We start from the raw sequence: 57,671 nt of genomic DNA on the forward strand, positions 1-57,671 counted from the left end.
GATGGTGCCAAGGTCACCGGGCAACTGACGGCGACCGACATCGACACCGGCGATACGCTGAGTTACAGCGCAACCGCGACCGTTGCCGGATTCACTCTCAATGCCAACGGCAGTTACAGCTTTAACCCCGGCGACGCGGCTTACCAACACCTGGCCGCAGGGGCACAGCAGGTCCTGACCATTGCGGTGACGGTGACCGACAACCACGGCGCCACAGCCACGCAGAACCTGGTGATTACCATTACCGGCAGCAACGATTTGCCGGTGATGAGCGTGCTAGCTGCACGCACGGCCACCGAAGGAGGCGTCGCGATCACCGGCCAGGCCGTTGCCACCGATATCGACACCGGCGATGTGCTCATCTACAGCACGTCGGCGACGGTCGATGGTTTCAGCATCGACCCGGACGGCACTTACCATTTCGACCCAAGCAACGCGGCCTATCAAAGCCTGAACGCCGGTGCGAAGCAGATTTTGAGCATCCCGCTGACGGTGACCGACAACCACGGCGCCACTGCGACGAAAATCCTGACCATCACCCTGACAGGCACCAACCAGGGTGCGGCCATCGCCGGCGTCGATAGCGGCGGCGTCACCGAAGACCTGGTCACCAGCGGTCATCTACTGGAAACCGGCGGCCAACTGACCATCAGCGACGTGGACAAAGGCGAGGCGGCATTCACGCCGCACACTGGCACCGGCGCCCTCGCGGGCACTTATGGCAGTCTGACCATCGATGCCAGTGGCGCCTGGCACTACAGCGCCGACAACAACCTTGCGGCCGTGCAGAAACTGAGCGAAGGCGCGACGGTGACGGACACATTCACCGTGCGCAGCGTTGATGGAACGGCGCATCAGATCACGGTCACCCTGCTGGGCACCAACGATGCGCCGCAGATTGGCCCGAGCTCCGTCCTCATCGGTGCGGTCACTGAAGATGCCGCCGTACGCACGGCCACCGGCCTGCTGGTGGCCAGTGATGTCGATTCCGACGCCCGTCTGTCCTGGAGCCTGACGTCGACCGAGGGCAGCTACGGCACCCTGGCCCTCGACGCCGCAAGTGGTAGCTGGATTTACACCCTGGACAATAGTCGCGCAGCGACCCAGGCCCTGGCGGCCGGCCAGCAGGTGCACGACAGCTTCATTGCCACCGTCACCGACAACCACGGCGCTATCACGCAGCGGACCGTGGACATCGTCATCAGCGGGACCAACGATCTGCCCGTGATCAGTGGCAGCAGCACCGCAGCGGTTACCGAGGATGACCTGCAGAGCGCGGTTTGCGGCACCCTGACTCATGCCGACCCGGACACCGGTGACACCTTCACCTGGTCGCTGGTCAACGGCGGCGGTACCTACGGCACCTTGACGTTCGACACCTCGACCGGTACCTGGAACTACAGCCTCGACAACTCACGCGCCGCCACCCAGGCCCTGGCGGTGGGCGAGCGCCATACCGATAACTTTACCGTGCGTGGCACCGATGCGTCCGGCACGCCGGTCAATCAGGTGATCTCGATCGAGGTCAACGGCAGCAACGACAATCCAGCCATCAGCGGCGCTCATCAGGGTAGCGTGGTCGAAGACCGGACCATGACCGCCAGCGGTGCGCTGTCGTTCAACGACATCGACACAGGCGACAAGCTGGGGACGTGGCAGGTGCTCACGCCGCAAGGTATTTATGGCACGCTCAGCATCGATCAGAACGGCAATTGGACGTATCGCCTCGATGTTGCGCGCTCACAGTCGATCAAGGCTGGCGACACGCCACAAGACAGCTTCATCGTACGCGTCACCGACAACCACGGCGGTCATGCCGATCAGCAGGTCACCCTTCAGGTCACCGGCACCAATGACGGCCCGGCCATCGACCCGAATTCGCCCGCGCTCACGGGAGATGTGACCGAGGACCAGATCGGCTCGACCACTGCCCAAGGCACTATTGCCAGTGGCGACCCGGACATCGGCGACACGTTGACCTGGTCGATCGATGGTTACAGCGGACAGAGTGTTGGCAGTTACGGCACGTTGACGCTCGATCAGAACGGGCATTGGACCTACACGCTCGACCACGACAAAGCGGATCGACTCGCCGAAGGTGCGACGGTCGTCGATCGCTTTGTCGTCAATATCACTGACGCGGCTGGTGAACGCAGCTCCGCCACGATTCAGGTGCAGGTCCATGGGACCAATGACGGCCCATACATCGGCGGTACCAGCAGCGGCGAAGTAACCGAGGACATTGCTACCCGTGTCAGCGGCAAGTTGCTGCCTGGCGATGTGGACATCGGTGATACCGCCAGTTGGGCCATCATCGGCGAGCCGCATGGTCAGCTCGGTACGCTGACCCTCAATGCGCAGGGTGTCTGGACCTACCAGCTGGACACGGGCTCGGCCAGTGTCGATGCCTTGGGGCAGGGCGCTAGCGCAACCGAGACGTTCCGCGTCCAGGTGACCGACCCGCACGGTGCGACCGACTTCAAGGACATCACTATCACGGTTCATGGCCACAACGATGCGCCGTTTATCAGTGGCGTCGACAGTGGTGATGTCACCGAAGACCAGCAGAACAGCGTCACCGGGCGCCTCTGCGTCAATGATGTGGACAGCGGCGACCAGTCGAGCTTCGAGCAGAGTCAGTACGCCGGCACCTACGGCCATTTTTCCTTGAACACCGATGGGCAGTGGACCTATCAGCTGTTCGACTCGCAGGCGTACGTCCAGGCCCTCGCCGAAGGACAGTCCGTCACCGAAACCTTCACCATCGCGGCGCACGATCAGAATGGCGGCGTCACCTACCAGCCGGTCACGATCACGGTGCACGGCACCAACGATGCGCCGGTCATCAGCGGCGTTACCACCGGCGTGGTGTTCGAATACGTCTCACACACCGCATCCGGGCGGCTGGTCGGCTACGACCCGGATCAGGGCGACATCAACACCTGGAGCCTCAGTGACGGCCAGGGCACGTTCGGTACCTTGACGCTCGACGACCATGGACGCTGGACCTACACGCTCGACGTAAACGACGCCGACACCAAGGCGTTACAGCCTGGTGATCAGGCGACGGATAGCTTTCGTGTGTTACTGACTGACAATCAGGGCGTTAGCGTGGAATGCTTCGTCAACGTCAGCGTGGTCGGCACCCAGGCCCCTGACGCGCCGCCCGATCCAGGCACAGGCGGCGGTGATACCGGCACGCCCCCGCTGACCCTGCCGTCAGTCAGTGTCAGCGTGACCGAGGATGTTTCACTCATACGCTCAGGCCTGCTGACCGGCGTTTCGCCCATCGGCTGCCCAGTCACCTGGCAGGTGACGCCCGTCAACGGTACCTTCGGTGTCCTTACCCTGGGGCCCGACGGAGCGTGGGTTTATAACTTGCATAACGATGCGGCGCAGGTCCAGGCGCTCAATGAAGGACAGTCAGTCCAGGAGTATTTCAACGTTAACGGCGTTGACGCCAGTGGCAATAAGGTGCAAACGCAGTTCACCGTGACCATCAATGGTACCAACGACACACCACAAATCATCGGCGTGCTCCAGGGCACGACGATCGAGGACCAACAGTTCACCGCCAGTGGCAGTCTCGCGGTGCAGGATCTGAACACCGGCGACAGCACGACCTGGAGCGTGCAGGATGGCAAAGGCCAACTCGGCGATTTCAGCATCGACAACAACGGTGACTGGTCCTACCACCTCGACAATGCCAAGGCGCAGTACTTGAATGCCGGCGAGTCAGTCGTCGAACGCTTTTGGGTCAATGTCATCGACAATCACAACGGGACCAGCTCACGTGAAGTCGTCGTGACCGTGTATGGCACGGCCGACGGCCCGATGATCCCCAGTGTCACTGACGGCATCGCCGTACCTGGCGGCAAGGAAACACTGGCTGGAAAAATCCCGGTCCTCGATCCGGATATCAGCGAGACTTTCAGCTTCAGCCTGGTATCGAGCTCGCAAGGCCAATTTGGCACGCTGTCGATTGATCCGGACGGCAGTTGGCACTATCAGCTCGATCAGGCCGATGCCAACTCAGCACTGAAAAGCCTGGCTGCGGGCCAACAACTCACTGACACTTTTACCGTGCAGGTCAGAGACGGCAACGGTCATATGGCCCTGGAACAGATCCGTCTGCGGGTGAGCGGGATTAACGATGCGCCGGTGATCAACGGTGCGACTACAGGTTCCGTTACCGATCGAAGCATCATCCAGACCAGCGGCAAGCTGCTGGCGAGCGATCCGGATGCCGGCGACGTCGCGACGGTCAACCCCCAGTCTGTGGACAGCGCCCATGGCCATTTCGAAGTCGCAAGCGATGGCGCCTGGATTTATACGCTCAATGTGCTGAACCCCGCTGTCAAGGCACTCAACGCGGGCGACAGTCTCACCGAGACATTCCATGTCACGGCCGTCGACGGCAACGGTGTATCGGCGGGCAAGGACGTGATCATTACCATCCGCGGCAGTAACGACCTGCCCGTGGTGGGCGGCGACGTGCGCGGCAGCACCACGGAAGACACCACGTCCAACAGTCATGGCCAGTTGACCACCAATGACGTGGATACCGGCGACATCACCCAGTGGACTGGCATGAACACGGCTGGTGCGTATGGCCATTTTGAGATGTATGCCAATGGCACCTGGAACTACCTGCTCAATGGCAACTCACCTCAGGTGCAGGCGCTCAAGGATGGGCAAGTCGTTAGCGAGACCTTCATTGCTCACGGCAGAGACCAACATGGCGGTGAAGTCACGCAGGTCATTACCATCGACGTCCACGGCACCAACGATGCCGCCAGCATCACGGGGCAGCGCACCGGCGACCTCACCGAGGACCAGGATGTCACCAATGGTCAACTGGTGGTTTCCGGGCAGATCCACCTGACTGACGTCGATACCGGCGAAGGCATTATCAATGCGCAGACCGTGCAGGGCGCCTATGGCATCCTGGAGTTACACGGTGACGGCACCTGGCGCTACTCGGTGGACAACGCCCAGGATGCCATTCAACACCTGGGCCAAGGCGCGACCCTGACCGATAATGTCAGTCTGACCAGCGCCGACGGTACGCCGTACCAGATCAGCATCATGGTGCACGGTACCAACGATGTGCCGGTGCTGAGTGTGCTCACCGCGCAAAACGCGATTGAAGAGGGCGCCAGGGTCACTGGCCAGTTGCTCGGCACCGATACCGACACGGGCGACACGTTGATCTACAGCAGTACGTTGAGCGTAGCCGGCTTCACCTTGAACGCCGATGGCAGCTACAGCTTCGACCCGACCGATACAGCCTGGCAGCACCTTGCCGAAGGGGCGACGCAGGTACTGACCATTCCGATCATCGTCACCGACAGTCAAGGTGCGACAGCCACGCAAAACCTGGTGATAACCATCACCGGCAGCAACGACCTGCCAGTCATGAGCGTGCTGACTGCACGTACGATCACCGAAGGCGACGCTGCCATCACCGGCCATGCAACGGCGACAGACGTCGACACCGGCGATTCGCTGACTTACAGCAGTAATGCTACGGTCGATGGTTTTACTATCGACCCCGATGGCACCTACCATTTCGACCCGAGCAACGCGGCCTATCAAAGCCTGAACGCCGGTGCGACGCTGACCCTGAGCATCCCGCTGACAGTCACTGATAATCACGGCGCCAGTACCACGCAGATATTGACCATCACGCTGACCGGTACGAACCAGGGTGCCGTGATCGCCGGGGTAGATAGCGGCAGCGTCATTGAGGATCAGAGTGTCACCGGCCAACTGGAAACCGGGGGCCAGCTCACCGTCAGTGACCCTGACAGCGACGAAGCTCAATTCGTCGCGCACGGTGGCAGCAGCCCGCTCTTGGGCACTTTTGGCAGTCTGACCCTCGACGCCAGCGGCGCCTGGCACTACACGGCGGATAACAGCCAGATTGCCATTCAACAACTGGGCGAGGGTGCCCAGGTCAGCGACTATTTCACCGTCAGCAGTACCGACGGCACCCAGCACCAGATCAGCGTGACGTTGATTGGCACCAATGACGTACCGCTACTCAACGCCATCAGCGCGCAGGACGCGATGGAAGAGGGTGCCATGGTCACTGGCCAGTTGCTCGGCACCGATATCGACACCGGCGACACGTTGATCTACAGCACCAGCGCGAGCGTGGCAGGCTTCACCTTGAATGCCGATGGCAGCTACAGTTTCGACCCGGCCGATGCGGCCTGGCAGCACCTTGCCGAAGGGGCGACGCAGGTACTGACCATTGCGATTGCCGTCACTGACAGTCAAGGTGCGGCAGCGACACAGGACCTGATCATCACGCTGACCGGCACTAACCAGGCGGCGGTGATTGCAGGCGTCGATATTGGCAACGTCCAGAAAGAAGGCTACACCGATACCCCCCATTTACTGGAAACCAACGGTCAACTCACCATCAGCGACCCCGACGACAACGGAGCGTCGTTCGTAGCGCATAACGGTGCGGACGCGCTGGTGGGCTCTTATGGTTTGCTCGATATCGACGCCAGCGGTGCCTGGCACTACAGCGCCGACAACAACCAGGCTGCCGTGCAGCAATTGGCCGAAGGTGAACAACTGACTGAGCACTTTTCGGTCAGTAGTGTCGATGGCACCACGCACAACGTGACCATCACCCTGACTGGCCTCAATGATGTACCCAACCTGAGTGTCATGAGTGCGGCAGCTGTCAACGATGCACCAAGCGTGTCGGGTTATATAGCCAATATGGCTGTAGAGCCCTCCACAGTTGACAACCCGCCGGCAGAGCACCAGGACTCTCCGGATGGGACGGCACAGCAAGCAAGTGCTGGCGATGCGGCGCACGCTACGACCGCCCAGCCTTCAGCCGTGGATCTTTACCTGCAATTTGCCCAGACCGATGCTGATCATTTGGCAGGGCTCGATAGGCATAGCGACAGCACATCGGCCCAGCATGGAGATAATTCAGCGCGATCGTCAGTCGAGGAATACCTACAGCTCGGTGGCGTGGATGCAGCCCACCTCAGCCAGCCAGATCCAGCGCTATCGCTGGATCACCAACCGCCCCCGGATAGCCCGTTGCACCCGGAAGCCGCAACGCCCGAGCTGACTGACACCGGGCACCACGATGCACATTTGGCGGATGCGCCGATGCCGGATCCCGATCCGCAGTATCACGGCTGAGGGGCAGACAGGAGCGAAGAGAAGAACGTGGCGGACCATTAGCGACGTCTACAGTCGCCGACCGGCTCGGCAGGCACCTATGAAGTGCTTGGCGTGCCGCGCGGCGGGTGCCCGGACCTTCGCAACAACGCAAGAGCGAAGTTCCTGGGCAAACGGCGTATACGCGCACATTGCTGGAGAACTCGCCGACATCAACCTGCCTGAAGAGGCTCGACACTGGCGAGCCTCCGCGACCGTCGAGTCTTGGCTGACCAAGTGAGTCTGGTTTGAGTACAAAAGGGCCCTTCGAGGGCTCTTTTTGTTGGTGGCTGACAGTCGTTTTTTAGGAATTCGCCTGCTCTTGAGTCAGCCGTGCAGTGCGTTCCTGTGGTTGCGCCAACCTCAATCAAACTGCATTGATGCGCTGGCGATGCGCTGGTACTTACGCAACTGCCGGTTAGCGCTGCGGATATCCAGAAAAAATATCTCCCCGCTGCGCCAGAGCAGCATCCACGCGGTGACGGTAACGACTCCCACGGGGATGGTGCCTTCAATACCCAGAGCCGTGCCTGCCAGTGCCAAGGCTAGTGCCAAGCCCAAGAGTGTCAGCGCTACCAGCCGCTGGGAGCGAATATCTCCTCTGAGTTGTTCGCTCTTTTGCGCAAAGGTATTGCTGATGGCTTGCTGCAGGCGTTCTCGCTCATCTTGCGGGCAGCAAATCTGCAGGCACAGCTCGGGGTGGTGCCAGGCGTTATCCGACAGGTAGTCCACCAGGCCGGGGCTTAGCTTGGGGTTATCCGGCGAGGCAAACGGATTGAGGTAATCGTGGGTGATCGTCAGGTCGATTTTTTTAGTCATAACGAACATTTACCTGGTTGAGTTGTGGGCGGAGGGTTTAGTGTTCGAGGTAAAGCTAGTCGCAAGACGGCTGCTCTGCTTGATCGGCAGTCGCACACGCTGTTGTAGGCGTGGAATTAGCCCTAAGCATCGGGGATTTTCTTCGAAAAAACAGATCCCGCTATTGAGCCAGACATCCATGGGCTCGGTACCGTGCTGAGGTACATCCCAATGGTTCAAGCCCCCGACTTATGACTGGGGGTCTGGTAATTGAACACGCGGTGAGTTGTTAGATTAAAGCGGCTGAAAAAAAGACGGATCAGCTACAAACTAACAAAAAAATAATGGTGATCCCATGAGCTGTCTGGTTTGTGCAGGTGTCGCTGAACGCATTCAGTGTCATGGCCCGTGGGAGGAGAGAGATTGTCCGGTCTGTGGTCGCTATCGAGTTGCAGATGCGCTCGGCTCCTACACTGTTTGGTGGCGTTCACAAACCCTAGGTTCGCCGCAGATCCCCGTAGGAGCCGGCTTGCTGGCGATGAGGCCAGCACATCCAACATCCCTGTTGCCTGATACTCCGCCATCGCCGATCGTGGGGTGCCCAGCTTGTAGGCGGATCACCCACCACGGACTTTCCAGTGGTTGACATCGTCGGCAAACACCATCTGCTTCATCTCGTGGGCGAGGTCATTGAATCGCCCCGGATTCTCTAGACACCTTGCAAGCTCATTGCGTAACGCCTTTCAAACTCTACCGGCGACAGCTGATTGTTGAAACCATGACGACGTTTTGCGTTGTAGAACATCTCGATGTAATCGAACACATCACTACGAGCATCTTCCCGCGTGGTGTAAATTTTCCGCTTGATCCGTTCCCGTTTCAGAAGCTGGAAAAAGCTCTCGGCCACGGCATTATCATGACAGTTGCCTCGGCGACTCATGCTGGCAACCAAATTGTTCGCCTTCAAAAAGCTGCGCCAATCGGAGCTGCTGTACTGGCTACCTTGGTCGCTATGAACCATTACCTCTTGTTTCGGTTTACGCCTCCAAACCGCCATCAATAACGCATCAATAGCCAAATCACTGGTCATCTGAGACTTCATTGACCAGCCTACAACCTGACGAGAAAACAGATCCAGCACCACAGCCAAGTACAACCAGCCTTCATATGTACGAATGTAGGTGATGTCGGTGACCCAAACCTTGTTGGGTTCCACGACATCGAACTGGCGCTTCAGCAAATTGGGTGAGGCGACCGCTGGCTTACCGCCGTACTTTCCAGGGCGACGTCGATACCCTGTCTGAGAGCGCAGACCTTCAAGACGCATCAGCCTCGCTACACGATGGCGACCACAGTCTTCACCGACCTCGCGCAGATCGTCATGGATTTTGCGATAGCCATAAACGCCGCCACTTTCCAGCCATGAATGCTTGATCAAACCCAGCAGTCGTTGGTCGTCTTTGGCGCGTGCAGATTGCGGCTCAGACAACCAGGCGTAATACCCACTGGGGTGGACTTTCAGCGTCAGGCAAAGCCGTCGTATGGAATAGTCATCTGCTCGCTGCTTGATAAAGGCGTACTTCAACCGCACTCCTTGGCAAAGTACGCGGCGGCCTTTTTTAAGATGTCTCGCTCTTCAGTAACCCGCTTGAGTTCTGCTCGCAGACGACGCAGTTCAGCGTGCTGATCATCGTCCTGCTGCCGTTCTTCTTGAGGTTTGCTGTAGCGCTTTATCCAGGCGTAGAGGCTATGCGTCGACACGCCAAGACGGGCCGCTACATCAGCGACAGGCAGCTTCTTTTCGGTCACTTGATTGACCGCTTGGATTTTGAATTCTTCGGGGTAACGCGGGTTGCTCATGGCACCTCCTAATTGGCCTCAGTTTAAGGCAAAGAGGTGTCTACGAAACCCGGGGCGATTCAGACCTTGTATCCCTGTGTCCTGAGACAATCATTATCTGAGCGTTGTTAAATCCTTTCTTGGCTACATTGGTAATGCGTGTATGTCTAAGCTGGTGAAGCCTGACGCTATTGTCTAAGCCTGCTTTGTTCCTTGCCAATCTGACAGCCTGTGAGACGCTATGAGGTGTCACAGTGAACAGCCTCCCCTTGCTTGCTCGGTCTGCTAATGCCAGACGCTGTGCTTCCTTCAATAGCTCCATGGCTCTGATGGTTAGGGGTACAGACCTAGTGCCGTTCTTCCCATCAATCACATCCGCTATACGTTCCTCCAGGTGAAGGCAGTGAGTCGTGAGCTTGAGGATTTCGGAACGTCTCATAGCGGTTTCATAGGCAATCTCTACGATTAGCGCCATGGTGGGAGAGAGCTTGTTAAGCAATTGTCTGAGCTCGCCAGCACTGATTACCTTGTCGCTAGATTTGTCTGGCTTGGGTAGGGTTATGTCACTTACGGGATTGTGTATGTCGATTAGCAGGCCACGCTTAGCGAACCTGAAGAAACGGGACATGAACGCTAACTGAATACGACAGGTAGCAGGCTTGACCGTCTGTAGACGCTTCAGCTTGAAGTCATTGACTAGCTGAGGGGTGATGTCATGGATTGACTGAGGGAACGCAGCAAAGAGCTGGTCAACGATCTTGATTGCATGGTCATAGCTACCCTTACCTTTGAGCAGGGTTTCACAGTAGGTCATGCCCAAGGTGTAGAGCGTATGGGTTTGGTGTTCCTTGGTGACAGCTTCAAGCTGGTCAGCCCATGCTTGGGCCAGTGCTTGAGTAGGGAAGGTTTTGGATTGGGCAGGTTTTCCTTTCAGGCGTACCTGAGCGTTCCAGTTTCCTGACGGTAGGGAGCGGATGTTAGCCATTGTTGACGCCTCATAATGTGAATGGGCGTTCTCTTAGGGCCTTGAGCTACGTGGCTCAGCGCTTAGCATGGTGGCTCTTGACATGGTGGGGGTCGTTGGTTCGAGTCCAATCGCGCCTACCAAACAAAATCCGCTCTGCTGGGCGGTCTAGAAGGGCTCACCGAAAGGTGGGCCCTTTTTTGTTGTCTTTGAGACTCTGGATATTCGTTACTCCACGACCAACCAACCAACCAACCAACCAACCAACGGCAGGCTAAGGCTGAGGTCAGTGGTGAGTTGGTAATCATGAAATGGTGGGTGGGCTGTTTTGATGGACGATCTAGATGACTTGATGGTTAGAAAATTTCCGGGTTTTCGCACTCGGCTCAGCCAAAATCAGACAAAATGTGCGTGTCTTTTTCTTTCCAAAGCCTGTGCTCTTCAATTGATAGTTGATAAGTGTTCATCACTTACATAGCGGTCACGGCCTTGTTGTTTAGCTTGGTAAAGCAAAAGATCGCCACGGATAAGCATGGCCTGAATGTTGTCTTCCGGCCCGCGCCAAGCTGTGATACCTATGCTACAGGTGACGCCAATGGTTGTTCCGGCATAGTCGAGTGTCGAGTCGTGCAAGACCTGCAACAAGCGCTCGGCCATCGATTGTGCGCCGGTCAGATCGGTATCCGGCAGTAGGATGAGGTACTCTTCCCCGCCGAGTCGGGAGACCAGGTCATGTTGGCGTACAGTCAGGATAAGTAGTTGGGCAAAAAACTTCAGCACCTCATCTCCCCCGTCATGGCCGTAGGTGTCATTGACCCGTTTGAAGTAATCAATATCCAGCATCAATACACACAACGAACTGGGCGTACGCGTGGCCCTGGCCAATTCCGCCTCCGCCAACGCCATCGCACCCCGTCGGTTGTACAACCCGGTAAGAAAGTCGCGGGTTGCGGCTCTATGCTGTACCCCGTAGGCATCAATCAATTGCCCCGCCAGCCAAATGATCAGCAAAACACTGGCAAGCATGCCGGCCAGCATTAATAAAGCGAGACCATTCCAGCTTAGGAACAGCGGCATGAAATTCGATGTCAGGAGTTCACTATAGAAATGCAATTGCAGAGCATTTTGAGGATCCACTATGTTCCGGACAAAGCGCTCCTCGACTTGTTCCTTGGTAAGCGGTGTGGTGGGCCAGTAGCCGGCTGTGGCAGGCATCAGATCTACCTTGTCGTCGGTGAAGTGAATATCGACATACAAGGGGGCCTCTAAGCCGTGGCTCACGGCGACATGCACGATAAGCGTATCGACAAGCGCCGGTCCGACGGCCGACCGCGGCGGTAGCGGTAACGGCTGTAACAGGGTCTGTGTTTCCCGGATCACTGCGTAAGGCCCATTGCAGCTGTAACCCAGAAGCTGGCGACTGGTCATCTGAATGCCACCCTTCGTCAAACGCATCTTTGGCGCTAGCGGGCTGGGCATCGCAGCCACTTGACGTATGGGTATTCGCAATGTGTATTGAGACAGCTCTTCGCTAACGTCAGTTAAGGTCTCTGCGGCGCGCTGTTGCTCGGTAATGTATTGGTCTGGCAGACACCCGGTCGGTAGGGGGTTTGCCAGAAGCAGTGAATGTCGCAGTTTATGGATTGTCAACTGGCGTACTAAGGTGGCATAGAGCCAACCGCTCCGATGCATCAGCAATATTTGTTGCCCCTCCACCATCAGAGCGCGCTGGCGGTGATAACGGTCGGTCACCCCGATTACCGCAATCACGATCAAGACTGCCCCTATTATCCAGCTCCCAATCTTTACGGCGCGCGCATACTCAATTACCCACCTCATGATTGTCACTCCTACAGGTCATTGGCAGTCTTCTTGAACTTCCGCTGCCTGGCGGGCGCGCATAGTAGAACATTTAAAAATCATAACCATATGACCCGCGTCATGTTGGTGAAAATTATCTAAGGATGAAAGTATGAATGGGCCGAGTTTCAGTCGGCACTGCTCGGAAATACACATCTGGAATTGAAAAATGGTTATGAATTAATCTTACCTCGCACATATTGACCTAGATGATCTTATAACTGGATGCTAGTGTTTTTTGATTTTGCTGGCTGTGAGCTATTTATATGCTCCAGGGACCAAATCATGCCCACTTCAACTCCACGCATTGCTGTACTTGGCAATTTCACTTCGGGTTTTGGCGCCTTAGAACTGGAACGCTTTGCTGATCTGGACAGCCTTTTAGCCGTTTCCGCGTTTGATGTGTTGCTGCTTGACATACCCGGCGCCTCTGCTGGGCAACTCCTTCGTAAGTTGCGTGTAGATACTGCTTATCGGTCCAGTCTAATTTACTGCTGCCGTGATATGGACGCCTGGTGCGAAGCGCTGGGCGATGGTGCTCCCCCTGCTGATCTCCAGGAAGTAACGTCACTCTGGAGATTGTGGAGAGCACGGTTCAGACTCTTTAATAGCGGGGGGGCATCTGATCGATTTGAAAGTCGGGTGCTTTCGTGGTTGTGGTTACACTCCAGCGCAGAAGTGTGTGCACTACGCGATCCAGAGGTGCCTCAGCATTATCGCTACCCATTGCTGGAGATTTTGGCCGAGGATGAGAAGGCCAATACGTTCGTTTGGTTGACACTGATGGCCCAGCAAAACTGGTTGGAGGAAGGGGTGTTGGTTGATCGCATCCGACTCTGTTCAGGCTGCGGTTCGGGTCGTTTGAACTATGTTGATGTGTGCGCCGAATGCCAGGCCTTAGACATTTCACGTCAGCCGTCACTGCACTGCTTTACCTGTGGTCATGTCGGTCCGCAAGAGAGTTTTCTGAAAGACGGGACATTACTTTGTCCTAACTGTCTGAACCGGTTGCGACATATTGGCAGCGACTATGACCGACCACTAGAGAACTATCGCTGCCGGTCGTGCCAAGCATTTTTCGTTGATGCCGATGTCCAGGCGCGTTGCCTGGATTGTGGCTTGGCGCATGCACCTGACAAGCTTCGGGTGCGCGAAATCAGGCACTACCGCTTGTCTGAAGCAGGGCGTTTACGCTGCCGCCAAGGCTTTAACAATGAGGTGGTCGCGGTCAATCACTTCGGTCAACTCAATTTATTGGGAGGTAAGGATTTCTATGACCTGCTCACTTGGCAAATCCAAATCGTACGCCGCTATCAGCAGCCGGCGTTTTCACTGATTGGTTTACGCTTTGTCAACCTGGCCGATACGCTGCTTCGCCTTGGCGAGCACCGCGGGCATGCGTTCGTGGACAGTTTGGTCGATCGTTTACAAAAAACAGTCAGGGAAACCGATCGGTGCTCTCGAAGTTCGGAAGAGTTCCTCTGGCTTATGCTCCCGCACACGGGGGCCGAAGGACTGCTGAGTGTCAAACAGCGTCTGGCGAAAGTCGCCGAGTTATTCTCGGCACCTGAGGTCAGTCAGATATTTCTTCGTGTTGTCAGCTTCACTGCACCCCAAGATTTGCTTGAACAGGAGGACGGCGAATTGTTGTTGGCCCGTCTGGCCAGCGAGCTGGCTTGAGGCTGCCATGAATCCACTCTTTGATCAGGCGCAGGAATTACTCAATCAACTGGCGGGACCAGGTGGTGTGAGTCAATTGTTCTTTGTGCTCTTTCCATATTTCCTGCTACTTGAGTTGCCGTTCAATACTCTAGTGTTGCTGGGCGTGTTGCGTTGGTTCGTGCGACGCCACTCCTACCGCCCCCAACGCAGCCTTTATCAACCGAAAGTATCTTGCATCGTCACCTGTTACAGCGAAGGGATGGATGTGCAGCAGACGCTGTTGAGCCTGTGCGAACAAACCTACCCCGGACACATTGAGATGATACCGGTGGTGGACGGCGCTACTCTGAATCAGCCTACGTTGCATGCGGTACGGAGCTTTCGGGTAGATCCTGATTTGTATCCGCGGCGGCATCTTCGTCCGATTGCCAAGTGGCAACGTGGTGGCCGTGTATCTTCATTGAATGCCGGTCTGGCCCATGCCAGCGGTGAGATTGTGATGGCTCTTGATGGCGACACGTCGTTTGACAACAACATGGTCAGTGCCATTGTGCGGCATTTTGCAGACCCAACGGTGCCAGCCGTGGCTGGCAGCTTACGAGTCCGTAATGCCTGGAGCTCCCTAACCGCAGCGATGCAAGCTCTAGAGTACTTACTCTCGATTCATATGTCGAAAATCGGTCTGGCCGAGTGGAATCTGGTCAATAATATCTCGGGTGCCTTCGGCGCATTTCGTCGCAGTTTTCTTATACAGATTGGTGGCTGGGATACTCACACAGCGGAAGACCTCGATATAACACTGCGTATCAAAAGTTATTTTGGGCGTCATAATTTAAGAATCCCATTTGAACCAGAAGCCGTCGGCCATACCGATGCTCCAACGACGCTCAAGCAGTTTCTAATGCAAAGACTTCGTTGGGATGGTGACCTTTTTTTTCTGTACGTACGCAAGCACAGCCACAGTATTAATCCAGCTCTATTAGGTTGGCGGAGTTTTTTAATGATGCTCGTCAGTGCCTTCTTTTTTCAGTTGGTGTTACCTTTCATCATTCTTGGCTACACCTTAGTAGCATTGTTCACTCTGCCTGGCTCGACGCTATTGGTCTTGTCGTCGCTGGTTTATTTGCTGTATTTGTTGATCACCGCAATATTGTTCGGTGCCTTGCTATTTATTGTTTCCGATCGACCTCGACAGGACTTGCGACTAGGGTTGCTGGTTCCGATTTATCCACTGTTCATGTTGATCATGCGCTGCTGGAGTGCGGTTGCCATACTCAATGAGGTGTTCCGTCGTGGCCATGAGGAAAGCAGCATGGCTCCATGGTGGGTATTGAAAAAAGCCACAAGGTTCTAAAATGCGATCGGTACTGCTGACTCTAACTTTATCGATGTCATCTTTTTCGTTGCTGGCCCAGCCGCTGACTCTTCAAGAGTTGATAGATCAGCAACAATCAGATCCTCTGTTTCGTGCAGGCCAGGCTGATCTTCGAGTCCTCGACGCCGAAGCCAAACTTCACCAGGACCGGGCCGGATGGCAAGTGTTCGCTGGTGCTGGCGTCGGGCATTATGACGAGTTGGTCGCCTCAGACGTGCGCGATGATTATAACGGTAGAAATTTAAGTCTCGGTGTACGCCATCCTCTGTTGGGCAGCCTTAAGCGTCAGCTCGACTTACTGCAAACCAATCAGTACGAACGCCAACGACAGCAATCGCAGAATGCTTTGGAGATTGCTAGCCAGCGTCTGGCATTGCGTAGTGCTTACGCTGATTGGTGGCGCGTGCAACAGGAATCAGCTTTTTGTGCTGCGTTCGTTCTTGCGGCCAGGAAGGCTGGTCAGGCAATTCGTCTGCGTATGGCAAAAGGTGCGTCACGCACCTCCGAAGGCCATTTGCAGTTGGATGAGTGGGAAGGGATTTCATCCCGATGCATGGCGCTGCCCAAGGTCGAAGGCGACGTACGCGAAGATTTAGCTAGCATCAGCATGAGCGGCTTACCTGCAACCGCCCAGGCAGTCGCTGAGCCTCTCGCGCCACAACCACAACCATTGGTTCAATGGCAGGCACTGTTGAATCAGCATCCAAGGGTCACGGAAAAGCAAAGCCTTCGTGATCTGGCTGACAAAGAGCGAGACAACTCCTGGTACTCCTCTATTGATTCCGATATTGCTCTGGCCAGCACTCGGGAGTATCGCAGTGATTCGGATAAAGCGGGCAGCGGTATGGTGGCCAGCCTCAATTTATCGACGCCTTTCGATTTGGTCGGAAACACGCGGGCTCGCCAACGAGTCGCCGACGCACGCTATGAAGCGGCGTCCAGCCGTGTTGAGGCCGAACGACGTTCGTTGGGTCTGGAGCTGAGCAAGGCATTGCGAGCCCATAACAACGCTCAAGCGTTGATCATGCAACGCAGTCAGCAATGGCATACCGCCGCGTTGGCCCTCAATGAGGAAAAGGCTCGAAGCAAGCTGGACGCGAATGGAAATTTCAATGCCTTATTAACCACTGAGCGCGTTTATTTTCAGTCAGGATTCGAATTGATTGCGGCGTGGCATGCAGCCTGGTTGCGTCAGGCTGAGTTGAATCTCTTCACCGAAGACAGCCCACAATTTGCAGCATTATTGGGTGACGAACGTTTGGAATGGTCGCCGATGATCAAGCCGCAACCCTCTGCGATGGCTGCTGCCTCAACCTCCGCGGTACGGCGTCAACAAATTCCGGTCGAGCCGAAAAAATGGCTCCAGGCCACTTATGTCTGGAACAGCGAAGCGTTACTTGACCCGATGCGTCGTCAGTCGGAACTGCAAGCATTACGCAAAGCCGGGATGCAAAAAATCTATCTCGGGCTCAACGCCCTCCAGGTTAGCAATTTGTCGGTCACTCGCCAGCAGCTTGAGCAATTGCTCCAGGAGGCTGCACGCAGTGGTCTGCAAGTGAGTCTGCTACTCGGCGACCCAACTTGGATTGAACCGCAGCATCGCAAGCAACTGACGGATTTATTGGAAAAGTTCAATGGACTTTCGTTTGCAAGCCTTCATCTGGATCTCGAAGTCGAACAGCTCGGCATGCCGGTCCCCGATCAACGCCTGAAAGACTGGCTCGACACGTTACGAGCGGCATCAGTGGCAAGCCGTTGGCCAGTGGAAATATCGAGCCACCATCGCTGGTTCGTTGCGGCTCAGGCCGGGCACCCCTGTGTGCCGTGTGCGCTGCCGGCAATCGGGGTACGTCAGGTCAGCCTGATGATTTACACCCATAACCCCCAACGCAGTGCGCAACTGGCAGGGGAGATAGCGCAACGTTGGCCAGACCTGCAATTTCGCCTGGCTCAGAGCACCGAACCGCAGTTGCCATCCACTGAAAGCTGGGCCGACGCCTCTGCTGAACAATTGCAACGCCAGGTAGCTGTGTGGCGTAAGCAGCTACAGCCTCAGGGTATTGCCGGTATCGATTGGCAAGCCTGGCGCGATTTCCCCAAACGGTGAGAGGCTCATGAAGATTCGTTTCGATAGTCAAAAAGAGCACAAGCCCACTGAGGAGCATGGCCTGAACGTGCTCTACGCTCCGGGTAAGCGTATGGCATTTCGCTTACGCTGGTACCTGATCCTGTTCCTGGTAGCCAGCCCGTTACTCTGGCTTTTCGGCAAGCTGTTGTACGGCCTCTTGGTGATTGACGCGCCGGCGCAGTTGCTCTTGCCTATTCAAGAGGTGCGCGCACGAGATACCGGTCGGGTCGAGCAGCTCTTCGTGACGGCGGGGGAGCACGTGCAGGCGGGCCAACCGCTCGTCAACCTGGACAATCCGGAGTGGCGTGCCCGACTGTTGCAACTTGCCGCCATGCCCGTTGAACCTGCGCGGTTTGGCGATTCAGATTTGGGCATGAAAGAGCGTCAGTTGCTCAGAGCCAAGGTGGGCAGGGCAGAGCAACGTGTTCAGCAGTTGGACAGTCTTGTCCAGCAAGGCGCTGCCACTCGAAGTGAAGTGCTGGCCGCACAGGCTGAGCGCGATGGGTTTCGAGCGGATTTTTTGGCTTTCGAACGTCGTGAGCAGAAAGCGTATCAATCGCCTCAAGGATTTGATCGGGAGGTGATCCAGCAAAATGCTGAACAGCAATGGCTGAAGACACGTCTGTCAGCCTTGTCGGTGACGGCGCCGCAGAGTGGTCGGATAGCAGAAGTACTTGTTACTCAAGGTGATAACGTCGGCCCAGGAACGTTGCTGATGCGTCTGGAGCAGGAGGTCGATCCATTGCTGTGGATTTACCTGGAGCCGATTAACATCAACTATGCGCAGATCGGTCAGCCACTGAAAGTGCATATGCCGGACGGAGAATGGCTGGATGCTCACGTGGTACGGGCCGTAGACAGTGCCGCCCGCACGCCGACGGTTCTGCGCGGGCCATTCGCCGCGAGCGAAATGGGATTGCAGGTTGCTGCCAGGTTTGATCAACCACTGCCGACGCGTTGGAGAATCGATCAACTGCCGTTGAGTGTTCATTTCCCCTATGATTGGTAGCAAACGTCGTGCATGGCGCTGGCTAAGCCAATTCCTGAACAGCTTTTATGGCGATAGGCTACTATCCAGTCAATTCATTGGTATGTACCAGGAGATGGGGGTGGGTAAGGTCAAGGCGCTTGCAGGGGCGGCGGTGACACTAGTAAAGACGCTCGACGACCATCGAGACCGGGTTGCTGATCATGCAGATACTGCAGCCAAAGCTGGCAGGTTGGTGGCTGCTGCGACGGTGGCTGGTGCATCAATCGCCGCTCCTACGGGATTGACAGCACTGGGAGTAACGATTGGTGTTGTCAGTGCTCCTGCCATTATTACTGCTGCTCCTGTCATTGTTTCTATCGCGGGAGCGGCGATGCTTTTCTCGGCAGCAGCCTCTCTCTATGCAAAAGCCAGGAAGAGGGGGCTGAATCGCGAATGACTCGCGGTTTAGAGCCCCTATCTCTCCGGTATAAAGAAAAGCCCTGTAAATCATGAATTACGGGGTTTTTAGTTTCTGATTGAACTACTTGTCGCATCCGGCCTTTTGTCACACCGCTTTAATCCCTCGCAAACCCAACCGTTAACTATCGCTAGTCCATTCCAACCTATTCTCTGCACATTTAATGACTGGCACCGCGATGCTGCCAGAATAAAACCGGTTCATAGGTAAGGGTTGTATATAAACCTTTAAGTCCAGACGAAATCAGGTAACAGCTTTATCTGGATACCCACAGACCCTGGCGAGTGCCCGCTACGACATCTACCAGAGTGATGTAGACGAAATCCATGTCAAGAAGCGAGGGGGGCGTAGGCACAGGTGGCGCCCTCCTTGTAGTTAGTCTGATGGGTGGCTTATGACCGCCAATCCACGAGCAAGGTCGCAGTGTGAGCTAAGCCAAGCGGAGTAAAACACAAAGCTCTGTTCTCGCCATTCGTCCACTGCTTTGCACTTACAGCGCTTCACCGCCTCTCATATTCAAACACGACCATTTTCCGTGAGCATATGGAGAGCAGCATGGACATTGATGAGAATGCACCGGGAAACGTATCGCAGGGCGATACGAGTAGCACGGATAAAGAAACCGGGCATAGTCCCAATCGGCCTGAAGTACCGTTAAAGACCGTCAGCGCTCCGAATAATCCTAAGCAGGATCCGGCTGCGAAAGACAACTCGTACAGTCCCGACTTCAAATCTGAACCGGAACATAAGCCGGTTCAAGATGCCGATATCGATACTCAGGGCGGTTAATGACCACAAGTCGTCAGAGTGCGTAACCGTTCGTGTGGCTATGGAGAGTGTCCTGCGCGCCAGCGATGAAGTGCAGATGCATGCTCGTTTGATTATCAAGTGGCGGCACTTCGAAGCTTCCTACTATTTGTTGCAGGCGCCGCTCGCTCAAATCTGTGTTTTCAGCTGCTTGCTTAGCCAATCTCGCGTGGTTGATTGCGATTTCATTGAGCGTTGACACGTTACATCTCCTGGTGACTGACCAAGCGTTTTGCTGGAGTCTTTAGCATTATTTAGAGTGTCGCAGCGTCAGAATAACGTCGTTCCTGGCTGCTGGGGGCGTCCATTGCAATCCTTACGCCATGGCTGTCCTCGAACCGTCAAGTTTTCGGCAGAAGCGACGAGTGGTTGAGTGTTCCAAGTCGATTAAAATTGACCGAGGCGTAAATTCCCAGAGCTACCTCATCCTGCGCAGTACCGTTTTCTCGGCTGCCAGGCCTATCTTGATGGGCAATGCACCTGCCAGTAGCAGGGCTCCGGCTCCCAGTCCGGCGGCTTTGAGAAAATGACGATGCCCATGAAGCTTTGAAGCAGAGTTTGAATCACATGATTCACACATGATTTTGCGTGCTCAGTTCAATTCGGTGGGAATGAATTGCAGTTGGGGTCGGTACCCTCAGGACGCCTGGGAACTGGCGTATTGGAGTCTAGACGGCCGGTCGCTCTATGTTTGCGCGTTGTGCGCAAGTACGTGGACTGCTCGCAGGTTTTGGCGTCAGACGGCTCCCGATGCAAGCGACTCTTTCATCGACTAATACTGACAGACGGATTCAACTACGCCTGACAGGAGTTTCTCGATGCTGATTCACTGGTTTCTTGCGGCTGTTCATCTTCTGGCGGTTGCCCTGGGGTTTTGGGCGGTACTGACGCGAGGCATGGCGTTTCGGCGTCTGAGCGATGGCGCGGGTGGGGCGCGCAGCGTTCTGATTGCGGACAATGTGTGGGGTATTTGCGCAGTCATTCTGCTGATCAGCGGCGGGGTGCGCGCTTTCGGTGGATATGAGAAAGGTGCGGACTACTATCTGCATCAGCCGCTGTTCCATCTGAAAATGGCGCTTTTCGTGCTGATCCTGCTGTTGGAAATAGCGCCAATGGTAACGTTGATCAAATGGCGGTTAGCTTTGGCGCGGGGAGTGGGCATCGATACGAGACGCGTGGGGCTGTTCGCGCGGATCAGTCACATCGAAGCGCTGTTGGTGCTGCTGATGATAGTGGCAGCGACCGGGATGGCACGCGGTGCAGCGTTTGGTTAAGGGGTAAACAGGAAAAGTCTGACAGCCAGGCTGAGCGCCTGTCGGTAGTATTAGCCGGGAAAGCGGCGAAAGAATCATCATGGTGCGAACGCGGTGCTTGAATCTTTAGCCAGCCGTAATTCCGGTATGAACAGGCTGGCTACTGACTGCAACAGGTTTCAGGGCTGCGGTTTTTCCGGGGCGGTGAGGCCTGCCTGAATACGCTGATAAATCTCTTCGCGGTGCACCGCAACGTCTTTTGGGGCGTTGATGCCGATTCTGACTTGCTGGCCGCTTACGCCCAGGATGGTGATCGTAATGTCATCACCGATGTTTATGCTTTCACCGACTTTGCGGGTGAGTATCAGCATGGTCTTCTCCTTGATTGCTTTATGGGGCACCTGATTCGGACAGTGCAGAGGTCGGTGGTATCTATAGATTAGTGCGAAGTCTCACAATTTGGGTGCCTCTTTCTGACGCGCAGATGCTGCATTAATTCCCAAAGCGTAACTATACAGAGGCCGCATCCATCATTCTCGCTGTTTTCTGCCGATTTTGCGGCACTCGCGAAGTATTCATGGGTGTTAAAATCATCGCTTTAAGCATTTTGAGGGAAACGCTGTGCGCAAAATGGTCTGGATGTTCGTGGTATTGGCGCTGGCGGGATGCGGTGAAGGCAAAAATGTGGATGCACAGAAGCCGCAATCGGCCATGCCAACCGCTCCGGCGCAGGTGTCGGGACCTCAGTGGGATCTTGAAATGCGAGGGGAAACCCCCCAGGCGGTCAGCGATCTCAGCGGCTGGCTGATCGAGCACAGTTTCATGTCCAGCGTTGTCAAGGAAAATGGCAAAACCCGAATTCTCATGGGGCCGTTTACCTCGAAAGCCGAAGCTGAGGCCAAGCAAGACGAAGTCCGTGCGGCGTTGACCCGGGCGAAAAAACAGAACATCGAATTACTGGTGCTTGAGCGTCCCGCAGCTCAATAACCAATAATAGTGTCCATGCATGAAAAAGGCCTCGGGTGTAAACCTCGAGGCCTTTGTGTGTTCGGTGTCGTTTCGATCTCAGCCGCACGCTTTCATATTCACCGAACCGACAAACTCGTTACCACGACCCATGACACACGCCACGCTCTGATTGCGTTGGCGTTCCCATGTCTGGACCGGGTACGTCTTGTTCCAGGCTTCGTAGAGTTGCCGATCCTGTTTCGACAAGCGCAAGCCATACTGCTTGCTCATGTAGAAATAAGTCCGGGCGATCATCCCGCGAATGGAAGGCCGGGGCATGACTTTTTTGGCCTTGAAGTCGACCTGGGTCAAACATGAGCCGTATTGACCTGATTGCTCCGGTAGCCAGCCAAAACTGAAGTTGCTGCGATCTCCATTGACCTCTCCAATGCTGGGCACCAGGTTATGCAGGTCAGCCTCGGCTCTCTGGTAAACCGGATCGTGACTGGTGCAGTTCTTGCGTCCACCCTCTTGCCAGCATTGGCGTTGATGACCGATTTGCCAGGCTGGAACAATGTGCTCCCACTCGATGCGGGCTGCGCGCTTTGCGTTTTTGCGTGGCACATAACCGCAGGCTGCAAGATCCACCCGATTACCGCTGTACTTGCAGCCACAGTAAAACTCGGTTGATTGTGGAGCATACAATGTCCAGGCGACTTTCTTGGCTTCGTTGAAAGTGCGAGGGGCATCGGCTTGAGCTCCCAGGGTGAAAAACAAAAACAGCAAAGCAAAACAACGGACAGTCATTGAATCAATCTTCCTTCGGCACAACCCAGAAAATCTGTACGCCGCCATCGTCGCGATAGGCGAGGGTGACGTTGTCGTTTTCATCGATCTCCTCGAGCAAGCGCTCCCATTCATCCACGGGTTCGTCCGGAACGCGGAAGATCAGCGCTGCCTTGGCTTTTTGTGCGGTGGGTGAGTTGATGATTTTTTGAACGCGAATGCCCATGCGTACATAGGAGTCGGGGGAGGCAGAAGTGGTGTCCACAGGATTATCCTTATTAAGCTGTACGTGCATACAGTATTTAACTGTAGGCAATTTCGCAACTGCTTAAAATTCAAGAAAATCCTCTGACAGCGGTTTGTCCTGTTTGGTGTAAGACGTGCGTAGATTTTTTTGTCAGGTTTGGAGCGAGCCACTCGCGGAATCTGGCGAGTGGTGCCGCAGATGCCCGATCGGAACCGATCGGGCGAAGTGAATCAATACTCCCAGAACATCCGTTGCAGTTCTTTGCTGTCGTTGGTTTTGGTCAGTGCGACCATCGCCAGGATGCGCGCCTTTTGTGGGTTCAGGTCATGAGCCACCACCCAGTCGTACTTGTCGTCCGGCTGTTCGGCGTTACGCAGGACGAATCCGCCAGCATTGACGTGAGAGGAGCGGATGATTTGCACGCCATCCTTGCGCAGGGCTTGCAGGGACGGGACGACGCGCGAAGAGACCGAGCCATTGCCGGTCCCGGCGTGGATAATAGCTTTGGCACCCGATTGAGCCAGGGCTTTGTAGGCGGTATCGCTTACGTTGCCGTAGGAGTAGGCGATTTCGACATCCGGCAGGCTCTTGATGGTCTTGATGTCGAACTCCGAGTCCATGGTGTGGCGCTTGGCTGGAAGTCGGAACCAGTAGGATTTACCTTCAACCACCATGCCGAGCGGACCCCAGGCGCTTTTAAACGCTTCGGTCTTGATGTTGATCATTTTGCTGACATCGCGGCCGGACTGAATTTCGTCGTTCATGGTGACCAAAACACCTTTGCCGCGAGCTTCTTTACTGCTGGCGACGGCCACGGCGTTGTACAGGTTTAGCATGCCGTCGGCAGACATCGCAGTGCCCGGACGCATGGAGCCGACAACGATGATCGGTTTGTCGGTTTTCTCCACCAGATTCAAGAAGTACGCCGTTTCTTCCAGGGTATCGGTGCCATGGGTGATCACGATGCCATCGACGTCATTGCTATCGGCCAGTTCCGCCACGCGGCGACCCAATTGCAGCAGATTGTCGTTGGTGATGCTCTCGGAGGCGATTTGCATGACCTGTTCGCCGCGAACGTTGGCCACCTGGCTGAGTTCGGGAACGCCGGCGATCAACTTGTCGATGCCGACTTTGGCCGCTTGATAGGTAGCACTGTTGGCGGCACTGGCGCCCGCGCCTGCAATAGTTCCGCCGGTGGCCAGGATTACTACGTTCGCCAGTTTCTGTTGTGTTTCGGCTTCTTTTGCCTGAAGGGCTGTGGGAAGTATCAGCAGAAGGGCCAAAGCGCCCGGAACAAAGGTCTTGAGTGCAAATGTCATTATTTTTCTCTTCTAGTTGTGAGGCGGTACTGATGCAGGTTCATCTAGATTCGACCCAGGCGGATCTGAATACCTGGGGTGCAATGACAAGAGCAGGATGTGTACCAGTACACGTTTATGTTTAAAAAATTACATAAGATATTGTTTTATAAGATTATTTTTTATATGTGTTGAAGTGGCTTAATATGAGTTCGTCCGGAATTCCGACTTTCTGGGCTTTGTGCGTTCGGCTCGCCGAAACAGAAATGCGCCAGGCAAGCCGATCGCCGGATTCATTTGTAGACCGAAGTTAAAGAAATCTGCGCAAGGGTCGATGCTTCGTCAAAGGATGTTTTTTCAGGAGTTCACATGTCGTCCATCGTAGGCGTTCCCAATGCCCAGGCTATGACCACCGGTTTGCGTTCGGCTGTCACGGTTCGTGAGGTGAGCCAATCAACGGCCGATGTCGAACAGGCGTCGGGAGTGAAAGAGTCCGACGACAAACCCGTTAGAACTGGCCTGGCAGGGATCGGTGAGGTTACAAGGACCGATTCCGAATCAAGCGATGACACCAGCGTCGTGGTGAAGGTCCTGCTCGAGCGATTGAAGGAGTTGCAGGAGCAATTGCGTGAACAGCAGCAGCAACTGGCCGCGGCTCAAGCAACGTCCTATGCCACTGTGCAGGCGAAGGCGGCAGTGGTAACCGCCATTCAAGGGCAGATAGCCGATACCAGCGGCGCCATTCTTGTCGTGAGTGGCAGTCTGATCAATGAATTGAACAAGGGATCAGGCGCTGGAGCGGTACTCAATACGACGGCATAACGTCAATGTGCTTTTTTCATCTTGCGTCAAATTGGCTTTTCAGGTCGTTGACAATCCGCGGCAAGATTCGCATAGTCCTTTTTACGCAAACGTTTGCGCTCGCTCTCCCACAATCGTTATCGACGCGGATGGAGTGACTGACGCCAGCGCTAGCATTGCTCACAATAATCATAAGAACGGAGTGAATCCATGAAGCTGCCATTCGCCGGACGCCTTCTCGCTGTCGCTATGCTGATTACCGCATCCGCTTCCCTGCCAGTTGCCTCGGCCTTTGCCGAAACGCCTGAAAAACCCAAAGTTGCGCTGGTCATGAAATCCCTGGCCAACGAATTCTTCCTGACCATGGAAGATGGGGCCAAGGCCTATCAGAAAGATCACTCCGGCGAATTTGACCTGATTTCCAATGGCATCAAGGACGAAACCGATACCGCAGGGCAGACGCGTATTGTCGAGCAGATGATTCTGGCCAAGGTCAATGCACTGGTCATTGCACCGGCTGACTCCAAAGCCATGGTTCCAGTCATCAAAAAAGCCATTGACGCCGGTATCACCGTGATCAACATCGATAACCAGTTGGATCCGGCCGTCGTCAAAAGCAAAAATATCAGCGTGCCTTTCGTAGGTCCGGACAACCGCAAAGGCGCGCGTCTGGTGGGTGATTACCTGGCCAAACAGCTGAAAGCGGGTGATGAAGTCGGCATTATCGAAGGTGTGTCCACTACCACCAATGCGCAGCAGCGCACCGCCGGTTTCAAGGATGCAATGGAGGCGGCGCAAATCAAGGTGGTTTCCCTGCAATCGGGCGATTGGGAAATCGACAAGGGCAACAAAGTGGCCGCATCGATTCTCAGTGAATACCCGCAAACCAAGGCTCTGTTGGCCGGTAACGACAGCATGGCGGTCGGCGCGGTCTCTGCCGTGCGTGCGGCGGGCAAGGCCGGCAAGGTACAAGTGGTGGGTTACGACAACATCAATGCCATCAAGCCAATGCTCAAGGACGGCCGCGTGCTCGCCACCGCTGACCAGTTTGCGGCCCGGCAGGCTGTATTCGGCATCGAGACTGCGCTGAAGATTCTCAAGGGCGAGCAGGTCGACGGCGGCACTAACGGCGTAATTGAAACTCCCGTAGAGCTGGTTACCCGGTAATCCTCTGGCGACGCATAGGCGCTCGGCCATCGGGTCGGGCGCGTGGAGAGTTTTATGTCAGTTTCCACCCCCGGCGCTGTCCTCACGGTCAGTGGCATCGGCAAGACCTACGCGCAACCGGTCCTGTCCGGTATAGACCTGACGCTCATTCGCGGCGAGGTGCTGGCGCTGACCGGCGAGAACGGCGCCGGCAAAAGCACGCTGTCGAAAATCATTGGCGGCCTGGTCACTCCGACAACCGGTCAGATGCAGTTTCAGGGGCAGCACTATCGGCCGGGCAGCAGGGCGCACGCGGAAAGTATCGGGATCCGCATGGTCATGCAGGAGCTGAATTTGTTGCCAACGTTGTCGGTTGCGGAAAACCTGTTCCTCGACAACCTGCCCAGCAATGGTGGCTGGATCAGTCGCAAGCGCCTGCGCAAGGCGGCCATTGAGGCAATGGCCCAAGTCGGGCTTGATGCGATCGACCCTGACACGCTGGTTGGAGAGTTGGGGATCGGTCACCAGCAGATGGTCGAGATCGCCCGTAATCTGATAGGCGATTGCCATGTACTGATTCTCGACGAGCCTACCGCGATGCTCACCGCGCGGGAGGTCGAGATGCTGTTCGAGCAGATCACTCGCTTGCAGGCGCGTGGTGTGTCGATCATCTACATCTCTCACCGTCTCGAAGAGCTGGCGCGGGTCGCTCAGCGCATCGCGGTGTTGCGCGATGGCAACCTGGTTTGTGTCGAGCCGATGGCCAACTACAACAGTGAACAACTGGTCACGTTGATGGTGGGTCGTGAACTCGGCGAACACATCGATATGGGCGCGCGAAAAATCGGCGCTCCGGTGTTGACCGTCAGGGGGCTGAGCCGTTCCGACAAGGTTCGCGACGTGTCCTTCGAAGTGCGCGGCGGCGAGATTTTTGGTATTTCCGGGTTGATCGGGGCGGGGCGCACCGAGTTGCTACGCTTGATTTTCGGGGCCGATCTGGCGGACAGCGGCACGGTTGCTTTGGGCACACCTGCGCAGGTCGTCGGCATTCGCTCTCCGGTTGATGCGGTCGGCCACGGCATCGCGCTGATCACGGAGGATCGCAAGGGAGAAGGTTTGCTGTTGACGCAATCGATCAGCGCCAACATCGCATTGGGCAACATGCCAGGCATCTCCAGTGGCGGTTTTGTCGACAACGGTGAGGAGCACGCGCTGGCTCAGCGCCAGATCGATGCCATGCGCATCCGCAGTTCGGGTCCAACGCAGTTGGTCAGCGAGCTGTCCGGAGGTAACCAGCAGAAAGTTGTGATCGGACGTTGGCTGGAGCGCGATTGTTCGGTGCTGCTGTTCGATGAGCCGACTCGAGGCATCGATGTCGGTGCCAAGTTCGACATTTACAATCTGTTGGGCGCGCTGACCCGTCAGGGCAAGGCGCTGGTGGTGGTGTCCAGCGACCTGCGAGAGTTGATGCTGATTTGCGACCGGATCGGCGTGCTGTCGGCAGGGCGTCTGATCGACACGTTCGAACGTGACAGCTGGACCCAGGATGATTTGCTTGCCGCCGCGTTTGCCGGCTACAAAAAACGAGATGCGCTGCTCAACGAAGCCGCGCCTAGGGATCTTCCATGAAAACCGTTTCTTCCACCGGCAACCGTAGTGGCCATTTTTATGGCCTCCGCACTTACATGGGCCTTGCCGGTGCGTTGCTGGCAATGGTGGTGCTGTTCTCGACCTTGAGCAGTCACTTCCTGTCCTACGACACTTTCAGTACCCTGGCCAACCAGATTCCGGACTTGATGGTCCTTGCGGTCGGGATGACCTTCGTGCTGATCATTGGCGGTATCGATTTGTCGGTTGGATCGGTGCTGGCACTCGCGGCTTCGACTGTCAGCGTCGCCATCCTCGGCTGGGGTTGGAGTGTTCTGCCGGCGGCGTTGCTCGGCATGGCGGCGGCAGCGTTGGCGGGGACGATCACCGGTTCGATCACCGTGGCATGGCGCATTCCGTCATTCATTGTGTCACTCGGTGTACTGGAGATGGCCCGGGGTGTGGCGTATCAAATGACCGGTTCGCGGACGGCCTACATCGGTGATGCGTTTGCCTGGTTGTCCAACCCGATCGCCTTCGGGATATCACCGTCGTTTATTATCGCTTTGCTGATCATTTTCATCGCCCAGGCGGTACTGACCCGTACCGTGTTTGGTCGGTATCTCATCGGTATCGGAACCAACGAAGAGGCGGTGCGCCTGGCAGGCATCAACCCCAAACCCTTCAAGATCCTGGTGTTCAGCCTGATGGGGTTGTTGGCGGGAATTGCAGCGCTGTTCCAGATTTCGCGTCTGGAGGCGGCGGACCCTAATGCCGGTTCCGGTCTGGAGTTGCAAGTGATCGCTGCGGTGGTGATCGGCGGGACCAGCCTGATGGGCGGGCGCGGTTCGGTCATCAGCACGTTCTTTGGCGTTTTGATCATTTCTGTATTGGCGGCCGGCCTGGCGCAGATTGGCGCGACCGAGCCGACCAAACGCATCATCACCGGTGCGGTAATTGTGGTGGCGGTGGTGCTCGATACTTATCGCAGTCAGCGCGCAAGCCGGCGGACCTGAGTCATGGCAACGATTAAAGATGTGGCTGCGCTCGCCGGGATTTCCTATACCACGGTATCCCATGTAGTGAACAACACCCGGCCAGTCAGCAAGGAAGTGCGGGTCAAGGTTGAGGAGGCGATCAAGACCCTCGACTACGTGCCCAGTGCAGTGGCTCGTTCCCTCAAGGCCAAGACCACCGCGACCATCGGTTTGTTGGTGCCCAACAGCCTGAATCCGTACTTCGCCGAACTGGCGCGAGGTATCGAAGATTACTGTGAGCGCAACGGTTACTGCGTGATTCTTTGCAACTCCGACGATAACCCGCAAAAACAGCGCAACTACCTGAGAGTACTTCTGGAAAAGCGCATCGACGGGCTGATCGTTGCGTCCGCCGGAGGGGACGGCGGCCTGGCGCATGGCCTGGCGAATGTGCGTACGCCTATGGTGATTGTTGATCGTGGGCTTGAAGGGGTCGATGCGGATCTGGTACGAATCGATCATGAATATGGCGCTTATCTGGCAACCCGCCACCTGCTGGAGTTAGGGCATCGGGAAATCGCCACGATCAGCGGCCCGCCGACCACCAGTGTGGCGCAAATGCGCCTGTGCGGATTTTGCCGTGCCCTGACAGACGCGGGAATCGTCGTCCCGCGTGAGCGCATGCTGGAAAGCGACTTTACCAGCACAGGGGGGTATAACGCTGCGGCGATCCTGCTGGCTCGGAACCCGCCCAGCGCCATTTTTGCGGCCAACGACATGATCGGTATCGGCGTGTTGCGAGCTGCTGCCGAGCGCAATGTTCGTGTGCCGACACAGCTTTCGGTGATTGGTTTCGACGATATTCAGATGAGTCGCTACGTCTATCCGGCGTTGACCACTGTGGGGCAGTCGATCCTGCAACTCGGTGAAATGGCCGCAGAAGTGCTTTTGCGACGGATTGCCACCCCGGACCTGGTCACCGAACAACGGATCGTGACACCGCGCATTGTCATGCGCGAATCGACCGCGCCGCTGGCCAGCGTGTTCGACGAATATCGCTGAAACCCCATGAATGAGTACTGTATGCCAGCAAAAGTAGTGGTAATAGGCAGCTTGAACATGGACCTGGTCACTCGGGCTCCACGGTTGCCGCGTGGCGGTGAAACCTTGATCGGCGAATCATTTGCCACGGTTTCCGGTGGAAAGGGCGCAAATCAGGCGGTGGCCGCTGCACGGTTGGGGGCTCAGGTCGCGATGGTCGGTTGCGTGGGAAATGATGCCTACGGCGAGGCATTGCGCGCAGCTTTGCTGGTGGAGGAGGTTGATTGCCAGGCGGTCAGCACCGTGGAGGGCTCCAGTGGTGTGGCGTTGATCGTGGTCGACGACAATAGCCAGAACTCGATCGTGATTGTCGCTGGTGCCAATGGAGCGCTAACGCCCGCGCTGATTGGTTGTTTCGATGCTGTGCTGCAAGCCGCCGATGTGATCATTTGTCAGCTTGAAGTGCCGGAAGCTACGGTCGGTCATGCGCTCAAACGCGGTCGTGAACTGGGCAAAACCGTCATCCTCAATCCGGCGCCGGCCAGTCGGCCGCTGCCGGCCGATTGGTACGCATCCATCGATTACCTGATTCCCAATGAAACTGAAGCGTGCGCGCTCAGCGGCTTGCCAGTGGACTCGCTGCAAAGTGCTGAAACCGCCGCGACCAGGTTAATTGCTATGGGGGCGGGCAAGGTCATCATCACGCTCGGTGCCAAGGGATCTTTATTTGCCAATGGCGCTGGGTTCAATCACTTCGTTGCGCCAGTCGTAACGGCAGTCGATACGACGGCGGCCGGGGATACGTTCGTCGGCGGTTTTGCCGCAGCGTTGGCAGCCGGTAAAAGTGAGGTTGAAGCGATTCGATTCGGTCAGGTCGCTGCGGCACTGTCGGTCACTCGTCCCGGTGCGCAACCCTCGATTCCCACGTTGTCCGAAGTCGAGGTGTTCCAAACCTCATGAAAAAGACACCCTTGCTGAACGTTGCGCTGTCCCGACTGATTGCGTCCCTGGGGCATGGGGACATCGTGATAATCGGTGATGCAGGTTTGCCAGTGCCGCCAGGCGTGGAGCTGATCGACCTGGCCTTGACCCACGGTATTCCAGACTTTGTCAGCACCTTGAAAGTTGTACTCAGCGAAATGCAGGTCGAAAGTCATGTGCTGGCTCAGGAAATCCTCGAGAAAAAATCGTCAGCCTTGCCAGTGCTTGATGAGCTGAGCGCGGAGGGGGTGCTGGGTCGTCGTGAGCTGCTCAGTCATGAACAGTTCAAGGCACTGAGTCGTCAGGCAAGGGCAATTGTCCGTACCGGCGAATGTCAGCCGTACTGCAATGTTGCATTGATCGCCGGTGTGACGTTCTGACTGAGCGCCGTGTACTCGTAGCCTTCCACAAAGCGTGTGCCAGGCATTCGCTATGCTCATAAATGCATCATCTGTTTCGGAGTCTGCTGCTTTTGTCCCTGCCTATTACCAAGCGCGCCCAGCCGGTGGAAAAAATCGACCTGATCATCGACACAGATCCAGGAGCCGATGACGTGGTCGCCTTGCTACTCGCGCTGGCTTCACCGGATCAACTGCATGTTCGTGCGGTGTGCACTGTTGCCGGTAATGTTCCGCTGGAGAAAACCTCCCGAAATGCACGTCTGGCCCGGGAGTGGGCCGGTCGGGAAGAGGTGCCGGTGTATGCAGGCGCACCGAAACCGCTGATGCGAACGCCGATCTACGCTGAGGACATCCACGGCAAGGAAGGTCTGTCGGGTGTCACGGTGTATGAGCCGAGGAAAGGGTTGGCGCCGGGCAGTGCGGTGGTTTATCTGATTGAAACCCTGCACGCGGCAAAGCCCCATAGCATCACCATCGCCATGCTGGGACCGCAGACCAATCTGGCTTTGGCACTGATCCAGGCGCCTGAGATCGTCCAGGGCATCAAGGAAGTGGTCGTCATGGGCGGCGCGCATTTCAATGGCGGTAACATTACGCCAGTCGCGGAATTCAACGTGTTCGCTGACCCACATGCGGCCGAAGTGGTGCTTGGAAGCGGCGTGAAACTGACTTACCTGCCGCTGGACGTGACCCACAAGGTACTCACCAGCGAATCACGTCTGAAGCAAATAGCCGCCTTGAACAACAATGCGAGCAAGCTGGTAAGCGACATCCTGAATGAATACGTCAAGGGCGATATGGAGCACTACGGTATTGCGGGTGGTCCGGTGCACGATGCCACGGTTGTCGCCTACCTGCTCAAGCCTGAGCTATTCAGTGGTCGCTCGGTCAACGCAGTGATCGATAGTCGCGAGGGGCCGACATTCGGTCAAACCATTGTTGATTGGTACGATGGGCTCAAGGCGCCGAAAAATGCTTTCTGGGTTGAAAGTGCCGACGCTCAAGGCTTCTTCGATCTGCTGATCGAGCGGTTGGCTCGGCTGAAATAATTTACATCCTCGCAAGTGCTTGCCAGGGTTTTTACCCGCGCGCGATATCAACTGCAGCCCTTTGGTCTGCCAGATGCTTTTCGAAAATCTGCTCGATAAACGATTGGGCGGCTTCGGTTCCAAGGTCCCTGACCAAAAGGTCTATTGCGATGATGGCGAGCTCTTCGGTGGTGCCTGGGCTGTAGGAACTGTGGCCGTCCTGCCACTTGGCCTTGATGTCGGCGTCGATACTTACGGTGGTCATGATTGCGCTCGCGTAGTTTGAGGGCTGAGCGTCGAGTTAAGCATTATGCGAGCCTTTTGGCACTCCGACTTAGGCATGACCGGGGTGCTATGCGACACTTGGTACTTGATGACTTTCAAGGACTTCGCTGTGCAGATCGATTTGAACACACCTGATGGCTTGACCCTTGACGCTGTGCGTCAGCTTCTGGCTCAAGCGAGCGACGATCAGCATACTCAGTTGCGGGTGACCAAGGGCGGCATCGCCTATATCTCATCCGGCGTTGTGGGCGGCACCGATATCGATGGTCTGCTGTTCCGCCTGGAAACGTGGTCCAGGGGGTCTGGTTATGTTGGACGTATTGCCGCCAGTGACGATGTCTGGGTCATGCAGATTTTCAACGCACTGAAGCAGAACTGGCCGAAACCCGCTTTCGACTACATCGACGTCTATTGAGCGCCGTTCATATTCAGTCACGATTAACAGCTGAAGGGCGGGGCGATGCTCAGGCAAACTTATCGTTTGTCCGCAGTGAAGGGCAGGTCTCCTGTTCTCGCGGTGAAACCAAACGCCGAATCGGCGGTCGCACGATCTCAGTACAACTCTCGAAAAAAGGAGGCTTCATGCCTTGGAAGCTCGCGTCATTGGGTACTTTGCTGGCTGTTGCCACATTGGCCGGTTGCAGCACTACCTCCACGGAGTCGCCAGCAGACGCTGTTACGACAACTGACACGGGGCACAGCCGTTGTGAAGCAAAGGCTGCTGAATTCACCATTGGCAAACAGGCATCGCCAGAGCTGTTGGAACAGGCGCGTACCCGCGCTGGAGCACAAAATGCAAGGTTTCTCCTGCCAGCCGATATGGTGACGCTGGAGTACCGTTCCGATAGGCTGAATCTGAACACTGACGCCAATAAAGTCGTCACGCGCGTCAGCTGTGGCTGATCGCTAATGCTTTTGTTTTACCCATAAAAAACCCCGTCACATGGACGGGGTTTTTTTAGTGCGCCTGGAAATTACTCTGGGCGAACTTGAGCAGCTTGCATACCCTTTTGGCCTTTCTCAGCCACGAAGGAAACAGTCTGGCCTTCTTTCAGGCTTTTGAAACCGTCGCTTTCGATAGCTTTGAAGTGTACGAACAGGTCGTCACCGCCACCTTGAGGAGTGATGAAGCCGAAGCCTTTTTCATCGTTGAACCATTTAACGGTGCCGGTTTGGCGATTAGACATGGTGTATCTCCAAGAAACATATATTTTCAGTAGTGCTGTGCTGCTCAGGCCAACTGGGCACACCCGAGTATCATAGTCGAAATGTTCGCTTTGGGAGCCCCCCGGAAGCACTGTTTGCCAACCAGTCGTGCTTTCATTGTGTCCTTGAGCGGCTGAAAGCCCCGTTTTACAAGGCTTTCGGCCGAAAGTAGGGGTGATAAAAAAAGCTGTAAAACCTGAATAAATTGTACGAAAGGACCTGTTTCAGCAGCTTTTTAACAGCATTTCAGGGGGTGAAAACACCTGGGCGGGCCTATTTTTGCTCTTTGCTAGTGGCCTTGCAGGCAGCGATTTTGCCCAGTGCCGCCTGCTTCAGTGAGTCGCTGGCGGTGTTGTTCATCAAGGCTTGAATGTCAGCGGCAGGGTACGATTTGATGGCGTCGGCACCGCAGGCACAATGGGATTTTGCAGCGGGCACACCAATTTTCTCGGCAGCTGCAGGAACGCACTGAGCCATGTATTTCTCCCGCTCACCTTTCGGCCATTCGGCATGGGCGGCCAGAGGCAGCAGGAGAACAATCGGGGCGACTACGGCGAACAAACGATTCAGACGCATGCTGAGATGCTCCTTGTGGGTCAATTGTCTTGTTATATGAGGAATAAGTGCGCTTCAAGTTCAGCACTCTGGCATAAAAACAGGCGTTTTACCCTGTTGCAAAACCTCTGCTCCGTGCCGACCGCTCATCTGTGCTAGCATGCGTCGCTCGGGCGTTTGCGGGCTCCGGTCGACCTTTAGTCCCGGTAGCGGCAGATGAACGAATAACCCTGATTTGAATCCCAGTCACTCTGGTTCGGTTTTCCGGTTGGCCGCAAGGCTCCTGCCGCTGTAAGGCAGGCGTTCGTCATTGAATGGCCTGGATCGGATCTTGTACTGGCTCATCCCAACCCACGTGACCTTTGGTAGGGGTCACCACTAGGAGAGGAGGCGCCATGCCAACTATTACTCTTCCCGACGGCAGTCAACGTTCATTCGATCATCCGGTATCCGTAGCCGAGGTCGCCGCATCCATTGGTGCCGGTCTGGCCAAAGCCACTGTAGCGGGCAAGGTCGATGGCAAGCTGGTCGATGCCAGCGATACCATCAACAGCGACGCCACGCTGCAAATCATCACGCCCAAGGATGAAGAGGGGCTGGAGATCATTCGCCACTCTTGCGCCCACCTGGTCGGTCACGCTGTCAAACAGCTGTATCCGACGGCCAAGATGGTCATCGGCCCGGTCATTGATGAAGGCTTCTATTACGACATCGCCTTCGAGCGTCCTTTCACGCCGGACGACCTTGCCGCCATCGAACAGCGCATGCAGCAGCTGATCGAGAAAGATTACGATGTGATCAAGAAAGTCACTCCGCGTGCCGAAGTGATCGAAGTGTTCAAGGCTCGCGGGGAAGACTACAAACTTCGCCTGGTCGAGGACATGCCGAACGAGCAGGCCATGGGCCTGTACTATCACGAAGAATACGTCGACATGTGCCGCGGTCCGCACGTGCCAAACACTCGTTTCCTGAAATCCTTCAAACTGACCAAGTTGTCCGGTGCCTACTGGCGTGGCGATGCCAAGAACGAGCAGTTGCAGCGCGTTTACGGCACCGCATGGGCAGACAAGAAGCAACTGGCTGCCTACATTCAGCGCATTGAAGAAGCTGAAAAGCGCGATCACCGCAAGATCGGTAAGCGCCTGGGCCTGTTCCACACCCAGGAAGAGTCGCCGGGCATGGTGTTCTGGCACCCGAATGGCTGGACTCTGTACCAGGTGCTTGAGCAATACATGCGCAAGGTTCAGCGCGACAACGGTTACCTTGAGATCAAGACACCTCAAGTCGTTGACCGCAGCCTGTGGGAAAAGTCCGGGCACTGGGCCAACTACGCCGACAACATGTTCACCACGCAGTCGGAAAACCGCGACTACGCCATCAAGCCAATGAACTGCCCTTGCCACGTGCAAGTGTTCAATCAAGGTCTGAAAAGCTACCGCGAGTTGCCGATGCGCCTGGCCGAGTTCGGTGCATGTCACCGTAACGAGCCATCGGGTGCCTTGCACGGCATCATGCGCGTGCGCGCATTCACTCAGGACGACGCCCACATCTTCTGCACCGAAGAGCAGATGCAGGCCGAATCTGCTGCATTCATCAAGTTGACCATGGACGTCTACGCCGATTTCGGCTTTAAAGACGTCGAGATGAAGCTGTCCACTCGTCCGGAAAAACGCGTGGGTTCCGACGAATTGTGGGATCGCGCCGAAGCTGCCTTGGCCGCAGCCCTTGATAGCGCGGGCCTTCCGTACGATCTGCAGCCGGGCGAGGGTGCATTCTACGGTCCGAAAATCGAGTTCTCGCTGAAAGATTGCCTTGGCCGCGTCTGGCAGTGTGGTACTCTGCAGCTCGATTTTAACCTGCCTGTCCGTCTGGGAGCCGAATACGTCTCCGAAGACAACAGTCGCAAACACCCGGTTATGTTGCACCGGGCGATCCTGGGATCCTTCGAACGGTTCGTCGGAATCCTGATCGAGCACTACGAGGGTGCATTCCCTGCGTGGCTGGCGCCGACCCAGGCAGTGGTGATGAATATCACCGATAAACAGGCTGATTTTGCCGCCGAAGTTGAAAAAACTCTCAACGAAAGCGGATTTCGTGCCAAGTCTGACTTGAGAAATGAAAAGATCGGCTTTAAAATCCGCGAGCATACTTTGCTCAAGGTTCCTTATCTCTTGGTTATCGGAGATCGGGAAGTCGAGATGCAGACTGTCGCTGTGCGTACTCGTGAAGGTGCTGACCTGGGCTCGATGCCCGTCGCCCAGTTCGCTGAGTTTCTCGCGCAAGCGGTTTCCCGGCGTGGTCGCCCAGATTCGGAGTAATTATTATTAAGCGTGAAATGAGACAAGATAAACGAGCTGCACCGAAAGCCCCGATCAACGAGAATATCTCGGCACGCGAGGTTCGGTTAATTGGAGCTGAAGGTGAACAGCTTGGGATTGTGTCAATTGAAGACGCGCTTCTTAAGGCTGAAGAGGCCAAGCTGGATCTGGTGGAGATTTCCGCCGATGCAGTACCCCCTGTTTGCAAACTGATGGACTACGGCAAATCGATCTTCGAAAAGAAGAAGCAGATTGCTGCGGCCAAGAAAAACCAGAAGCAGATTCAGGTTAAAGAAATCAAGTTTCGTCCAGGGACGGAGGAAGGGGATTACCAGGTAAAACTGCGCAACCTGGTACGTTTCCTGAGTGATGGGGACAGGGCCAAGGTATCCTTGCGATTCCGCGGCCGTGAGATGGCCCACCAGGAGCTGGGGATGGAACTGCTTAAGCGAGTTGAAGGTGACTTGCTCGAGTACGGTTCGGTCGAACAGCATCCTAAGATGGAAGGACGCCAACTGATCATGGTCATCGCCCCGAAAAAGAAGAAGTAATCAACAGGGCACGGCAGGCCTTCTGATTATGTTTATCAACTGAATGCGGAGTATCCGAACATGCCAAAAATGAAGACCAAAAGTGGTGCTGCTAAGCGGTTTCTGAAAACTGCTAACGGTATCAAGCACAAGCACGCTTTCAAGAGCCACATCCTGACCAAAATGTCGACCAAGCGTAAGCGTCAATTGCGCGGTAGCAGCTTGCTGCATCCGTCTGACGTGGCAAAAGTCGAGCGCATGCTGCGCCTTCGTTAATTTTAGTCAAGAATAGAGGAAGTAACTCATGGCTCGTGTAAAGCGTGGCGTCATTGCCCGTAAGCGTCACAAAAAAATTCTGAAACTTGCTAAAGGCTACTACGGCGCACGCTCCCGCGTATTCCGTGTTGCCAAGCAAGCGGTAATCAAGGCAGGCCAATACGCCTACCGTGACCGTCGTCAGAAAAAACGTCAGTTCCGCGCTCTGTGGATCGCTCGTATCAACGCTGGTGCTCGTATCAACGGTCTGTCCTACAGCCGTTTCATCGCCGGCCTGAAAAAAGCGTCCATCGAGATCGACCGTAAGGTTCTGGCTGATCTGGCAGTGAACGAAAAAGCGGCGTTTGCTGCGATTGTCGAGAAAGCTAAAGCCACCTTGGCTTAAGTACCCCCGACAGTCACCCGGCCTCGCATCTGTGGGGTCTGGTGTTAAACGTCATAAATAGGGGAAGAGCCTTCAAGCTCTTCCCCTATTTTGTATCTGGAGTCTGTACATGGAAAACCTGGATGCGCTCGTCTCTCAAGCACTAGAGGCTGTGCAAAGCGCTGAAGATATCAATGCCCTGGAGCAAATCCGGGTTCACTACCTTGGCAAGAAGGGTGAATTGACTCAGGTGATGAAGACCCTGGGGAATTTGCCGGCAGAAGAGCGTCCGCAAGTCGGCGCGCTGATCAACGTTGCCAAGGAGCGTGTCACAGAGGTTCTCAATGCGCGCAAGGCACTGTTTGAAGAGGCCGACCTGGCTGCCAAACTGTCTGCCGAGTCCATTGACGTGACCCTGCCTGGCCGTGGTCAGACCTCCGGTGGTCTGCATCCTGTTACTCGAACTCTGGAACGTATTGAACAATTCTTCACCCACATCGGCTACGGCATCGCCGAAGGCCCTGAGGTTGAAGACGATTATCACAACTTCGAAGCGCTCAACATCCCAGGCCATCACCCGGCCCGGTCGATGCACGACACCTTCTATTTCAATGCCAACATGCTGCTGCGCACCCATACCTCGCCGGTACAGGTCCGCACCATGGAGTCAAAACAGCCGCCGATTCGCATCGTCTGCCCAGGCCGTGTGTACCGTAGCGACTCGGATATAACCCATTCGCCGATGTTCCACCAGGTCGAAGGCCTGCTGGTCGATCGCGACATCAATTTCGCCGACCTAAAAGGCACCATCGAAGAATTCCTGCGTGTGTTCTTCGAAAAAGAGTTGGCCGTGCGTTTCCGCCCTTCGTACTTCCCGTTCACCGAGCCATCCGCTGAAGTCGACATGGAATGCGTGATGTGCAGCGGTAAAGGCTGTCGCGTCTGCAAACAGACAGGTTGGCTGGAAGTCATGGGCTGCGGCATGGTTCACCCGAACGTGCTGCGTATGTCCGGGATCGACCCGGAAGAGTTTTCGGGCTTTGCCTTCGGCATGGGCGTTGAGCGTCTGGCCATGCTGCGTTACGGCGTGAACGACTTGCGTCTGTTCTTCGACAACGACTTGCGGTTCCTTGCGCAATTTCGCTAGTCGTAACGAATTTTTAGGAGAGCAGGATGAAATTCAGTGAACAATGGCTGCGTGGCTGGGTTAGCCCGCAGGTAAGTCGCGACGAGCTGGTTGCTCGTCTGTCGATGGCCGGTCTTGAGGTTGATAGTGTTACGCCGGCCGCCGGCGTTTTCAGTGGCGTGATCGTGGGCGAGGTGCTCAGCACCGAACAACACCCGGACGCCGACAAGCTGCGCGTTTGCCAGGTCAGCAATGGTTCGGAAACTTTCCAGGTCGTGTGCGGTGCGCCAAACGTGCGCCCGGGCCTGAAGATTCCATTCGCCACCATTGGTGCCGAACTGCCGGGCGACTTCAAGATCAAGAAAGCCAAGCTGCGTGGCGTTGAGTCAAACGGCATGCTGTGCTCGCAAGCCGAGCTGCAAGTGGGCGAGGGCAACGATGGTCTGATGGAGCTGCCGGACGATGCGCCAGTGGGTCAGGACATCCGTGAATATCTGAACCTGGAAGACGCCAGCATCGAGGTCGACCTGACCCCGAACCGCGGTGACTGCCTGTCTCTGGCCGGTCTGGCCCGTGAAGTCGGCGCACTGTATGCCGCTCAGGTCACTCGTCCGGTGGTAGCCAGCGTTCCAGCCGTGCATGACGAAGTGCGTTCGGTTGAAGTGTTGGCACCGGCTGCTTGCCCGCGTTACCTGGGTCGTGTGATCCGTAACGTTGAGTTGTCCAGGCCAACGCCGCTGTGGATGGTCGAGCGCCTGCGCCGTGCCGATGTGCGCAGCATCGATGCTGCCGTCGACATCACCAACTACGTGATGTTGGAGCTGGGTCAACCGCTGCACGCATTCGATCTCGCCGAAATCAATGGCGGCATCCGTGTGCGCATGGCCGAAGAAGGCGAGAAACTGGTGCTGCTCGACGGTCAGGAAGTCAGTCTGCGTAGCGATACGCTGGTGATCGCCGACCACACCCGCGCACTGGCAATTGCCGGCGTCATGGGGGGCGAGCACAGCGGCGTCAATACCGCCACCACTCGCGATATCTTCCTGGAAAGTGCGTTCTTCGATCAGATCGCCGTCGCTGGCAAGGCCCGTTCCTATGGCCTGCACACCGATGCATCGCACCGCTACGAGCGTGGTGTGGACTGGCAGCTTGCCCGTGAAGCCATGGAGCGCGCCACTGGCCTGCTGCTGGAAATTACCGGTGGCGAAGCTGGCCCGATCATCGAATCCGTTAGCGAGCAGCACCTGCCATCGATCGCGCCGGTAACCCTGCGCGCTCAACGCATCACCCAGATGTTGGGCATGGAAATGGACTCGGCTGAAGTTGAGCGTCTGCTCAGTGCTTTGGGACTGGCCATTACCGCTGAAGGGGCAGGGCAGTGGCGCGTAGAAGTGCCAAGCCATCGCTTCGATATCAGTCTGGAAGTCGACCTGATCGAAGAGCTGGCGCGTCTTTATGGTTACAACCGCTTGCCGGTTCGTTATCCGCAAGCGCGTCTGGCGCCGCAAGCCAAGGCAGAGGCCCGTAGTGACTTGCCGGAGCTGCGTCGTCTACTGGTTGCTCGTGGTTATCAGGAAGCGATTACCTACAGCTTCATCGATCCGAAACAGTTCGAGTTGTTTAATCCGGGTGTTGAGCCGTTGTTGTTGGCCAACCCGATATCCAACGACATGGCGGCAATGCGCTCATCGCTGTGGCCGGGCCTGGTCAAGGCGCTTCAGCACAACCTGAACCGTCAGCAGGATCGTGTACGTCTGTTCGAGAGCGGGCTGCGTTTCGTCGGTCAGCTTGATGGCTTGAAGCAGGAGCCGATGCTAGCCGGTGTGGTTTGTGGCAGCCGCCTGCCAGAAGGATGGGCACAAGGTCGCGATGTCGTCGACTTCTTCGACGTCAAGGCTGACGTGGAAGCGGTGCTGGGCTTCGCCGGTGCTCTGGATGCGTTCAGTTTCGTACCTGGTAAACACCCAGCGTTGCATCCGGGCCAAACCGCACGCATCGAACGTGACGGGCGTCTGGTTGGCTTCGTCGGCGCAATTCACCCTGAATTGTCGAAAACCCTGGGTCTGGATCGTCCAGTGTTTGTTTTCGAGATGGTTCTGGCGGAAGTGGCCTCGGGCAAAATGCCTAAATTCCACGAGTTATCGCGCTTTCCTGAAGTGCGTCGTGACTTGGCACTGATCGCGCACAAAGACGTCGCAGCCTCGGCTGTATTGGACGTAATCCGTGAAAATGCAGGCGAATGGCTGACAGACCTCAGGCTATTTGACGTGTATCAGGGTAAAGGCATTGATCCTGATAGAAAAAGCCTTGCAGTTGGCTTGACCTGGCAGCATCCATCGCGCACTCTTAATGACGATGAGGTGAATACCACGACGCAAAACATCCTCACCTCGCTCGAACAAAGGTTGGACGCCACGTTAAGGAAGTGACGTATGGGGGCTTTGACGAAAGCTGAGATGGCGGAACGTCTGTATGAAGAGCTGGGCCTGAACAAACGGGAAGCCAAGGAATTGGTTGAGCTGTTTTTCGAGGAAATCAGGCACGCTCTTGAAGACAACGAACAAGTCAAATTGTCCGGTTTCGGCAATTTCGACCTTCGGGACAAACGCCAGCGGCCTGGCCGCAATCCGAAAACGGGAGAAGAAATCCCGATCACGGCTCGCCGTGTGGTCACCTTTCGTCCAGGGCAGAAGTTGAAGGCCCGAGTTGAGGCTTATGCTGGAACCAAGTCATAACGACGAGCTTCCCGTCATCCCAGGCAAACGCTACTTCACCATTGGTGAAGTCAGCGAACTGTGTGCGGTAAAACCGCATGTGCTGCGCTACTGGGAGCAGGAGTTTCCTCAACTCAACCCCGTGAAACGCCGCGGAAACCGCCGGTATTATCAGCGCCAGGATGTGCTGATGATCCGGCAGATCCGTGCGCTTCTTTACGATCAAGGATTCACCATCGGCGGCGCGCGTTTGCGTTTGTCCGGCGATGAAGCCAAAGACGACACCACGCAATACAAGCAAATGATTCGCCAGATGATCGCTGAGCTGGAAGATGTTCTGGTGGTTCTCAAGAAATAATTTTCTGCTTTTAAATACTTCCAGTTTTCAAAAGCTTGCGATATATTCTTGAGCGTCCTTCGAGATGAAGGACGGATTCACGCCTAGTCGGGGCGTAGCGCAGTCCGGTAGCGCACTAGCATGGGGTGCTAGGGGTCGAGTGTTCGAATCACTCCGTCCCGACCATATAATTCAAAGGGTTGCGAGATTTTATCTCGCGACCCTTTTTTATTTTTGGTCGTTTTTACCCCTGCCAAACGGATGGCTTTCGGTGGAATCCTCACCTCTTGGTAAGGCGATGGACGCAAGATTTCGGTGTACCAATGCCCTCCCCAGTGTTCGTGCCGACACCGATTTGATCCAGTTGCCGAAATGCCACTGATCCAGTCTGACTCCTCTCGAACCTTGGCCTACGCTGGTTTCGTACCAATTTCGAGGTGGGGCAGTCTTGCGTCGGCACGTGGGCGTGAACACACATTGGCGGGATGCTGAAATACCGCAAGACCACCATTCACCAAGCTTGTGAGCCAGCCCACTCTCCAGCGGTGAGCGGCCTGCAGGCGAAAATGGAAGCGTAGCGTGTGCCCGAAGCGTGCTACTGATTTATGTTGGGTCCTTGCGTAGTGGCGCCTCAACCGCCGGTTCACTACGGGGTGATCTTCCCGAGGGTGATGATGCTCGCTGAAGCTCTGCTTCGCCACGTCGGCTCCTGGGCACCATCGGTGATGGTGCCCAGGTTCTTGGCTTACTCTGCCTGAAAGTTCCGGCGGGTACGGCTATCAGAAAAGGCTGATGTTATAGCTGAGGATCAGCCGGTTCTCATCAATATCGCTACGGTAGTTGGAGCGCGCAGTAACGTTGCGGATGCGGATACCCACTCCACGCAGCACTCCACTCTGGACAGCGTAGCCAATATCCAGATCGCGCTCCCAGTCCTGACCTTCAAACCCCCGCCCAGTGGTGACGTTGTCTCCAGTCACATAGCGCAGAGTGGTGGTCAGACCGGGAATTCCGAGGGCGACGAAGTCGTAGTCGTGACGGACTTGCCAGGAGCGTTCGTCCGGTGCGGCGAACTCGTAAGTGGGCAGGGTGTTGCCCAGCGGGTTGGTGTTGGCGCCGATCTGGATGAAACCGTCGTCACCGCCGATCTGCTGGTAGCCCAGGTAGAAGGTATGGCCGCCGCGCTTCGCCGACAACAGGTTGAACAGTGCATGGTTATCGAGCTTGCCGGCGATGCTCCGGCCGTCGTCGCGGGCATCGAAGTAGCCGACACTTATGCCTAGCGTCCAGTCACCTACTGGCTCGGCGTGCTTGAAGCTGTAGTAACGCTGCTGGTAGATCTCTTCCAGTTGCGCCTGCCAGAGACCGACGCTGGTGCGATTGGAGTTGAAACTGTAGTCGGCACCCAGATAATTGAAGCGGTCGCTGGTGAAATTGGCGATACGCGCCGGGTTGATCGGGTCATTGATCAGTGCATACATCTCCTGGGTGTTACTCGAGTCGCGCAGGCTGGTGGAGTGCAGCTGGCCCGCGTTTAGGGTCAGTCCGGACAATTCGTTGGAAACCAGTGAAGCGCCCTGGTAGGTCGGCGGCAGCAGGCGCAGATCGCTGTAGACCAGTACCGGCAGGTTGGGCCGCAGCTCACCAACCTTCAGCTCAGTGCCGGAGACCTTGAGTTTCATCGCCGCACCGAGGCGGCCGTACTCATCAGCGGACCTGCCGTCGTCGTGTGTCGGCAGCAGTCCGGTCCTGGCCCGGCTCGGGCTACTGTCGAGCTTGACACCGTAGAGGCCGAGCACGTCCACACCGACACCGATACTGCCTTGGGTGTAGCCTGAACGGGCATCGAGGATGAAGCCCTGGGCCCATTCCTCGGCCCTGGATTGCTTGTTGGGGCCGACGATGTCCGAGAAATCGCGGCTGAAGTAGTAGTTGCGCAGTTGCAGGTTGGCCGTCGCGCCTTCGATGAAGCCGGCTTCTTCGGCCAGCAGTGGCGGGGCCAGGCCCAGCGTCAGGCAGCCGCCGAGGGTGCCGCTGATTGCATGGGCTTTGCGCAGTGCAGGAATGTGCATGCTGGTGATCTCTGGAATGAGGACAAAGCGCCTCCCGTCAGACGAGGTCGTGGCCTGTCCGCAGGAGGGGCTTGAACATGGGGTGGCTGTTGGCTCGCGGGCCTGGCTTGAGCTGCTCCGCGTCGGTGGGATCAGCCGCAAGGGGGGCTGTATGAGATCCTCTTGCGACTCACACCAGGACACGCAGTCGCCTGGCTGACGTGTCTCAACGATTGACCAGCTTGGCCGGCAGGGCGATCACCAGGAAGCTGCTGAGAATCAGGCAGCCGGCGAAGAACCACAGTGCGCCGGCGCTGCTGCCGGTGACGTCGATGGCCACGCCCATCAGCGAGTTGCTGACTAGCCCGGCGATGTTCGCCACCGAGCAGGCGAGGGCGAAGCCGGTGGCCGCCGCGGTGCCTTTGAGAAAGGTTGCCGGCAGGCTGAAGAACACCGGCACGGCGCCGATGATCGCCGCCGACGCAATAGCGAACAGCGCCACGGTCGCCACCACGTTGTCGACAAAGAAGGGCGCACTGGCCATGGCTGCCGCGCCCACCAGAAAGGGCACGATGATGTGCCAGCGGCGTTCGCGGTGTTTGTCGGAGCTGGCGCCGATCAACAGCATGCCCAGCAACGCGGCGACGCTGGGCAACGCGGTGAGCACGCCGATGTGAAAGGTATCGACGACGCCGGCGTTGCGGATGAAGGTCGGCATCCAGAATCCCATGGCATAGGCGCTGAGCAGGATCGAGAAGTCGATGCCACCGAGCATCCACACCTTCAGGTTGAAGAAACCGTCGCGAAAGCTGTGCTTGCTGCCGGTGGAGTCGGCGTCGTCCGCGCGCAGTTCCTGTTCCAGCAGGTTTTTCTCGTCATCGTTGAGCCATTTGGCCTGGCGGTAGTTGTTCGGCAAGGCCCAGAAGGTCAGCACACCGAGCAACACGCTGGGTATCGCTTCGAGGAGGAACAGCCATTGCCAGCCGCGCAGGCCGCCAGCGTTATCGAAATGCCCCATGATCCAGCCGGACAGCGGGCCGCCGAGCACGCTGGACAACGGCAGGCCGATCATGAACAAGGCGATGATGCGGCCGCGGCGATAGCTCGGGAACCAGGTGGTCAGGTAATACAGCACCCCCGGCAGAAAGCCCGCTTCGGCGGCGCCGAGCAGGAAGCGCAGGATGTAGAACTGCGTGGTGGAAGTGACGAGCATGGTGCAGGCCGAGAGCAGCCCCCAGGTGATCATGATGCGGGCGATCCAGATCTTTGCCCCGACTTTTTCCAGGACCAGATTGCTCGGAACCTCGAAAATGATATAGCCGACGAAAAACAGACCGGCGCCCAGGCCGAAAGCCGTTTCGCTGAACTGCAGATGCTCGAGCATTTGCAGTTTGGCGAAGCCGACGTTGATCCGGTCCAGATATGAAGCCAGATAGCAGAAGCAGAGGAAGGGAATAAGCTTCCAGGTGATCTTGCGGTAAAGCGCCTGGACGGGGTCTGCGACGGTGGTCGCAGTAGGTGTACTTACATTTGCAGAGGGCATCGGGGTGTCTCCTGGCGGTGACTTTGTGATTGTTGTTTAGCCGCGGATCAATGCTTTGGTAGCACCGGTTGGCGGCTTCCAAAGGCAGTGTCAGAAGACTGGGCAGGGGTTGATGTCGACCCTTGCTCAGTATTTGGCGACCAGTGCTCTACGGCCTGGTTCGGCGGCAGATATCCATTTCTGCCGGTATTCGGTAAAGCGTGAATCTGTGGAGGTTGCAGGCTTGCCCGGGAGGGCGCTGTGCCAGCCCGGAAAAACCAATGGCCCTCTCATTTTCTGAACTGCGACATGGCCTCCTGTTTACTCACCACATCGCCATACTTGCTATCAATGTCGAACAGGTTGGCTTCGTGTGGTGCGGGGTGCCGATCGCCGACGCATTCGCGAACAACGATGGTCCGGAAACCATGCTGCACGGCATCTACCGCCGTCGCGCGAATACAGCCACTGGTTGAGCAGCCCGCCAGTACCACGGTGTCGATACCTTTGGCGTGCAGCATCGACGCCAGGCTGGTGCCAAAAAACGAGCTGGCGTATTGCTTGCTGATGACCACTTCGTCCGGGTTGGGCTGCACCGGCTCGCAGAAGGCTGCCAGTGGGTTGCCCTCGATCATGTCTTTCATCACGGGGGCTTTTTTGACCCATATACCGCCGTCGGCAAAGTGCCCTGGGTGGTAGCGAATGTTGGTATGCACGACCAGGATTTCATGTTGGCGGGCGCAGGCCAGCAGTTCGACGCTCTCGGCGACAGCGCGGACCACGCCTGGCGCGTATAGCGGTGCGCCTTCTTGGGTATAGCCCTGCATGAAATCGATCATCAGCAGCGCAGGCTTGTTGCCAAAGCCGATGCGCTGGCCCCACACGCCCTGATAGTTGGCGTCGGCACTTTGTTCTTGGTTCATGACACGATCCTATTTATAAGCGCCAGACAGCAGCGCGCCCGCACCCGGAACGATGGGCTCCAGGTTCAGTGCCTTGAGCATGGCGTAGGTGGTGGCGATGGCGGCGGTGAGTACCGGTTTACCGGTTTCGGCCTCGACTTGTGAGACCACTCCCAGCGATTGCATCTGCACGCAGGCCGACAGAACGATCACATCCACGCCTTCAAGGTTCATGTCGCGCACAATGGCGGGCAGGTTGGCCGGGTCGTGGCGGGCGACGGCCAGGTTGTCGGGAATTTCCAGGGCGCGCCAATCCACTACCTCGAAACCTTCTTCGCGAATGTAATCCACTACCAGCTCGGTCAGCGGCTTCATGTACGGCGCGACAATGGCAATGCGTTTGGCGCCCATGACTTTCAAGCCTTCGATCAAGGCGCCGGCGCTGGTGATGACCGGCGCATTGGCGTCGTTGTCGGCGGTAGCCTTGCGCAGCCGCTGCTCGGACTGGCGATGATAGCCCAGGCCCATGGCCATGATCGCCACCAGGCAGGCATAGCCCAGCACGTCGACCTTGGCGTCAGACAGCTCGACCGCGCAGCGATCGGATTCGCCATCCATTGCCGCCAGCTCTTCCTTGCGCACCTGCTTCATGCGCATGCGGCTGGAATGAAAGGTGAAACGTTCGGGGCGGATCAATTGGCGTGCTGCCAGCATCGCCGGGATCTCGGTTTCCATGGTGGTGTTGGAACTTGGCACAATCTGGCCGATACGATAAGGCTTGATCACAAGCTGTCTCCTTTGCAACGTGCGTTGAATTCAGGTCAGGGGCTGACCGAGGAAATCGCCGAAAGCCGCGAAAAAACCCTCGAGGTCATCCCACGGAATCATGTGTCCCGCGTTTTCAACGCGAGCAATCTGGATGCCGGGTTGTAGATCGCGAATTTCTGCTTCGTCCCCGGCCTGAATCACGCCGCCGCGACCGGCAACGATCAGCAGGGCAGGTACAGGCAGGTGCGGCAGATCCTGATGAAAGTCCACGTCATGAAAATCGTTGAAGGCGCGGACGATGGCAGGTGTGTAGCAGGTGTGCAGCCACTCGGCGCGTACTTGCAGTTGTTCCTCGGTCCAGGTCGGGCAGAAGGCGCGCATGGCGTCGGCGTCCATCCCGCTCAGTGATTGGCGGATCGAGTCCACGTACCACGACAGCTTGCTCGGGTACTCGCGCCGGCCTGGACCGGAGACGGGGGGATCGATCAGTACCAGGCTTTGTAGGCCCGCTGGATTGCGCACTGCGCTGCGCACGGCAAAGCGCGCGCCCATGGAGTGGCCCACCAGGTGATAGGCATTTATGCCCATGGCCTTGGCGAATGCGCCGATGTCATCGGCGCAGGCGTCGGTGCCGTAATCCAGTTCCGGTCCGGTGGAGGACAGGCCGCGGCCGCGAGCGTCCAGTACGTAGGTATCGAAATGCTGACCCAGGCGCTCGGCGACAAACCCCCAGGTGATCGCCGGGCTGGTGATACCGGGAATCAGCAACACTATCGGTTTGCCGGTGCTGCCCTGACCGCCATATCGCAGGTAGTGCTGACGGATACCATTGGCTTGAACGTTGCCGCCCTGAATGAAGGTGCTCATGCGGCCACTTCCGATTTCAGTGGGTGGTCGTAGAGGTCATAGCCGTAGACCCAGGCCGGATCTTCCTGTGTGCGCAGCCAGGTGTTGGCATTAGACACCGCCTGTACTCGCGAGGCGCGGTCTTTGCGGTTGGCTTCGTACAGCTTGAACGCGGTGCGGTAATCGCTGAGGCCGGTTTCCTGCAGGCAGCGGGTCAGCATCGCGGCATCTTCGATGGCCATGCCCGCGCCTTGCGCCATGTGCGGTTTCATCGGGTGGCAGGCATCACCCAGCAACACCATCCGGCCACGGCTCCAGAGCGGCAGCGGATTGCGATTGAGCAGCGGCCATTTGGTCACGCTTTCACTGGATTCGATCAGCGCTTGAACGGTGGGGTGATAGCCCTGGAATGCCTCGTACATTTCCTCGCGGCTGCTATCGATAAAGCTGCCCTGGAAGTCCCAGGCCGGGTGCGGAACGCCGGTGACGTAATAGTACTCATCGCGTTTGCCGGTGGTGTGGTAGACCATCATGTGACGGTCTTCGCTCCACCACTTCACACAGTTTTCAAAGTCCATGTTGTACTTGGCCAGTACCTCGCTGCGAATCAAGGCGCGGTGGGCAACCCAGCCGCTGTACAGCGGTCTTTCCGCTCCGAGCAGCTCTTCGCGAATTTTCGAGTTGATACCATCGGCGCCGATGACGATATCGACCTCTGTGGTGCTGCCGTCGCCGAAGTGCAGGCGTACCAGCTCATCGGTTTCCTCGATGCTGGTCAGGCGCTTGTTGAAGTGCACGGTGCCTGGCGCAATGGTCGACATTTGCAGTGCATGCAAATCCCCGCGGTGCACGGTGATGTAAGCCGCGCCGTATTCCTTGCGAGCGAACTCACCCAGGGGGATGCGGGACAGATAGTCACCGCTGGCGCCGTCGCGGCTGAACCAGAAATCAGGGTGCGAGCCCATGTCGCTCAACTTCTGCTCAATGCCCATGCGGCGGAAGATTTTCATGATGTTGGGGCCCATGTGGATGCCCGCACCAATACGGGAAAACTCTGGCGCCTGTTCATAAACATCGACCTCGAACCCGGCTTTCTGTAACAGCGTGGCAGCAGCAGCGCCACCTAGGCCGGCGCCGACGATTGCGATTTTTTGTTTGTTTCGCATGGGGCTTTTCCTTCGACTTGAATATTTGGCTGGTGAGATCGGGTTGTCGTCTCGCCGCGAATTGGAGTGTATACGCTATTGTTTTTCAAATGGAAGAGGCCGTTTGAAAAATAAAAAATCAACGATAAACGGTGAGCGTAACGCTTAGTAACCAATAAATAGTGGGCGTGTGTCGCTTTGTAACGTTTTGCTCCTTCTCTTTAGACGTCCGCCAATTTGCTGTTTTATCGCAATTGAATAGCGTATACACTTCAAATTCGTGCAGATGCCAAGCTCGCCGCCTTACTTTGGTGCACAGGGTGCGAGGCGTCGAACGAACTCAACAGGTTAAGAGGAGGACAAGAAATGCCGGTAAGCGATTGCGAACTGACCCAGATGTTTGAACATGTGTTGAAACTGTCGAAAGTGGACTCCACTCAAAGTGTCGCGGTGCTGAAAAGCCACTACTCCGACTCGCGTACTGTGCGGGCGGCCATGGACGCCGCCCAGCGTCTTGGGGCCAAGGTCTATGCGGTCGAGTTGCCGTCATTCAATCACCCGATGGCCATGGGCAACGACATGACCGCTTACTGCGGCGACACCGCGCTGACCGGCAATATCGCCGCGCAACGGGCGCTGGAAGCGGCGGACCTCGTGGTCGACACCATGATGTTGCTGCACTCGCCGGAGCAGGAACAGATCCTCAAGACCGGGACGCGCATACTGCTGGCGGTCGAACCACCGGAAGTGCTGGCGCGGATGCTGCCTACGTTGGCGGACAAAGAGCGGGTGATGGCGGCCGAGAAGCTGCTCAAGCAGGCGCGCTCGATCCACGTGAAGTCCAGGGCCGGCAGTGATTTCAAGGCGTTGCTCGGGCAATACCCTGCGGTCACCGAGTACGGTTTTGCCGATGAGCCTGGGCGTTGGGATCACTGGCCCAGCGGTTTTCTATTCTCCTGGCCAAACGAGGAAACCGCCGAGGGCGTACTGGTGATCGACGTCGGCGATATCCTGTTGCCGTTCAAGAATTACTCGCGAGAGAAGATCACCCTGGAAATCGAAAAGGGCTTCATTACCTCGATCCATGGTGGCTTCGAGGCCGAATACCTGCGCGACTACATGAAGTACTTCAACGACCCCGAGGTGTACGGCATCTCCCATATCGGTTGGGGTTTGCAGCCGCGTGCGCAGTGGACCGCCATGGGCTTGCATGACAAAAACGACGGCATGTGCATGGATGCCCGGGCGTTCTACGGCAACTTCCTGTTCTCCACCGGGCCCAATACCGAGGTGGGCGGTACCCGAAAAACCCCGTGCCACTTGGACATCCCGCTACGCCATTGCGATATCTACCTTGATGATCAGGCGGTGGTCCTGGGCGGTGATGTGGTAGCGCCGCAGGCATCAATCGCGCGGTGATATAGAAAAGAGCGGGGCGGGACAGTGACCTATCACGATTGAGTTACCTTGATCCCCCTCGCAGGTTAATGTAAACGCCACTTACTTTTTTTTGATAGAGCCCGCCGTGCCGGATACGACAGACAACACCCCGCAGACAACCGCTCCCTATGCCTTTTCCGAGCAGGTCGGTCATTTGCTGCGCAAGGCTTACCAGCGCAACATGGCGATCTTCCAGCAGAACGTCGACGATTCGCAGCTGACCGCTGTGCAGTTCATCACGCTGTGCGCCGTGCGTGATGCCGGACCTAGCTCATTAACCGAGCTGGTCAAGGCCACTGCGGTGGACCAGGCGACCATTCGAGGCATCGTCGAGCGGCTCAAGGCGCGCGACCTGATCACCCTGGAACCAGACCCCCAAGATCGGCGCAAAGTCATCGTTGGCCTGTCCGAAAGTGGCCAGCAATTAGTGCGTGATACCGTGCCTCATGCTGCCCGTGTCAGTGAACTGACCATGGGTAACCTCAACCCGGCCGAGCGTGTCGCGATGCTGTATCTGCTGCGCAAAATGATCGATGACGCCGACGATTGACGAGTAAGAAACCGCCCCTGGCATTCTTCTTGCGTCTGATTCATGAAGTGGATACTTCATGAAAAAAATGTAGTCAGGGGTAACGTGAGGAGTCGGGTAGCCATCCCCCTCATCAAGCTATAGAACCCGCATGGCACTGCGCAGGATCTGCGCAGCCTGCGCATGCGGTACCGGTCACGCCTTGTTCATGTAGTGATTACTTAATAAAAAGCCGCGCCTCATCAAGAGAGCGAGCGGTAACACCTGGAGAGTGCGACATGAGTGAGCAAGCACTGGCGCCGGAAAAGACCGTGACGCTTCACGTCAATGGCCAGACCACTACGGTCTGTGCCATGGCCGACACGCCGCTGTTGCTGGTGCTGCGCAATGATTTACAGCTCAATGGCCCGAAATACGGTTGTGGCCTGGGCGAGTGCGGCGCCTGCACGGTGATCATCGATGGTGTTGCGGCGCGGGCTTGCGTGTTCCCGTTGTCCGGTGCCGAGGGGCGGGAAATCACCACCCTCGAAGGCATTGGCAGCCGAGAGCATCCGCACCCGGTGCAGCAGGCCTTTATAGATGAGCAGGCGGCGCAGTGTGGCTACTGCATGAACGGCATGATCATGACCGCCAAGGCCTTGCTCGATCGCAACCCGCACCCCAGCGAGGCACAGATTCGCAACGAACTGTCGGCCAATCTCTGCCGCTGCGGCACCCATATCGAAATTCTTCGTGCGGTACTGCGTGCCGCCCGTCAAAAGCCTTGAACGGATTGATGACCATGACTCATGCAACGCTCACCCGTGATCAGCTGTTGGCCAAGTCCGGCGTTTTGTTGGTCGTCGATCAGATACAGCCACCGTCCGGCCCCGTCGCCAAAGGTGGTGTACCCGTCATCAAACCCAAGGAGCTAGCGTTGTTCCTAGCGGTCAATGACGATGGCAAGGTCTATGCGTTCAACGGCCACGTGGACCTGGGCACCGGGATCCGTACTGCGCTGGCTCAAATTGTCGCCGAAGAGCTGGATCTGGCGCTGGACCAAGTCAGTATGGTCCTTGGTCATACCGACAGTGCGCCGAACCAGGGCGCAACCATCGCCAGTGCGACGATCCAGATTTCGGCCATCCCCTTGCGTAACGCCGCGGCTGAAGCCCGACGATTTTTGCTGGTTCGGGCGGCCCGGCGTTTTGCCGTTGCGGCTGACACCTTACGGATAAACAGCGGGGTAATCAGCAGCGAAGACGGTCGCCAGCTCACGTTTGCCGAACTGGTGGAGGGCGAGCGTGACCATTTGACGATTTCCGGCGATGCGCCGCTCAAGCGTCTGGAAGATTATAGGCTGGTGGGCAAGGGCGCAGCGCGGGTGGACATTCCCGGTAAAGCCACTGGCGAGCTGACCTACGTGCATGACATGCGGCTGCCGGACATGCTGCATGGCCGGGTGATTCGCCCACCTTACGCCGGGCTCGACAGCGGTGATTTCGTCGGCAACAGCCTGCTGGAGGTGGACGAGTCCTCCATCGCGCACATTCCCGGCATCGTCCGGGTGGTGGTGATTCGCGATTTCGTCGGCGTGGTCGCCCTGCGTGAAGAGCAGGCTGCGAAGGCCGCCCAGGCGCTGAAAGTCACTTGGAAAGCCTGGAACCACAAACTGCCGAACATGGATGACGTCGCTCAGGCCATTCGCGACAACCCCCGGATACAGCGCGTCGTGCTGGACAAGGGCAATGTAGACCAGGCACTGGAGCAGGCCAGCGAACGCATGACTCGCACCTATCTGTGGCCGTATCAGATGCACGGCTCCATTGGCCCTTCATGCGCACTGGCGGATTATCGCGAGGATGGCATTCGCGTCTGGTCGGGCACACAAAATCCGCACTTGCTGCGCGCTGACCTGGCATGGTTGCTGGAGTATCCGGAAGAGCGGATCGAGATCATCCGCATGGAAGCGGCAGGTTGTTACGGGCGTAATTGCGCCGACGACGTCTGCGCCGATGCGGTTTTACTGTCCCGCGCTGTCGGCGTGCCGGTACGGGTGCAACTGACCCGCGAGCAAGAGCACGTATGGGAGCCCAAAGGTACGGCGCAACTGATGGAGGTCGATGGAGGCATCAATCTCGATGGCGGGGTGGCCGGTTACGATTTTCAGACCAGCTACCCGTCCAATGGTGCACCGACCCTGGCACTGCTGCTGACGGGGCGTGTCGAACCGGTGGCGGCGATGTTCGAAATGGGCGACCGCACCTCGATCCCACCCTACGACTTTGAACACATGCGCGTGAGCGTAAACGACATGGCGCCCATTGTTCGGGCTTCGTGGATGCGGGGCGTGTCGGCGCTGCCCAATACCTTCGCCCATGAGTCGTATATCGATGAATTGGCCTTTGCCGCGGGTGTCGACCCCATCGAGTACCGTTTGCGTTATCTGAATGATGAGCGCGCCTCGGATCTGGTCAAAGCCACTGCTGCCCGCGCCGAATGGACACCGCGTACGCAGCCGATGCAAATCCCGGAACAAGACAACATCCTTCGTGGCCGGGGTTTTGCCTATGCCCGTTACATTCACAGCAAATTTCCAGGCTTCGGCGCGGCGTGGGCGGCGTGGGTCGCGGACGTGGCGGTGGACAAGCGCAGCGGCGAAGTGTCAGTCACCCGCGTAGTAATCGGTCATGACGCCGGGATGATGATCAATCCGGCCGGTGTTCAGCATCAGATTCACGGCAATGTGATTCAGTCCACCAGCCGCGTGCTCAAGGAGCGTGTGACCTTCGAAGAGTCCACCGTTGCCAGCAAGGAGTGGGGCGGTTACCCGATCCTGACATTCCCGCAGGTGCCGCAAATCGATGTGCTAATGATGCCGCGCCAGAACGAAGCACCCATGGGGGCGGGTGAGTCGGCGGCAGTGCCAAGCGCGGCAGCGATAGCCAATGCGATCTACGACGCCACCGGGATTCGCTTTCGTGAACTACCGATCACCGCTGAGCGTGTGCTGGCAGCGCTCAAAGGATCGGCGGACGAAGCGAATGCCAATCCCCCTGATTCGCCAAAGGCCAAGCGCTCGAAATGGTTGTTCGGCTCATTGTTCGCAGCGTTCGGCGCGATACTTGGCGTTGCTGCCACGGCTTTGCCCTGGCGTGCGGAAATCGCACCGATCACGCCACCCAGCGCGGGCACCTGGTCTGCGGCGACGCTGGAGCGAGGGCGTTTGCTGGCAGCCGTCGGCGATTGCGCGGTGTGTCACACTGCGTCAGGCGGTGCGACCAATGCGGGCGGGTTGGCAATGCAGACGCCTTTCGGAACGCTATATAGCAGCAACATCACACCTGACCCGAAAACCGGGATTGGCAGTTGGTCCTATTCCGCGTTCGAACGGGCCATGCGCGATGGCATCAGTCGCGATGGCAAGAATCTGTATCCGGCATTTCCTTACACTGCCTTCAGGAATATCAACGACGCCGATATGCAGGCGCTGTACGCGTACTTGATGTCACAGGCCCCGGTGAGCCAGCCCGCCAAGGTCAACGACATGCAGTTCCCATTCAACATGCGGCCGCTGATGGCGGGTTGGAACGCTTTATTCCTGCGCAAGGGCGAAATCCAGGTGCAGCCGCAACGCAGCGAGCAGTGGAATCGCGGCGCCTACCTGGTCAATGGGTTGGGTCACTGCGCGGCCTGTCATTCGCCGCGCAACCTTATGGGCGCGGAGAAGGGCGGTAAAAATTTCCTGGCGGGCGGCATGGTCGATGGCTGGGAAGCACCTGCGCTCAATGGCTTATCCAAATCGCCCACGCCGTGGACCGAAGACCAACTGTTCACCTACCTGAGCAGTGGTTATTCCGATGCCCACGGTGTCGCGGCGGGCCCTATGGGGCCGGTGGTTAGCGAATTGGCGAAACTGCCCAAAGCAGACATACGGGCGATGGCGGTTTACCTCGCGTCGCTCGATGGCACGGTGCAAGCACAGACCCGCTCAAGCACGGAAACTGTAGCGCAACCCAGCGTCACAGAGGTGTCGTTGAACAATGGTCGGCGGGTGTTTGAAGGTTCCTGCCAAGGCTGTCACGCCGATGGTCTTGGGCCGAAACTGTTTGGTGTCAGTCCCTCGTTGGCGACTAATACCAGCCTTCACAGTACGTTGCCAGACAACCTGCTGAAGGTCATTTTGCAAGGCATCTCCAACCCGGCGACGCCGGATCTTGGTTATATGCCAGGCTTCAAGGACAGCCTGTCCAACAGGCAGATCGCCGAACTGACGGCATACCTGCGCAATCGCTTCGCCTCAGCTGAACCTGCGTGGCAAGGGCTGGAGCAGAAGGTCGCGCACTTGCGGGCCAATCCCGGAACTCATTGATCAGAGAGTCACTGAGACGCAGGCAGTGTCAGCACACCGCGCACCACCAGATCGCTGATGAACGCCAGCCAGTCCTGCTGCTGGCCTTGATCCGCCAGGTTTAGACCAAGAAATGAGGTGAGGGTGTACCGGTTGGAGTTATAGAAGTAGCAGAGCGAGGCGATCATCAGGTAAACGTGATTGATGTCGATGTCCTGGCGAAACACCCCCTGTCGCTGACCCGCTTCGATGATCGGTGTGATCACGCCCAGCGTGGTGCCGGACAAGCGACGAAGCTCACTGGACTGCCTGGCGTGCGTGCCCTCGTGCAGGTTTTCGATATTGAGGATAGCGACGAATTCCGGATGCTTTACGTAGTAATGCCAGACGAACGCCACCCGTTCACGCAGGGCCTGCACGGGGTTCGAAAGGTCCAGGCGCAGCATGCTTTCGGCATGGTTGAATGCTTCATAAGTGTGTTCAAGCACCCGTACAAAGAGGTTTTCCTTGCTGCCGAAATAGTAATAGATCATCCGGTCATTGGACTCGGCTTCACTGGAAATCTGTTCGATCCGCCCGCCCGCATAACCATCACGGGTGAAGACCTTGACCGCGGCCTGGAGAATACGAGCCTTGGTCTGGTCGGCCTGCTGGGCTCTGATACCTGTTTTTTTGTTCACGCTGTTGCCCTTGACGATTATGCGTAGCGACATTTATGGCTAGGAAATGACATGACATTTCGTGGTAGCGCGCCACCGATCTCTGAACCGGGCACTCCGGCCAAAGGGTTTCTATGGGCGCCCCGGGTTTCTCGTACACCGCATGCATTAGATCGATGCCGCATTGTTCTTCGAGGAATGCAAGGGAATGAATAGTACTCCCGTTCAATGCGTTCGGCGGGTTGTTGGCAACGCTGTCTTTCCCCGCAAACGAGGGGCCGATCACTTGAAGACGATGGCGCAGCAATCAACTGAATTTGACCCGGGAGAGTGACCATGTCTGATTTGTACGCCTTGCTCGATGCATTGGATCAAGCCAACAGCACAAAGATCGATGCTGTACTCGCCACGGTCGTCAAGGTCGAGGGCTCGGCCTATCGGCGTCCTGGTGCGAGGATGCTGATTCCACTGTTTGGCCAGACAGTCGGAACCATCAGTGGCGGTTGCCTGGAGCAGGAGTTGGCCAGGAAGGCCTGGTGGTTGACCGAGTCCGGCGGGACAGTGGTTCGTCGTTACAGCACGGCGGCCCAGGAAGAGGAGGACGCCGAAGATGAAGACGCGGCGCTGACATTTGGCCTGGGCTGCAACGGTACCGCGCATGTACTCCTGGAACGCCATGATGCCGGCAAGCGGAGTCTGTTGCTCGATGTGCTTCAGCGGGTGAGGGCCACCGGTCAACCGGCAGCCCTGGCGACCGTCATTGCCGCGGGCCGAACAGCCCGTGTGCGAGTCGGTGCTCGAATGGGACTGAACGCCTTTATGAACGCGTGTGAGGGCATCCGCTGCCAAGCGCTTCAACACGCCCTGCAGGGTGATTTGCGCAGTACCCTTGCGCGCAAAAAGTCTCAGTTGATGATTTACGGAAGCGGTGTAGATGAGGTCGAGGTCTTTCTCGAATACATCGCGCCACAGCGTCGACTGATGATCTTTGGCGCGGGTCATGACGCCCAGCCTTTGGTGCGGTTCGCCAGGGATTTGAACTGGCATGTCACGGTGGTGGACGGGCGTGCGCACTTTGCTCGCCCGGAACGGTTCCCTGGAGCAAGCCACGTCATTGTTGCGCCTATCGACGAGCCTTTTAACTTATCCAGTTCTGTCGACGGTGCCGCAGTGGTGATCATGACCCACAGCTATCG

At 56.9% G+C, this 57,671-nt stretch carries 51 protein-coding genes and 1 tRNA gene (2 of these 52 running past the window's edge); 33 read left to right on the forward strand and 19 right to left on the reverse strand.

From position 1 onward, the window contains the following. Positions 1-7,179, forward strand: the 3' portion of a protein-coding gene (locus AD668_RS29560) for a VCBS domain-containing protein (protein WP_053161249.1). It extends 4,917 nt beyond the left edge of the window; 7,179 of the gene's 12,096 nt are visible here — the last part of the coding sequence; its start codon lies beyond the left edge, outside the window; its stop codon occupies positions 7,177-7,179. A 381-nt stretch (positions 7,180-7,560) separates the two neighbouring features. On the opposite strand, the gene AD668_RS19120 is transcribed toward AD668_RS29560, so the two are convergent. The 4 genes from AD668_RS19120 to AD668_RS19140 form a co-directional block, all read right to left on the reverse strand. Continuing rightward, entirely contained in the window at positions 7,561-8,016 is a 456-nt protein-coding gene (locus AD668_RS19120; protein ID WP_053161252.1) for a hypothetical protein, read from the reverse strand. A 688-nt stretch (positions 8,017-8,704) separates the two neighbouring features. Next, positions 8,705-9,855 (reverse strand): IS3 family transposase gene (locus AD668_RS19125; RefSeq protein WP_156322335.1). Its coding sequence is split into 2 segments (ribosomal slippage): positions 8,705-9,621 and positions 9,621-9,855, totalling 1,152 coding nucleotides; the frame shifts between segments, so codons are not numbered across the junction. Between the two features lie 40 nt (positions 9,856-9,895). Then, positions 9,896-10,819 (reverse strand): site-specific integrase, encoded by a 924-nt coding sequence (locus tag AD668_RS19135; protein ID WP_053161254.1) that lies wholly within the window; start codon positions 10,817-10,819, stop codon positions 9,896-9,898. A gap of 420 nt (positions 10,820-11,239) precedes the next feature. Then, positions 11,240-12,637 carry a GGDEF domain-containing protein gene (locus AD668_RS19140; RefSeq protein WP_053161256.1) on the reverse strand — a complete coding sequence of 466 codons (1,398 nt, stop codon included), beginning with the start codon at positions 12,635-12,637 and terminating at the stop codon, positions 11,240-11,242. Between the two features lie 306 nt (positions 12,638-12,943). Here AD668_RS19140 and AD668_RS19145 point away from each other — a divergent pair, with 306 nt between their 5' ends. The 6 genes from AD668_RS19145 to AD668_RS19170 all read left to right on the forward strand — a co-directional run bounded on the left by AD668_RS19145 (position 12,944) and on the right by AD668_RS19170 (position 20,060). Beyond that, positions 12,944-14,338, forward strand: a complete 1,395-nt coding sequence (locus tag AD668_RS19145) for a diguanylate cyclase (RefSeq protein ID WP_053161376.1) — start codon at positions 12,944-12,946, stop codon at positions 14,336-14,338. Positions 14,339-14,345: 7 nt separating this feature from the next. Continuing rightward, positions 14,346-15,674, forward strand: coding sequence for a glycosyltransferase (locus tag AD668_RS19150; RefSeq protein WP_053161258.1), 1,329 nt, complete (start codon positions 14,346-14,348; stop codon positions 15,672-15,674). Between the two features lies 1 nt (position 15,675). Beyond that, positions 15,676-17,802: a TolC family protein gene (locus AD668_RS29025; protein ID WP_082344523.1), complete on the forward strand. Its 2,127-nt coding sequence runs from the start codon at positions 15,676-15,678 to the stop codon at positions 17,800-17,802. Positions 17,803-17,809: 7 nt separating this feature from the next. Further along, positions 17,810-18,832 carry an HlyD family secretion protein gene (locus tag AD668_RS19160; protein WP_053161260.1) on the forward strand — a complete coding sequence of 341 codons (1,023 nt, stop codon included), beginning with the start codon at positions 17,810-17,812 and terminating at the stop codon, positions 18,830-18,832. Further along, complete coding sequence (locus AD668_RS19165; protein WP_053161261.1) at positions 18,822-19,250, forward strand: hypothetical protein; 429 nt, start codon at positions 18,822-18,824, stop codon at positions 19,248-19,250. Before AD668_RS19160 ends, AD668_RS19165 begins: the two co-directional genes overlap by 11 nt. Before the next feature lie 576 nt (positions 19,251-19,826). Continuing rightward, positions 19,827-20,060, forward strand: a complete 234-nt coding sequence (locus AD668_RS19170) for a hypothetical protein (RefSeq protein WP_053161263.1) — start codon at positions 19,827-19,829, stop codon at positions 20,058-20,060. 13 nt (positions 20,061-20,073) lie between these two features. Here the strand turns inward: AD668_RS19170 and AD668_RS29030 are convergent, their stop codons facing one another. Further along, complete coding sequence (locus AD668_RS29030) at positions 20,074-20,280, reverse strand: hypothetical protein (RefSeq protein WP_082344524.1); 207 nt, start codon at positions 20,278-20,280, stop codon at positions 20,074-20,076. A gap of 616 nt (positions 20,281-20,896) precedes the next feature. On the opposite strand from AD668_RS29030, the gene AD668_RS19175 reads away from it, so the two are divergent. Then, positions 20,897-21,352, forward strand: coding sequence for a DUF2214 family protein (locus tag AD668_RS19175; RefSeq protein ID WP_053161265.1), 456 nt, complete (start codon positions 20,897-20,899; stop codon positions 21,350-21,352). 158 nt (positions 21,353-21,510) lie between these two features. Here AD668_RS19175 and csrA read toward each other — a convergent pair whose 3' ends face one another. Next, entirely contained in the window at positions 21,511-21,702 is a 192-nt protein-coding gene (gene csrA, locus AD668_RS19180) for a carbon storage regulator CsrA (RefSeq protein ID WP_053161267.1), read from the reverse strand. Positions 21,703-21,952: 250 nt separating this feature from the next. Here csrA and AD668_RS19185 point away from each other — a divergent pair, with 250 nt between their 5' ends. Further along, on the forward strand, positions 21,953-22,318 hold the full coding sequence (locus tag AD668_RS19185) for an SPOR domain-containing protein (RefSeq protein WP_053161270.1): 366 nt from the start codon (positions 21,953-21,955) through the stop codon (positions 22,316-22,318). A gap of 78 nt (positions 22,319-22,396) precedes the next feature. On the opposite strand, the gene AD668_RS19190 is transcribed toward AD668_RS19185, so the two are convergent. The 3 genes from AD668_RS19190 to AD668_RS19200 form a co-directional block, all read right to left on the reverse strand. Continuing rightward, positions 22,397-23,086 (reverse strand): endonuclease, encoded by a 690-nt coding sequence (locus AD668_RS19190; protein ID WP_053161272.1) that lies wholly within the window; start codon positions 23,084-23,086, stop codon positions 22,397-22,399. A 4-nt stretch (positions 23,087-23,090) separates the two neighbouring features. Beyond that, positions 23,091-23,360, reverse strand: a complete 270-nt coding sequence (locus AD668_RS19195) for a DUF1654 domain-containing protein (RefSeq protein ID WP_053161274.1) — start codon at positions 23,358-23,360, stop codon at positions 23,091-23,093. 182 nt (positions 23,361-23,542) lie between these two features. Next, positions 23,543-24,631, reverse strand: coding sequence for an asparaginase (locus AD668_RS19200; RefSeq protein ID WP_053161275.1), 1,089 nt, complete (start codon positions 24,629-24,631; stop codon positions 23,543-23,545). Between the two features lie 348 nt (positions 24,632-24,979). Here AD668_RS19200 and AD668_RS19205 point away from each other — a divergent pair, with 348 nt between their 5' ends. The 8 genes from AD668_RS19205 to AD668_RS19240 all read left to right on the forward strand — a co-directional run bounded on the left by AD668_RS19205 (position 24,980) and on the right by AD668_RS19240 (position 32,593). Next, positions 24,980-25,432: a hypothetical protein gene (locus AD668_RS19205; RefSeq protein WP_053161277.1), complete on the forward strand. Its 453-nt coding sequence runs from the start codon at positions 24,980-24,982 to the stop codon at positions 25,430-25,432. Between the two features lie 189 nt (positions 25,433-25,621). Continuing rightward, positions 25,622-26,578, forward strand: a complete 957-nt coding sequence (locus AD668_RS19210; RefSeq protein WP_053161279.1) for a sugar ABC transporter substrate-binding protein — start codon at positions 25,622-25,624, stop codon at positions 26,576-26,578. A gap of 54 nt (positions 26,579-26,632) precedes the next feature. Continuing rightward, a complete protein-coding gene (locus AD668_RS19215) occupies positions 26,633-28,186 on the forward strand; it encodes a sugar ABC transporter ATP-binding protein (RefSeq protein ID WP_053161281.1) in 1,554 nt (517 codons plus the stop codon). After that, entirely contained in the window at positions 28,183-29,160 is a 978-nt protein-coding gene (locus AD668_RS19220; protein WP_053161282.1) for an ABC transporter permease, read from the forward strand. The genes AD668_RS19215 and AD668_RS19220 overlap by 4 nt, the downstream gene beginning before the upstream one ends. A 3-nt stretch (positions 29,161-29,163) precedes the next feature. Further along, positions 29,164-30,183 (forward strand): LacI family DNA-binding transcriptional regulator, encoded by a 1,020-nt coding sequence (locus AD668_RS19225; protein ID WP_053161284.1) that lies wholly within the window; start codon positions 29,164-29,166, stop codon positions 30,181-30,183. Between the two features lie 21 nt (positions 30,184-30,204). Next, positions 30,205-31,122: a ribokinase gene (rbsK, locus tag AD668_RS19230; protein ID WP_053161286.1), complete on the forward strand. Its 918-nt coding sequence runs from the start codon at positions 30,205-30,207 to the stop codon at positions 31,120-31,122. After that, positions 31,119-31,523, forward strand: a complete 405-nt coding sequence (rbsD, locus tag AD668_RS19235; RefSeq protein ID WP_053161288.1) for a D-ribose pyranase — start codon at positions 31,119-31,121, stop codon at positions 31,521-31,523. The genes rbsK and rbsD overlap by 4 nt, the downstream gene beginning before the upstream one ends. Before the next feature lie 62 nt (positions 31,524-31,585). Continuing rightward, a complete protein-coding gene (locus tag AD668_RS19240; RefSeq protein WP_053161290.1) occupies positions 31,586-32,593 on the forward strand; it encodes a nucleoside hydrolase in 1,008 nt (335 codons plus the stop codon). Positions 32,594-32,624: 31 nt separating this feature from the next. Here the strand turns inward: AD668_RS19240 and AD668_RS19245 are convergent, their stop codons facing one another. Further along, positions 32,625-32,837, reverse strand: coding sequence for a hypothetical protein (locus AD668_RS19245; protein WP_053161291.1), 213 nt, complete (start codon positions 32,835-32,837; stop codon positions 32,625-32,627). 129 nt (positions 32,838-32,966) lie between these two features. Between AD668_RS19245 and AD668_RS19250 the strand changes: the two genes are divergently transcribed. Together AD668_RS19250 and AD668_RS19255 are read left to right on the forward strand one after the other, a co-directional pair. After that, the gene (locus tag AD668_RS19250) at positions 32,967-33,272 is read left to right on the forward strand and encodes a hypothetical protein (RefSeq protein ID WP_053161380.1); all 306 of its coding nucleotides are present in this window, start codon (positions 32,967-32,969) and stop codon (positions 33,270-33,272) included. A 167-nt stretch (positions 33,273-33,439) separates the two neighbouring features. Beyond that, positions 33,440-33,760, forward strand: coding sequence for an I78 family peptidase inhibitor (locus AD668_RS19255; RefSeq protein ID WP_053161293.1), 321 nt, complete (start codon positions 33,440-33,442; stop codon positions 33,758-33,760). A gap of 71 nt (positions 33,761-33,831) precedes the next feature. Here AD668_RS19255 and AD668_RS19260 read toward each other — a convergent pair whose 3' ends face one another. Together AD668_RS19260 and AD668_RS19265 are read right to left on the reverse strand one after the other, a co-directional pair. Continuing rightward, a complete protein-coding gene (locus AD668_RS19260; protein ID WP_003179963.1) occupies positions 33,832-34,044 on the reverse strand; it encodes a cold-shock protein in 213 nt (70 codons plus the stop codon). A 292-nt stretch (positions 34,045-34,336) separates the two neighbouring features. Further along, on the reverse strand, positions 34,337-34,639 hold the full coding sequence (locus AD668_RS19265) for a hypothetical protein (protein WP_053161295.1): 303 nt from the start codon (positions 34,637-34,639) through the stop codon (positions 34,337-34,339). Positions 34,640-35,013: 374 nt separating this feature from the next. Between AD668_RS19265 and thrS the strand changes: the two genes are divergently transcribed. The 9 genes from thrS to AD668_RS19310 all read left to right on the forward strand — a co-directional run bounded on the left by thrS (position 35,014) and on the right by AD668_RS19310 (position 42,469). Further along, complete coding sequence (gene thrS / locus AD668_RS19270; RefSeq protein ID WP_053161298.1) at positions 35,014-36,936, forward strand: threonine--tRNA ligase; 1,923 nt, start codon at positions 35,014-35,016, stop codon at positions 36,934-36,936. Continuing rightward, a complete protein-coding gene (infC, locus tag AD668_RS19275; protein ID WP_172435341.1) occupies positions 36,936-37,487 on the forward strand; it encodes a translation initiation factor IF-3 in 552 nt (183 codons plus the stop codon). Before thrS ends, infC begins: the two co-directional genes overlap by 1 nt. A 60-nt stretch (positions 37,488-37,547) precedes the next feature. Then, complete coding sequence (gene rpmI / locus AD668_RS19280; protein ID WP_002553160.1) at positions 37,548-37,742, forward strand: 50S ribosomal protein L35; 195 nt, start codon at positions 37,548-37,550, stop codon at positions 37,740-37,742. 28 nt (positions 37,743-37,770) lie between these two features. Next, positions 37,771-38,127 carry a 50S ribosomal protein L20 gene (gene rplT / locus AD668_RS19285; protein ID WP_007905879.1) on the forward strand — a complete coding sequence of 119 codons (357 nt, stop codon included), beginning with the start codon at positions 37,771-37,773 and terminating at the stop codon, positions 38,125-38,127. A gap of 109 nt (positions 38,128-38,236) precedes the next feature. Next, positions 38,237-39,253: a phenylalanine--tRNA ligase subunit alpha gene (gene pheS / locus AD668_RS19290; RefSeq protein ID WP_007905876.1), complete on the forward strand. Its 1,017-nt coding sequence runs from the start codon at positions 38,237-38,239 to the stop codon at positions 39,251-39,253. 26 nt (positions 39,254-39,279) lie between these two features. Continuing rightward, positions 39,280-41,661: a phenylalanine--tRNA ligase subunit beta gene (gene pheT, locus AD668_RS19295; protein WP_053161299.1), complete on the forward strand. Its 2,382-nt coding sequence runs from the start codon at positions 39,280-39,282 to the stop codon at positions 41,659-41,661. A 3-nt stretch (positions 41,662-41,664) separates the two neighbouring features. Continuing rightward, positions 41,665-41,967, forward strand: coding sequence for an integration host factor subunit alpha (gene ihfA / locus AD668_RS19300; RefSeq protein WP_002553164.1), 303 nt, complete (start codon positions 41,665-41,667; stop codon positions 41,965-41,967). Next, the gene (locus AD668_RS19305) at positions 41,948-42,304 is read left to right on the forward strand and encodes a MerR family transcriptional regulator (RefSeq protein WP_003179985.1); all 357 of its coding nucleotides are present in this window, start codon (positions 41,948-41,950) and stop codon (positions 42,302-42,304) included. Before ihfA ends, AD668_RS19305 begins: the two co-directional genes overlap by 20 nt. Before the next feature lie 88 nt (positions 42,305-42,392). Beyond that, positions 42,393-42,469, forward strand: a tRNA-Pro gene (locus AD668_RS19310). 593 nt (positions 42,470-43,062) lie between these two features. Here AD668_RS19310 and AD668_RS19315 read toward each other — a convergent pair. From AD668_RS19315 to AD668_RS19345, 6 genes are all read right to left on the reverse strand, one after another. Then, positions 43,063-44,355 carry an OprD family porin gene (locus tag AD668_RS19315; RefSeq protein WP_156322373.1) on the reverse strand — a complete coding sequence of 431 codons (1,293 nt, stop codon included), beginning with the start codon at positions 44,353-44,355 and terminating at the stop codon, positions 43,063-43,065. Between the two features lie 205 nt (positions 44,356-44,560). Continuing rightward, positions 44,561-45,877, reverse strand: a complete 1,317-nt coding sequence (locus tag AD668_RS19325) for an MFS transporter (protein WP_053161302.1) — start codon at positions 45,875-45,877, stop codon at positions 44,561-44,563. Positions 45,878-46,146: 269 nt separating this feature from the next. Next, complete coding sequence (locus tag AD668_RS19330) at positions 46,147-46,779, reverse strand: N-carbamoylsarcosine amidohydrolase (RefSeq protein ID WP_053161304.1); 633 nt, start codon at positions 46,777-46,779, stop codon at positions 46,147-46,149. A 9-nt stretch (positions 46,780-46,788) separates the two neighbouring features. Beyond that, on the reverse strand, positions 46,789-47,544 hold the full coding sequence (locus tag AD668_RS19335) for an Asp/Glu racemase (RefSeq protein ID WP_053161305.1): 756 nt from the start codon (positions 47,542-47,544) through the stop codon (positions 46,789-46,791). A gap of 30 nt (positions 47,545-47,574) precedes the next feature. Next, a complete protein-coding gene (locus AD668_RS19340) occupies positions 47,575-48,393 on the reverse strand; it encodes an alpha/beta fold hydrolase (protein WP_053161308.1) in 819 nt (272 codons plus the stop codon). Further along, positions 48,390-49,538, reverse strand: coding sequence for an FAD-dependent monooxygenase (locus AD668_RS19345; protein WP_053161310.1), 1,149 nt, complete (start codon positions 49,536-49,538; stop codon positions 48,390-48,392). Before AD668_RS19345 ends, AD668_RS19340 begins: the two co-directional genes overlap by 4 nt. A gap of 345 nt (positions 49,539-49,883) precedes the next feature. Between AD668_RS19345 and AD668_RS19350 the strand changes: the two genes are divergently transcribed. From AD668_RS19350 to AD668_RS19365, 4 genes are all read left to right on the forward strand, one after another. Continuing rightward, a complete protein-coding gene (locus AD668_RS19350) occupies positions 49,884-50,936 on the forward strand; it encodes a 2,5-dihydroxypyridine 5,6-dioxygenase (protein ID WP_046043574.1) in 1,053 nt (350 codons plus the stop codon). A 106-nt stretch (positions 50,937-51,042) separates the two neighbouring features. After that, positions 51,043-51,507: a MarR family winged helix-turn-helix transcriptional regulator gene (locus AD668_RS19355; RefSeq protein ID WP_053161311.1), complete on the forward strand. Its 465-nt coding sequence runs from the start codon at positions 51,043-51,045 to the stop codon at positions 51,505-51,507. Between the two features lie 257 nt (positions 51,508-51,764). Then, positions 51,765-52,253 (forward strand): (2Fe-2S)-binding protein, encoded by a 489-nt coding sequence (locus AD668_RS19360; protein ID WP_046043577.1) that lies wholly within the window; start codon positions 51,765-51,767, stop codon positions 52,251-52,253. 14 nt (positions 52,254-52,267) lie between these two features. After that, complete coding sequence (locus AD668_RS19365; protein WP_053161386.1) at positions 52,268-55,837, forward strand: molybdopterin cofactor-binding domain-containing protein; 3,570 nt, start codon at positions 52,268-52,270, stop codon at positions 55,835-55,837. An 8-nt stretch (positions 55,838-55,845) separates the two neighbouring features. On the opposite strand, the gene AD668_RS19370 is transcribed toward AD668_RS19365, so the two are convergent. After that, entirely contained in the window at positions 55,846-56,529 is a 684-nt protein-coding gene (locus AD668_RS19370) for a TetR/AcrR family transcriptional regulator (RefSeq protein WP_172681839.1), read from the reverse strand. A gap of 282 nt (positions 56,530-56,811) precedes the next feature. On the opposite strand from AD668_RS19370, the gene AD668_RS19375 reads away from it, so the two are divergent. Continuing rightward, positions 56,812-57,671, forward strand: the 5' portion of a protein-coding gene (locus AD668_RS19375) for an XdhC family protein (protein WP_053161313.1). 334 nt of this gene lie beyond the right edge of the window; the window shows 860 of its 1,194 coding nt (coding positions 1-860); the start codon lies at positions 56,812-56,814; its stop codon lies off the right edge, out of view.

It is taken from the genome of Pseudomonas sp. P1.8, assembly GCF_001269805.1.
Lineage (GTDB): Bacteria > Pseudomonadota > Gammaproteobacteria > Pseudomonadales > Pseudomonadaceae > Aquipseudomonas.

What these genes read in the sequence shown, in the direction of transcription:
- AD668_RS19260 (WP_003179963.1), bottom strand. Translation starts at nt 34,044, where the DNA reads ATGTCTAATCGCCAAACCGGCACCGTTAAATGGTTCAACGATGAAAAA.
- AD668_RS19215 (WP_053161281.1), top strand. Translation starts at nt 26,633, where the DNA reads ATGTCAGTTTCCACCCCCGGCGCTGTCCTCACGGTCAGTGGCATCGGC.
- pheS (WP_007905876.1), top strand. Translation starts at nt 38,237, where the DNA reads ATGGAAAACCTGGATGCGCTCGTCTCTCAAGCACTAGAGGCTGTGCAA.
- AD668_RS19315 (WP_156322373.1), bottom strand. Translation starts at nt 44,355, where the DNA reads ATGCACATTCCTGCACTGCGCAAAGCCCATGCAATCAGCGGCACCCTC.
- AD668_RS19225 (WP_053161284.1), top strand. Translation starts at nt 29,164, where the DNA reads ATGGCAACGATTAAAGATGTGGCTGCGCTCGCCGGGATTTCCTATACC.
- AD668_RS19245 (WP_053161291.1), bottom strand. Translation starts at nt 32,837, where the DNA reads ATGACCACCGTAAGTATCGACGCCGACATCAAGGCCAAGTGGCAGGAC.
- AD668_RS19200 (WP_053161275.1), bottom strand. Translation starts at nt 24,631, where the DNA reads ATGACATTTGCACTCAAGACCTTTGTTCCGGGCGCTTTGGCCCTTCTG.
- AD668_RS19350 (WP_046043574.1), top strand. Translation starts at nt 49,884, where the DNA reads ATGCCGGTAAGCGATTGCGAACTGACCCAGATGTTTGAACATGTGTTG.
- ihfA (WP_002553164.1), top strand. Translation starts at nt 41,665, where the DNA reads ATGGGGGCTTTGACGAAAGCTGAGATGGCGGAACGTCTGTATGAAGAG.
- AD668_RS19220 (WP_053161282.1), top strand. Translation starts at nt 28,183, where the DNA reads ATGAAAACCGTTTCTTCCACCGGCAACCGTAGTGGCCATTTTTATGGC.
- csrA (WP_053161267.1), bottom strand. Translation starts at nt 21,702, where the DNA reads ATGCTGATACTCACCCGCAAAGTCGGTGAAAGCATAAACATCGGTGAT.
- AD668_RS19195 (WP_053161274.1), bottom strand. Translation starts at nt 23,360, where the DNA reads ATGCACGTACAGCTTAATAAGGATAATCCTGTGGACACCACTTCTGCC.
- AD668_RS19140 (WP_053161256.1), bottom strand. Translation starts at nt 12,637, where the DNA reads ATGAGGTGGGTAATTGAGTATGCGCGCGCCGTAAAGATTGGGAGCTGG.
- AD668_RS19240 (WP_053161290.1), top strand. Translation starts at nt 31,586, where the DNA reads ATGCATCATCTGTTTCGGAGTCTGCTGCTTTTGTCCCTGCCTATTACC.
- rbsK (WP_053161286.1), top strand. Translation starts at nt 30,205, where the DNA reads ATGCCAGCAAAAGTAGTGGTAATAGGCAGCTTGAACATGGACCTGGTC.
- AD668_RS19210 (WP_053161279.1), top strand. Translation starts at nt 25,622, where the DNA reads ATGAAGCTGCCATTCGCCGGACGCCTTCTCGCTGTCGCTATGCTGATT.
- AD668_RS19175 (WP_053161265.1), top strand. Translation starts at nt 20,897, where the DNA reads ATGCTGATTCACTGGTTTCTTGCGGCTGTTCATCTTCTGGCGGTTGCC.
- AD668_RS19370 (WP_172681839.1), bottom strand. Translation starts at nt 56,529, where the DNA reads ATGTCGCTACGCATAATCGTCAAGGGCAACAGCGTGAACAAAAAAACA.
- thrS (WP_053161298.1), top strand. Translation starts at nt 35,014, where the DNA reads ATGCCAACTATTACTCTTCCCGACGGCAGTCAACGTTCATTCGATCAT.
- AD668_RS19145 (WP_053161376.1), top strand. Translation starts at nt 12,944, where the DNA reads ATGCCCACTTCAACTCCACGCATTGCTGTACTTGGCAATTTCACTTCG.
- AD668_RS19340 (WP_053161308.1), bottom strand. Translation starts at nt 48,393, where the DNA reads ATGAGCACCTTCATTCAGGGCGGCAACGTTCAAGCCAATGGTATCCGT.
- AD668_RS19160 (WP_053161260.1), top strand. Translation starts at nt 17,810, where the DNA reads ATGAAGATTCGTTTCGATAGTCAAAAAGAGCACAAGCCCACTGAGGAG.
- AD668_RS19165 (WP_053161261.1), top strand. Translation starts at nt 18,822, where the DNA reads ATGATTGGTAGCAAACGTCGTGCATGGCGCTGGCTAAGCCAATTCCTG.
- AD668_RS29025 (WP_082344523.1), top strand. Translation starts at nt 15,676, where the DNA reads ATGCGATCGGTACTGCTGACTCTAACTTTATCGATGTCATCTTTTTCG.
- rbsD (WP_053161288.1), top strand. Translation starts at nt 31,119, where the DNA reads ATGAAAAAGACACCCTTGCTGAACGTTGCGCTGTCCCGACTGATTGCG.
- AD668_RS19205 (WP_053161277.1), top strand. Translation starts at nt 24,980, where the DNA reads ATGTCGTCCATCGTAGGCGTTCCCAATGCCCAGGCTATGACCACCGGT.
- AD668_RS19330 (WP_053161304.1), bottom strand. Translation starts at nt 46,779, where the DNA reads ATGAACCAAGAACAAAGTGCCGACGCCAACTATCAGGGCGTGTGGGGC.
- AD668_RS19345 (WP_053161310.1), bottom strand. Translation starts at nt 49,538, where the DNA reads ATGCGAAACAAACAAAAAATCGCAATCGTCGGCGCCGGCCTAGGTGGC.
- rpmI (WP_002553160.1), top strand. Translation starts at nt 37,548, where the DNA reads ATGCCAAAAATGAAGACCAAAAGTGGTGCTGCTAAGCGGTTTCTGAAA.
- AD668_RS19360 (WP_046043577.1), top strand. Translation starts at nt 51,765, where the DNA reads ATGAGTGAGCAAGCACTGGCGCCGGAAAAGACCGTGACGCTTCACGTC.
- AD668_RS19255 (WP_053161293.1), top strand. Translation starts at nt 33,440, where the DNA reads ATGCCTTGGAAGCTCGCGTCATTGGGTACTTTGCTGGCTGTTGCCACA.
- AD668_RS19325 (WP_053161302.1), bottom strand. Translation starts at nt 45,877, where the DNA reads ATGCCCTCTGCAAATGTAAGTACACCTACTGCGACCACCGTCGCAGAC.
- pheT (WP_053161299.1), top strand. Translation starts at nt 39,280, where the DNA reads ATGAAATTCAGTGAACAATGGCTGCGTGGCTGGGTTAGCCCGCAGGTA.
- AD668_RS19170 (WP_053161263.1), top strand. Translation starts at nt 19,827, where the DNA reads ATGGACATTGATGAGAATGCACCGGGAAACGTATCGCAGGGCGATACG.
- AD668_RS19120 (WP_053161252.1), bottom strand. Translation starts at nt 8,016, where the DNA reads ATGACTAAAAAAATCGACCTGACGATCACCCACGATTACCTCAATCCG.
- rplT (WP_007905879.1), top strand. Translation starts at nt 37,771, where the DNA reads ATGGCTCGTGTAAAGCGTGGCGTCATTGCCCGTAAGCGTCACAAAAAA.
- AD668_RS19135 (WP_053161254.1), bottom strand. Translation starts at nt 10,819, where the DNA reads ATGGCTAACATCCGCTCCCTACCGTCAGGAAACTGGAACGCTCAGGTA.
- AD668_RS19190 (WP_053161272.1), bottom strand. Translation starts at nt 23,086, where the DNA reads ATGACTGTCCGTTGTTTTGCTTTGCTGTTTTTGTTTTTCACCCTGGGA.
- AD668_RS19265 (WP_053161295.1), bottom strand. Translation starts at nt 34,639, where the DNA reads ATGCGTCTGAATCGTTTGTTCGCCGTAGTCGCCCCGATTGTTCTCCTG.
- AD668_RS19365 (WP_053161386.1), top strand. Translation starts at nt 52,268, where the DNA reads ATGACTCATGCAACGCTCACCCGTGATCAGCTGTTGGCCAAGTCCGGC.
- AD668_RS19150 (WP_053161258.1), top strand. Translation starts at nt 14,346, where the DNA reads ATGAATCCACTCTTTGATCAGGCGCAGGAATTACTCAATCAACTGGCG.
- AD668_RS19305 (WP_003179985.1), top strand. Translation starts at nt 41,948, where the DNA reads ATGCTGGAACCAAGTCATAACGACGAGCTTCCCGTCATCCCAGGCAAA.